Source organism: Povalibacter sp., from assembly GCF_036735925.1.
Lineage (GTDB): Bacteria > Pseudomonadota > Gammaproteobacteria > Steroidobacterales > Steroidobacteraceae > Steroidobacter.
This window is the reverse complement of sequence record NZ_DAINNK010000044.1, coordinates 1-46,191: the sequence shown is the minus strand read 5'-3', so window position 1 is coordinate 46,191 and position 46,191 is coordinate 1. Positions and strand designations below refer to the sequence as shown.

The 46,191-nt window shown below is 63.8% G+C and carries 40 protein-coding genes, 2 tRNA genes and 1 pseudogene; 6 read left to right on the top strand and 37 right to left on the bottom strand.

Translation table 11 applies throughout. The features are described 5' to 3' along the window. Positions 1-26: 26 nt before the first annotated feature. The 6 genes and pseudogenes from V7D81_RS14265 to V7D81_RS14235 form a co-directional block, all read right to left on the bottom strand. Complete coding sequence (locus V7D81_RS14265) at positions 27-644, bottom strand: tetratricopeptide repeat protein (RefSeq protein WP_442958353.1); 618 nt, start codon at positions 642-644, stop codon at positions 27-29. 401 nt (positions 645-1,045) lie between these two features. Then, positions 1,046-1,993, bottom strand: coding sequence for a S4 domain-containing protein (locus V7D81_RS14255; protein ID WP_324317359.1), 948 nt, complete (start codon positions 1,991-1,993; stop codon positions 1,046-1,048). A 14-nt stretch (positions 1,994-2,007) separates the two neighbouring features. Beyond that, entirely contained in the window at positions 2,008-2,799 is a 792-nt protein-coding gene (gene scpB / locus V7D81_RS14250; protein ID WP_324317357.1) for an SMC-Scp complex subunit ScpB, read from the bottom strand. Positions 2,800-3,117: 318 nt separating this feature from the next. Beyond that, positions 3,118-3,951 (bottom strand): annotated as a pseudogene (locus V7D81_RS14245) (segregation and condensation protein A); the annotation flags it as partial. A gap of 86 nt (positions 3,952-4,037) precedes the next feature. Further along, on the bottom strand, positions 4,038-5,255 hold the full coding sequence (locus V7D81_RS14240) for a tryptophan--tRNA ligase (RefSeq protein WP_324317353.1): 1,218 nt from the start codon (positions 5,253-5,255) through the stop codon (positions 4,038-4,040). Between the two features lie 162 nt (positions 5,256-5,417). Continuing rightward, on the bottom strand, positions 5,418-6,041 hold the full coding sequence (locus V7D81_RS14235; RefSeq protein WP_324317351.1) for an L-threonylcarbamoyladenylate synthase: 624 nt from the start codon (positions 6,039-6,041) through the stop codon (positions 5,418-5,420). A gap of 147 nt (positions 6,042-6,188) precedes the next feature. On the opposite strand from V7D81_RS14235, the gene V7D81_RS14230 reads away from it, so the two are divergent. Genes V7D81_RS14230 through V7D81_RS14220 form a run of 3 tightly spaced genes read left to right on the top strand, consistent with a single transcriptional unit; the run spans position 6,189 to position 7,859 of the window. Beyond that, positions 6,189-6,734, top strand: coding sequence for a septation protein A (locus V7D81_RS14230; RefSeq protein ID WP_324317349.1), 546 nt, complete (start codon positions 6,189-6,191; stop codon positions 6,732-6,734). Positions 6,735-6,751: 17 nt separating this feature from the next. Then, a complete protein-coding gene (locus V7D81_RS14225) occupies positions 6,752-7,030 on the top strand; it encodes a BolA family protein (RefSeq protein WP_324317347.1) in 279 nt (92 codons plus the stop codon). 19 nt (positions 7,031-7,049) lie between these two features. Beyond that, positions 7,050-7,859, top strand: a complete 810-nt coding sequence (locus V7D81_RS14220) for a peptidylprolyl isomerase (RefSeq protein WP_324317345.1) — start codon at positions 7,050-7,052, stop codon at positions 7,857-7,859. A gap of 89 nt (positions 7,860-7,948) precedes the next feature. Here the strand turns inward: V7D81_RS14220 and ligA are convergent, their stop codons facing one another. The 3 genes from ligA to smc all read right to left on the bottom strand — a co-directional run bounded on the left by ligA (position 7,949) and on the right by smc (position 14,534). Further along, the gene (gene ligA, locus V7D81_RS14215; RefSeq protein WP_324317342.1) at positions 7,949-9,970 is read right to left on the bottom strand and encodes an NAD-dependent DNA ligase LigA; all 2,022 of its coding nucleotides are present in this window, start codon (positions 9,968-9,970) and stop codon (positions 7,949-7,951) included. A gap of 6 nt (positions 9,971-9,976) precedes the next feature. After that, positions 9,977-10,903 (bottom strand): cell division protein ZipA C-terminal FtsZ-binding domain-containing protein, encoded by a 927-nt coding sequence (locus tag V7D81_RS14210; protein ID WP_324317341.1) that lies wholly within the window; start codon positions 10,901-10,903, stop codon positions 9,977-9,979. Positions 10,904-11,030: 127 nt separating this feature from the next. Beyond that, a complete protein-coding gene (gene smc / locus V7D81_RS14205) occupies positions 11,031-14,534 on the bottom strand; it encodes a chromosome segregation protein SMC (RefSeq protein WP_324317339.1) in 3,504 nt (1,167 codons plus the stop codon). A gap of 442 nt (positions 14,535-14,976) precedes the next feature. Between smc and dksA the strand changes: the two genes are divergently transcribed. The 3 genes from dksA (at position 14,977) to phaR (ending at position 17,296) form a co-directional block, all read left to right on the top strand. Continuing rightward, positions 14,977-15,792 (top strand): RNA polymerase-binding protein DksA, encoded by an 816-nt coding sequence (gene dksA / locus V7D81_RS14200; RefSeq protein ID WP_324317337.1) that lies wholly within the window; start codon positions 14,977-14,979, stop codon positions 15,790-15,792. Beyond that, positions 15,770-16,696, top strand: a complete 927-nt coding sequence (gene gluQRS, locus V7D81_RS14195) for a tRNA glutamyl-Q(34) synthetase GluQRS (protein WP_324317369.1) — start codon at positions 15,770-15,772, stop codon at positions 16,694-16,696. Before dksA ends, gluQRS begins: the two co-directional genes overlap by 23 nt. Positions 16,697-16,774: 78 nt before the next feature. Next, the gene (gene phaR, locus V7D81_RS14190) at positions 16,775-17,296 is read left to right on the top strand and encodes a polyhydroxyalkanoate synthesis repressor PhaR (RefSeq protein WP_324317335.1); all 522 of its coding nucleotides are present in this window, start codon (positions 16,775-16,777) and stop codon (positions 17,294-17,296) included. A 259-nt stretch (positions 17,297-17,555) separates the two neighbouring features. Here phaR and pnp read toward each other — a convergent pair whose 3' ends face one another. The 28 genes from pnp to ftsH form a co-directional block, all read right to left on the bottom strand. Continuing rightward, positions 17,556-19,643 (bottom strand): polyribonucleotide nucleotidyltransferase, encoded by a 2,088-nt coding sequence (pnp, locus tag V7D81_RS14185; protein ID WP_349257663.1) that lies wholly within the window; start codon positions 19,641-19,643, stop codon positions 17,556-17,558. An 88-nt stretch (positions 19,644-19,731) separates the two neighbouring features. After that, positions 19,732-20,001 carry a 30S ribosomal protein S15 gene (gene rpsO, locus V7D81_RS14180; RefSeq protein WP_324317333.1) on the bottom strand — a complete coding sequence of 90 codons (270 nt, stop codon included), beginning with the start codon at positions 19,999-20,001 and terminating at the stop codon, positions 19,732-19,734. A 114-nt stretch (positions 20,002-20,115) separates the two neighbouring features. After that, the gene (gene truB, locus V7D81_RS14175; RefSeq protein ID WP_324317332.1) at positions 20,116-21,081 is read right to left on the bottom strand and encodes a tRNA pseudouridine(55) synthase TruB; all 966 of its coding nucleotides are present in this window, start codon (positions 21,079-21,081) and stop codon (positions 20,116-20,118) included. A 4-nt stretch (positions 21,082-21,085) separates the two neighbouring features. Next, complete coding sequence (rbfA, locus tag V7D81_RS14170) at positions 21,086-21,517, bottom strand: 30S ribosome-binding factor RbfA (protein WP_324317330.1); 432 nt, start codon at positions 21,515-21,517, stop codon at positions 21,086-21,088. A gap of 23 nt (positions 21,518-21,540) precedes the next feature. Beyond that, positions 21,541-24,087, bottom strand: a complete 2,547-nt coding sequence (gene infB / locus V7D81_RS14165) for a translation initiation factor IF-2 (RefSeq protein ID WP_324317328.1) — start codon at positions 24,085-24,087, stop codon at positions 21,541-21,543. A 124-nt stretch (positions 24,088-24,211) separates the two neighbouring features. Further along, positions 24,212-25,717 (bottom strand): transcription termination factor NusA, encoded by a 1,506-nt coding sequence (gene nusA / locus V7D81_RS14160; protein WP_324317326.1) that lies wholly within the window; start codon positions 25,715-25,717, stop codon positions 24,212-24,214. A 22-nt stretch (positions 25,718-25,739) separates the two neighbouring features. Beyond that, on the bottom strand, positions 25,740-26,189 hold the full coding sequence (gene rimP, locus V7D81_RS14155; protein ID WP_324317324.1) for a ribosome maturation factor RimP: 450 nt from the start codon (positions 26,187-26,189) through the stop codon (positions 25,740-25,742). Positions 26,190-26,356: 167 nt separating this feature from the next. Then, a tRNA-Met gene (locus tag V7D81_RS14150) sits at positions 26,357-26,433 on the bottom strand. Positions 26,434-26,560: 127 nt separating this feature from the next. Continuing rightward, the gene (gene nuoN, locus V7D81_RS14145; protein ID WP_324317322.1) at positions 26,561-28,006 is read right to left on the bottom strand and encodes an NADH-quinone oxidoreductase subunit NuoN; all 1,446 of its coding nucleotides are present in this window, start codon (positions 28,004-28,006) and stop codon (positions 26,561-26,563) included. Between the two features lie 16 nt (positions 28,007-28,022). Next, positions 28,023-29,552: an NADH-quinone oxidoreductase subunit M gene (locus V7D81_RS14140; RefSeq protein ID WP_324317320.1), complete on the bottom strand. Its 1,530-nt coding sequence runs from the start codon at positions 29,550-29,552 to the stop codon at positions 28,023-28,025. Positions 29,553-29,574: 22 nt separating this feature from the next. Further along, positions 29,575-31,584 carry an NADH-quinone oxidoreductase subunit L gene (gene nuoL, locus V7D81_RS14135; RefSeq protein ID WP_324317318.1) on the bottom strand — a complete coding sequence of 670 codons (2,010 nt, stop codon included), beginning with the start codon at positions 31,582-31,584 and terminating at the stop codon, positions 29,575-29,577. A gap of 8 nt (positions 31,585-31,592) precedes the next feature. Next, positions 31,593-31,898 (bottom strand): NADH-quinone oxidoreductase subunit NuoK, encoded by a 306-nt coding sequence (gene nuoK / locus V7D81_RS14130; protein WP_324317316.1) that lies wholly within the window; start codon positions 31,896-31,898, stop codon positions 31,593-31,595. Continuing rightward, on the bottom strand, positions 31,895-32,527 hold the full coding sequence (locus tag V7D81_RS14125) for an NADH-quinone oxidoreductase subunit J (RefSeq protein ID WP_324317314.1): 633 nt from the start codon (positions 32,525-32,527) through the stop codon (positions 31,895-31,897). Before V7D81_RS14125 ends, nuoK begins: the two co-directional genes overlap by 4 nt. Before the next feature lie 12 nt (positions 32,528-32,539). Continuing rightward, positions 32,540-33,031 carry an NADH-quinone oxidoreductase subunit NuoI gene (gene nuoI / locus V7D81_RS14120; protein WP_324317313.1) on the bottom strand — a complete coding sequence of 164 codons (492 nt, stop codon included), beginning with the start codon at positions 33,029-33,031 and terminating at the stop codon, positions 32,540-32,542. Positions 33,032-33,041: 10 nt separating this feature from the next. Beyond that, a complete protein-coding gene (gene nuoH / locus V7D81_RS14115) occupies positions 33,042-34,115 on the bottom strand; it encodes an NADH-quinone oxidoreductase subunit NuoH (protein ID WP_324317311.1) in 1,074 nt (357 codons plus the stop codon). Beyond that, on the bottom strand, positions 34,112-36,310 hold the full coding sequence (gene nuoG / locus V7D81_RS14110; protein WP_324317309.1) for an NADH-quinone oxidoreductase subunit NuoG: 2,199 nt from the start codon (positions 36,308-36,310) through the stop codon (positions 34,112-34,114). Before nuoG ends, nuoH begins: the two co-directional genes overlap by 4 nt. 14 nt (positions 36,311-36,324) lie before the next feature. Continuing rightward, positions 36,325-37,632 carry an NADH-quinone oxidoreductase subunit NuoF gene (gene nuoF / locus V7D81_RS14105; RefSeq protein ID WP_324317307.1) on the bottom strand — a complete coding sequence of 436 codons (1,308 nt, stop codon included), beginning with the start codon at positions 37,630-37,632 and terminating at the stop codon, positions 36,325-36,327. Between the two features lie 5 nt (positions 37,633-37,637). Next, a complete protein-coding gene (nuoE, locus tag V7D81_RS14100; RefSeq protein WP_324317305.1) occupies positions 37,638-38,150 on the bottom strand; it encodes an NADH-quinone oxidoreductase subunit NuoE in 513 nt (170 codons plus the stop codon). Continuing rightward, positions 38,147-39,400: an NADH-quinone oxidoreductase subunit D gene (locus V7D81_RS14095; RefSeq protein ID WP_324317302.1), complete on the bottom strand. Its 1,254-nt coding sequence runs from the start codon at positions 39,398-39,400 to the stop codon at positions 38,147-38,149. Before V7D81_RS14095 ends, nuoE begins: the two co-directional genes overlap by 4 nt. After that, complete coding sequence (locus tag V7D81_RS14090; RefSeq protein ID WP_324317300.1) at positions 39,393-40,112, bottom strand: NADH-quinone oxidoreductase subunit C; 720 nt, start codon at positions 40,110-40,112, stop codon at positions 39,393-39,395. The genes V7D81_RS14095 and V7D81_RS14090 overlap by 8 nt, the downstream gene beginning before the upstream one ends. Before the next feature lie 6 nt (positions 40,113-40,118). After that, positions 40,119-40,622, bottom strand: a complete 504-nt coding sequence (locus tag V7D81_RS14085) for a NuoB/complex I 20 kDa subunit family protein (protein WP_184329650.1) — start codon at positions 40,620-40,622, stop codon at positions 40,119-40,121. After that, a complete protein-coding gene (locus V7D81_RS14080) occupies positions 40,613-40,969 on the bottom strand; it encodes an NADH-quinone oxidoreductase subunit A (protein ID WP_324317365.1) in 357 nt (118 codons plus the stop codon). The genes V7D81_RS14085 and V7D81_RS14080 overlap by 10 nt, the downstream gene beginning before the upstream one ends. Before the next feature lie 257 nt (positions 40,970-41,226). Then, a tRNA-Leu gene (locus V7D81_RS14075) sits at positions 41,227-41,311 on the bottom strand. A gap of 46 nt (positions 41,312-41,357) precedes the next feature. Continuing rightward, a complete protein-coding gene (secG, locus tag V7D81_RS14070; protein WP_324317298.1) occupies positions 41,358-41,735 on the bottom strand; it encodes a preprotein translocase subunit SecG in 378 nt (125 codons plus the stop codon). Positions 41,736-41,774: 39 nt separating this feature from the next. Beyond that, positions 41,775-42,545 carry a triose-phosphate isomerase gene (tpiA, locus tag V7D81_RS14065; RefSeq protein WP_324317296.1) on the bottom strand — a complete coding sequence of 257 codons (771 nt, stop codon included), beginning with the start codon at positions 42,543-42,545 and terminating at the stop codon, positions 41,775-41,777. 114 nt (positions 42,546-42,659) lie between these two features. After that, positions 42,660-43,997 carry a phosphoglucosamine mutase gene (gene glmM / locus V7D81_RS14060; protein ID WP_349257662.1) on the bottom strand — a complete coding sequence of 446 codons (1,338 nt, stop codon included), beginning with the start codon at positions 43,995-43,997 and terminating at the stop codon, positions 42,660-42,662. Beyond that, on the bottom strand, positions 43,994-44,860 hold the full coding sequence (gene folP / locus V7D81_RS14055; RefSeq protein WP_349257661.1) for a dihydropteroate synthase: 867 nt from the start codon (positions 44,858-44,860) through the stop codon (positions 43,994-43,996). Before folP ends, glmM begins: the two co-directional genes overlap by 4 nt. Positions 44,861-44,950: 90 nt before the next feature. Continuing rightward, positions 44,951-46,191 (bottom strand): ATP-dependent zinc metalloprotease FtsH (ftsH, locus tag V7D81_RS14050; RefSeq protein ID WP_324317292.1); only part of this gene is annotated, 1,241 nt, incomplete at its 5' end.

Below are 46,191 nucleotides of genomic sequence, written 5' to 3'. Positions count from 1 at the left end.
AGAAAGAAACCAAACCAGCCCTCCGCTCAATCCTTCGCAGCCACCTGTTCGCGCCATCTCGCTGCTTCCCGCGCGCGGGCGCTTTGCGGTGCGAAGGCGCGCCAGAACTCATCCGCCGAACCGAACAGCGCGGTAGCCTGTTCGGCATTTCCCTGTGCCAGCGCCAGCCGGCCGCGCTCCGCGAGAATTTCCGCTAGCACCGGCGTCATGCGGACCGCAAGCGTACGCTGGGTTTCCTCCGCCTTCTGCAGCGACGACTCGGCCGAGGCGAGATCGCCTGCAGCGAGATGAACTTCGCCCAGGCCCGCGAGTGCTGCGACCAGCGAACGCGTGGGCGGTCCGGCTGCGGCGAGTTCGACTGACTTGTCGAAGTGGGTCCTGGCAAGTTCGAGATCCTTTCGCGCCAGCGCGATCATGCCCAGCCCCGCATGAGAATCCACGGCCGCAGGTCCGGTCGAGGCAGCGGCGAGAGTCCGATCAAACTCTGCCTTCGCTTCATCGAGCCGTCCGGCCAGCACCAGTGCATTGCCATGGGACGACGTTGCGTTGGCGATCCAAGGCCCGCCCGAGGTGTCGAGGCGCTTCATGTCGGCCAGCGCTGTCGCGAGATTGGCCACGGCTTCGTCGCTGCGGCGCGCCGTCATCAGGGCGATTCCCAGCGAGGCGCGCACACGCGATAATCTCGGGCTCTTCGATGCTGGCGATGATCTTCAGCTTCCCGCCGCAGCCGGCGCAGGCGTCGATCTCGATACCGAATACGCGCTTGAGGCACTACGCCCAGCTCATCGCCACATGACGCGGTGTCGAAGGGTCGTCCTGTGGCTTGGCTCCCATCCCCCGATGCGCCGGCGTCACCAGCGCACGCAGTTTGCTGTGCGGGGCGAACACCCCATGAAATCGGGTCAGGTGCGTCCGCGGTGGCGGCACGGCGTGCAATGAGAATCCGCCCGCAGTGGCAGCGCAGCGATGATCGTCCGTCTCCGGCCTTGCCGGCAGGGGTCTGCAACGTGAACAGCTTCTGTCCCGCCGACCGACGGCAAGAGCGTCAGCGACCGGACCGTCGACCGCCGGCAGGTTTGCGCCGGCTGGGCGATGAACCCGTGTCGCGCGGGCCTTTGCGTTCGCGCGAATTCCGCGGCTCTGCGGCGCGCACCGAACGCTTGGCCGGTTTGCGCTGACGGTCCGCCGCGACGCGCGGGGCGCGAACCCGACGTGTCTCGGGCACCGGCTTCACGAGTCCGGCGAGTTCGTAGAGTCGATCCACGAGATGTTCGGGAAGCGCCTGGTGCTTGCCTCGTGGCAGATCGCGCGGCATTTCCAGGTCCGCGTATTTCACCTGCATCACGCGGCTGACCTTGAGGCCCTGCGTCTCGAACAGCGCACGCACGGCGGCCCTGCGGTGCGAGTGCGCGGCCTCGACCCGGAACCAGCGATTGGTGCCCTCGCCGCCCGCCGGTTCGATGCTCTCGAACGAAACCGGCTGATCGTTGAACTGCGTGATGCGCGGCAGCGTGTCGGGATCGAAATCCGGCGACGGCACCAGGACCCGCGCGACATAGGCGGAAGGAATCTGTTCGGAGCGCCGACGCAATGCATCCGCCAGCCGGCCATCGCTCGTCAGTACCAGCAGGCCGCTGTCGCCCGGCTGCATGGTGTTGATCGCGAGCCAGCGCGAACCGCGCACGACCGGCAGCCGTTCCATGACGGGCTCTTCGGCAGCGGAATCGGCGGGTGCATCCGTTTGAGCCTGCACCGGCTGGCCCTGCGGCTTGTGATACAGCAGCACGGCGGCCTTGCCGGACGTCTTCAATCGGGCCGTGACGTCCTGGCCATCGACACTGACCCGATCGCCGTCCTTGTAGCGATCACCGGGCTGGGCGGGGCGGCCGTTCAGCAGCACGCGTCCGGCCAGCATCCACTTCTCGACTTCGCGACGCGAACCGAGGCCGTGGTGTGCCAGGAGTTTGTGCAGGCGTTCGGATTCGTTGCGCATCGAGTGCGTCAACGTCACTCGGACGGCGGTTCGCGCACCGCGTGACTGCTGTCGTCGGGATCGGATTCGGCGGACGCGACCAGCGTGGAGTCGTCGGCATCGTCGCCATCGTCCTCTTCGGTGATCTCCTCGCCTTCATCGCCGTCGGCCGACAGTTCGCCTTCGGCTTCTGCCGTCGTCTCGGTGTCGGCGGCTGCTTCCGTCTCGCCGCCCTCACCCTCGGCCGGTTCCGTCTGCGGCACGTCGCCCGCCGGCAGTTCGAGCTGCACGCCGATGTTCTCAACATCGCGCAGATCGGCCAGCGTCGGCAGCTGGTCGAGGCTCTTGAGGCCGAAGTAATCGAGGAACTCGCGGGTGGTCCCGAGCAGTTCCGGACGTCCGGGCACTTCGCGATGGCCGACGACACGAATCCAGTTGCGCTCCTGCAGCGTGCGCATGATGGTCGAGCTGATCGCAACGCCGCGGATCTCTTCGATCTCGCTGCGCGTGATGGGCTGGCGATAGGCAACCAGCGCGAGCGTTTCCAGCAGCGCGCGCGAATAGCGCGAAGGACGCTCCTGCCACAGCCGCGACACGACATCGACACAGCGCGCGCGCACCTGGATACGCCAGCCGCTCGCCACCTGCAGCAGTTCGATGCCGCGGCTCTCGTAGTCGGCCGCCAGCAGATCGAGCGCTGCCTGGAGCTGTTCCGGCGTCGGGCGCTCGCGCTCTTCGAACAGATCCAGCAACTGCTGCGTCGTCACGGGACGGCCCGCGGCCAGCAGCGTGGCCTCGATGGTGTGCTTGAGATCGATGTCGTTCATTGATGATGCCTCCGGCGCGGTTTCGGTCGCGGCACCAGTCACTTCTTCAGCATTCGCAGACATGGATTACTTCGGCTCCGATTCAGAATCCGCGACCGCAGCGTCGCGATTGTCGGTATCGACGGCTTCGTCCGTCATCCTGTCACTCTCCGGCGACCCTTCCTCCGGAAGGACCGGAGAATCGCCGACAGCGGCGTCGACGATCCCGGTCGCTGCGACGACTTCTGCCGCCGGCGCTTCGTCCGACTGTTCGGCGATGTCGGGCTCTTCATCGTCGATGACGTTTTCGTCGGGCAGTTCGGGCTGCGCCAGCGCCGCTTCGTTTTCCGCATCGGCAGCCGACTCCGCCGACTCGTCGGCGACGACGGCCAGGCGGCGTGAACCGGACGCCGGACGCACGTGCAGCGGCGCATACGGCTCCGCCTGCACGATCTCGATCAAGCCTTCCTTCATGAGTTCGAGGATGGCGCTGAACGTCACCGTCACGCCCATGCGACCTTCTTCGGCACGGAACAAGGTCGTGAACTCGACGAACGCCGCCTCGCGCATGCGGCTCAGGATGTCCGACATGCGCTGGCGCACCGACAGGCGTTCGCGCTGCACGTGATGGTGCGCAAACATGTCGGCGCGAACCATCACGTCCTTCAGCGCCAGCAGCATCTCCTGCAGCGACACCTGCGGCTGGATCTTCACGACCTTGCGTTCGACCAGCTCCACCGAGGTCGGCATCGTGTCGCGCTCCATGCGCGGCAGACGATCGATGTCCTCGGCGGCCTTCTTGAAACGCTCGTATTCCTGCAGGCGGCGGACGAGTTCGGCGCGCGGATCTTCTTCGTCGGTGCCGTCGGCCGACGGCGGCCGCGGCAGCAGCATGCGCGACTTGATCTCGGCAAGCATCGCAGCCATGAGCAGGTATTCGCCGGCCAGTTCGAGCTGCAGCTCCGACATCACTTCGATGTACGACATGTACTGACGCGTGATCTCGGCGATCGGAATGTCGAGGACGTCGAGGTTCTGGCGCCGGATCAGGTACAGCAGCAGGTCGAGCGGACCTTCGAAGGCTTCGAGAAAGACCTGCAGCGCATCGGGCGGGATGTACAGATCGCGCGGCAGCTGGGTCATCGGTTCGCCGTCGACGACGGCGAACGGCATTTCCTGCTGCTGCGGCGGCGGATCGAATTCGAAGCCATCGGCTTCGAGCTGCGAGCCGGTGTCTTCGACCAATTTCAGTTCTGGTTTCATCGGTAATTCATGCCCATCGCCTGATGGACTTCTTCCAGTGTCTGGCGCGCCACGTCGCGCGCCTTCTCGCAGCCCTCGGCGATGATCGCCTTGACCAGGTCGCGATTCTCCTCGAATTCCTGTGCGCGTCCACGGATGACGGTGATCTCGGCGACGAGTACGTCGGACACGCGCTTCTTGCAGTCCAGACAGCCGATGCCGGCGCTGCGGCAACCCTGCTGCACCCAGGCCTGAGTCTCGGCGTCGGAGTAGATCTTGTGAAGGTCCCACACCGGGCACTTGTCGGGATCGCCCGGATCGGTGCGCCGCACGCGCGCCGGATCGGTCTGCATCGCCCGGAGCTTCCTGGCCACCGAATCGGGATCTTCGCGCAGGCCGATGGTATTGCCGTAGGACTTCGACATCTTGCGGCCGTCGAGGCCGGGCACCTTGGGCGTGGCCGTGAGCAGCGCTTCCGGCTCGATCAGGATGCTGCGGCCCGTCCCTTCGAGATAGCCCTGCAGCCGCTCGCGATCCGCCAGCGTCAGGCGGGCATTGCCGGCGAGCATGGCCTGCGCTTTTTCCAGCGCCTGCGCATCACCCTGCTCCTGATAAAGCTTGCGCAACTCCTTGTACTGGGTGCCGTTGCGACTGCCGAGACCCTTGATCGCCTTCTCCACTTTCGCTTCGAAGTCACGCTCGCGTCCGTAGACATGATTGAAACGGCGCGCCACCTCGCGGGTGATTTCGACATGGGCGATCTGGTCCTCGCCCACGGGCACGTAGGCCGCCTTGTAGAGCAGGATGTCGGCGCTCTGCAGCAGCGGGTAGCCGAGGAAGCCGTACGTCGCCAGATCGCGATCACGCAGTTGCTCCTGCTGATCCTTGTAGGTGGGCACGCGCTCGAGCCAGCCGAGCGGCGTGATCATCGACAGCAGCAGGTGCAGCTCCGAATGCTCCGGCACGCGCGACTGGATGAACATGGTCGAGTTCGCGGGGTTCAGGCCGGCGGCCAGCCAGTCGATCACCATCTCCCAGGTGTTCGATTCGATGTTCGAGGTGTCGTCGTAGCCCGTGGTCAGCGCATGGATGTCGGCGACGAAGAAATAGCACTCGTACTGGTACTGCAGCTGCGTCCAGTTCTTGAGGGCACCGAGGTAGTTGCCGAGATGCAGCGCGCCGGTGGGGCGCATGCCGGACAGGACGCGTCGGTTGCTGGTATGGGTCGCGCTCAAAACAGATCCCTGCAGACATCCGGGCGCTCGCGCGCGGCTCGGATGCATGACGTTCTAGGGTTGGTTTATCAGAGTCTTACGCCGTCTTCTTGAACGAGAACAAAGCAGTTTTGACGGCCGCGGCATTATACGCAGCTTGACAGCTCCGTTGATCCGCACCCGCTACTCGAAGGTGCTGACATCGCCCTTGCCGCGACGGGCGATCACCGGCGCCGGACCCGCCAGGTCGATCACGCTGGTCGGCTCCAGGCCGCAGTTGCCGCCATCGACGACGGCATCCACCGCGTGCAGCAGCCGGTCCTGGATCTCGCGGGCATCCGTCATGGGCAGATCCTCGCCGGGCAGCAGCAGGGTCGAACTCATGATGGGCTCGCCCAGTTCGGCCAGCAGCAGGAGCGGCACGACATGATCGGGTACGCGGATGCCGATCGTGCTGCGCTTGGGATTCTGCAGACGCCGCGGCGTTTCCTTCGTGGCATCGAGGATGAAGGTGTAAGGCCCGGGCGTGAAGGCCTTGAGCGTGCGGTACTGCTGATTGTTCACGCGGGCGTACCTGGCGATCTCGGAGAGATCCCGGCAGACCAGCGTGAAGTGATGGTGCTTGTCGGTCTGGCGGATGCGCGAGATGCGTTCCATCGCCGCCTTGTCCCCGATATGGCAGCCCAGCGCGTAGCAGGAATCCGTCGGGTAAACCACGATGCCGCCGGCCCGCATGATTTCCGCGACCTGCCGGATGAGGCGCGGTTGCGGGTCTTTCGGGTGGATTTCGAAGAAACGGCTCGTCATTGCTCGTGCTGGACCGGCATCTGGGCGGATCGGTTGACAGCGCATCGGGGAAATCCCGCGCGCCGATTCAGGCGGTCGACGGCCAACTGTCAACCGGCAACCATCCGGGTATCATACCCGCCCCTTCGCCGGGCCCGCCGCCACGACATGCAGCTGCTGTTCGACTTCTTCCCGCTGATCGCCTTCTTCGTCGCCTACAAGTTCGCGGGCATTTTCGTCGCGACCGGCGTCATCATCGCTGCCGTCATCGTGCAGACGGCGGTGCAGTGGTTCCGTCATCGCAAGGTCAGCACGATGTCGCTGATCTCCGCGGCGCTGGTGCTGGTGTTCGGCGGGCTCACGCTCTGGATCCACGACGAAGCCTTCATCAAGTGGAAGGTGACCGTCGTGTACTGGCTGTTCGCCGCGGGCTTCCTCGTCAGCCAGTTCGTCGGCGAGCGTCCGATCATCCAGCGCATGCTCGACGGCAACGTCACGCTGGAGCGGCCGCTGTGGCTGCGGCTCAACACCGTGTGGGCGCTGTTCTTCCTGGCGCTCGGCGCCCTCAACATCTACGTGATGCACCACTTCAGCACCGACGCCTGGGCCAAATTCAAGGTCTTCGGCGTGATCGGCCTGACGCTGGTGTTCACGGTGCTGCAGGGCATCTGGCTGGCGACGAAGCTGCCGGCCGACGAGCCGAAGACCGGCTGAACACAGGAAATTCTCCAGTGACCCGCGCCGAAAAAATCTGCGCCCGGCTGCGCAGCGCGCTGCACGCCGATGCGGTGGATCTCATCGACGACAGCCACCTGCACGCCGGTCACGCCGGCGCGCGCGACGGCAGAGGTCATTTCCGGGTCCGCATCGTCTCGCCCGATTTCGAAGGGCTGCGGACCGTGCAACGCCATCAACTCGTGTACCGATCGCTCGGCGACCTGATGCAGACCGACATCCATGCACTCGGCATCGCCGCGCTCACTCCCGCCGAAGCCCGTACTTCCGATTGAACCCACGCAAAGGATTCTCATGAACCGCCGTCTGTCTCCCTTCGCCTTTCTTGCCCCGCTGCTGCTGCTGGCCGCCTGCGGCAAGGCGGCCGCACCCACGCCGCCGGCCGAGTCCGTCGCCACCGTGAACGGCAAGGCCATCAGCAAGTCGCAGTTCGACCTCTACGTCGCCAACATCGAGCGTCAGGCCGGTCGTGAGATTCCTGCCGATCAGAAGTCGCAGCTGCTGGATCAGTTCATCGGCATGGAACTGGCCGCCGATGCGGCCGAGAAAGCGGGGATCGCCAAGGACTCCCAGGTCGCGGACCAGCTCGCACTGGCGAAGCTGAATGTCATCGTCGATGCCGGCCTCAAGAAGTATCTCGATGAGCATCCCGTGACGGACGAGGAACTCAAGCCCGAATACGATGCCCAGGTGGCCGCGATGCCGCGCGAATATCACGCGCGCCACATCCTCGTCGATGACAAGGCGACCGCGGATGCGCTGACGGCGCAGCTCAAGGGCGGCGGCGATTTCGCCAAGCTCGCCAAGGAGAAGTCGAAGGACTCCTCCAACCAGAACGGCGGCGATCTCGGCTGGTTCACGCTCGACACCATGGTGAAGCCGTTCGGCGATGCGGTCTCCGCGCTGCAGCCCGGCCAGATGACGGATCAGCCGGTGCAGAGCCAGTTCGGCTGGCACATCATCAAGCTCGAAGAATCGCGCGCGCCGGCCCCGCCGGCCTTCGAGGAAGTGAAGGATCGCGTGAAGCAGCTCGTGCAGCGCAAGCGCCTGCAGTCGTATCTGGACGAACTGCGCAAGAACGCGAAGATCGAGAAGAAGATCTAGTGACGAAAGTGACGTAAGTCACGACAGTGACGAAGGTCGGAACGAGCGCGTTCTGACCTTCGTCACTTGCGTCACCGTCGTGACTATCGTCACTGCTGCGCCAGCAGCTTCAGAAATCCCGCCTCGTCCAGTATTTCGACGCCCAGCTCCTGGGCCTTCTGCAGCTTCGAGCCCGCTTCGGCGCCGGCCACCACGTAGCTGGTCTTCTTCGACACACTCCCTGACACCTTGCCGCCCAGCGCCGTGATGCGATCGCTGGCCTGATCGCGGCTCATGCTGTCGAGCGTGCCCGTCAGGACGAAGGTCTTGCCGCTCAATGCGCCTTCCGCAGGTCCGGTACGACGGGCGTGCACCGGCCAATGCACGCCACGTTCGCGCAGGTCGACGATCACCTGGCGGTTCTGCGGCTGCTGCAGGAAGTGATGCACGTGCGCGGCAACGATCGGGCCGACGTCCGGCACTTCCTGGATCTGTTCCTCGGTCGCCTCCTGCAGCGCTTCGATGGTGCCGAAGTGCGCTGCCAGCGCGGCGGCCGTGGCCTCGCCGACATCGCGAATGCCGAGCGCGTACAGGAATCGGCTGAAGGTCGTCTTCTTGCTGTGTTCGAGCGCGGCCAGCAGATTCGCCGCGGATTTCTCGCCCATCCGTTCCAGTTCGCCCAGCTGTTCGAGCGTCAGTCGATACAGATCGGCGGGCGTCTCGACCTGGCCGCCATCGACCAGTTGATCGATCAGCTTGCTGCCGAGGCCTTCGATATCGAGCGCGCGACGCGAGGCGAAATGCCGCAACGATTCCTTGCGTTGCGCGGGACACACCAGCCCGCCGGTGCAGCGTGCCACTGCCTCGCCTTCCACGCGCTCGACGTCCGAACCGCACACCGGACATTTCGCCGGCAGCTGGACTTCGAGTGCGGATGCCGGACGCTTCTCCAGCATCACCTTCACGATTTCCGGGATCACATCGCCGGCACGGCGGATCACGACGGTGTCGCCGATGCGGACATCCTTGCGACGGACTTCATCCATGTTGTGCAGCGTCGCATTGCTCACGGTGACGCCGCCGACGAACACGGGCTCCAGTCGCGCCACCGGCGTCAATGCGCCCGTGCGACCCACCTGGAACTCGACGCCGCGAACGACGGTGTTCTCTTCATGCGCCGGAAACTTGTGCGCAATCGCCCAGCGCGGCGCGCGCGCGACGAAGCCGAGGTCGCGCTGCTGCTGCAGGCGATTGACCTTGTAGACCACGCCATCGATCTCGTACGGCAGCTTCGCGCGCTTCGTACCGACGTCGCGGTAGTACTCCAGACAACCCTGCGCTCCCTGCACGACTTTGAGCAACGGCGAGATCTTGAGCCCCCATTCGCGCAACTGTTCGAGGGATTCCGAGTGCTTTGCGGGAAGCTTCCAGCCCTGCGCTTCGCCGACGCTGTAGAAAAAGACATCCAGCGGCCGGCTGGCGGTCAGGCGCGGATCGAGCTGCCGGATGCTGCCTGCAGCTGCATTGCGCGGATTGACGAACACTTTTTCGCCGGCCGCCAGCGCCTTCTCGTTCATCGCCTTGAAACCGGCGATCGTCATGAACACTTCGCCGCGCACTTCGAGCAGTTCGGGCACCTTGCCGCGCAATCGCATCGGCACGGCCTTGATGGTGCGCACGTTGTGCGTCACGTCCTCACCGCGCGTGCCGTCGCCGCGTGTCGCCGCACGCACGAACCGGCCGGCTTCGTAACGAAAGCTCATGGCGAGGCCATCGAGCTTCGGCTCCGCCGCGTATTCCACCGTCTCGATGTCGTCCAGCCGCTCGCGCACGCGGCGATCGAAATTGAGCAGGTCCTCTTCGGTGAATGCGTTGTCCAGCGAGAGCATCGGCGTCGTGTGCACGACTTCGCGCAACTCGCCGACGGGCGTCGCACCGACACGCTGCGTCGGCGAATCCGGCGTGATGAGATCGGGATTGTCAGTCTCGATCTGCGTCAGCTCCCGCATCAGCCGGTCGTATTCGGCGTCGGAAACCTCGGGATCGTCGAGGACGTGATAGCGGTAGTTGTAGCGCTCCAGCAATTCGCGCAACTCGCGGGCGCGCGTGGCGGGATTGCGCAGAGGCGACATCGAGGATCAGTAGGAAGTGGGAATGGATCGCTGGTCGCGCGCCTGGCCGCGCTCGAAATCGACGATCTCCTGGCGCAGCCGGTCGATGCGATGGACCGTCAACGGCACGCCACGCTCGTCCTGCAGCGTGCCGCCCAGCCCTTCCTGCAACTGCTTGCCGCAGGCCACCAGGTCCTGCAGCGCCTGTACGCCCGGAACCGGGCCCGGCAACTGCGCAAACAGGGTGACGCCAGAATACTGCTGGCCCGGCATGCGTTCGAGTTCGAACGTGCCGGGCTCCATCATGCTCGCCACGCTGAAAATGCTCGTGCCGTCGTCATGCAGTCGATGAAAGACGTCATAGCGGCCGAACTGCAGCGACTCGCCCTCCAGCGCAGTGCGCAGCGCTTCGCCGGGAAATCGCTGTCCCGGCGCCGCGAGACGCAGGGCGATGATCTTGCGCCGCTCGATGCGACGCGGGGCCGGCGTGCTGCTCATTCCGAGCGTGGGCGCATCAACGGGCTCGCGCGCGGGCAGTTCGGCGGTGAGATCGGGATCGGCAGGCGGCCGGATATCGGCAGGCGCGGCATCGTTCTCGCCGAGAGTCGGCTCCACACGGATGCCGCGGGCCGGACGCAACGAGGCATCCGTACGAGACGCGCCCTGCTCGCGCACCGGTGATCGCTCTGCTGCTTCGCTGCGCGCGGCGGCGCGAATGACCGGCTCCGGTTCGTCCAGCGGCTCGTACGCCGGCTCATCGCGAGCCAGCGAATCGTCATCTTCCAGATCATGCGACGGCGATTCGAACGCCGGTTCGACCAGTGGTTCGGGGCGAACGTGGACTGCGCCTTCGCTGGCCGCATCGGCGCGACGGTCGCTGCGCCGACCCCACAGATAGATACCGATCAGCAGCAGCGCCCCGCCGGCAATCAGGATCCAGCGCAGATCGTTCATGCGCGCACTCTCTCAAACCAATGCCCTTCTTCTTCCTGCTGTGGGGCCGGCTTCAGCCGGCCTCTGCAAGTGCAGTAAGGCCGGCTGAAGCCGGCCCCACAGCAGGAGCACAGTTCCCCTCGCGTCATCACATCGCCGCCATGCGCACCGCTTCATCGACGTCGACGGCGACGAGTCGCGATACGCCGGGCTCGTGCATGGTGACGCCGATCAGTTGCGACGCCAGTTCCATCGTCGACTTGTTGTGGGTGATGAAAATGAACTGCACGCGGCTCGACATCTCCTTCACCGTGTCGCAGAAACGGCCGACGTTGTTGTCGTCGAGCGGCGCGTCCACTTCGTCCAGCAGACAGAACGGCGCCGGATTGAGTTCGAAGATCGAGAACACCAGCGCCACCGCGGTCAGCGCCTTCTCGCCGCCGGACAGCTGATTGATGGTGACGTTCCGCTTGCCCGGCGGACGCGCCATGATCGACACACCGGCGCTGAGAATGTCTTCACCCGCGAGTTCGAGATACGCGTGACCGCCGCCGAAGAGGCGCGGGAAGCGTTCCTTCAGGCCGGCATTGACGCGATCGAACGTGTCCTGGAAGCGCGAACGCGTCTCGCGATCGATCTTGCGGATCGCGGTTTCGAGCGTCTCGAGCGCATCGGTGAGGTCCTTGAACTGGCGGTCGAGGTATTCCTTGCGCTCCGACTGCTCCTTGAACTCGTCGATGGCGGCGAGATTCACCTGGCCCAGGCGATCGATCTTCTGGGTCAGATCGACCAGCGTCTGCTCCCACGCCGCCACATCGGCCTCGGGCGCCATTTCCTGGTAGATGGTTTCCAGTTCGAAGTGCGTCGCCTTGAACTGCTCCATCAGGGTCTCGCGCCGGACCTTGAGTTCCTGCGCGGCCATGCGCACGTCTTCGAGCCGTGTGCGGGCCTCTTCGACCTGGCCTTCGGTGTCCATGCGACGCTGATCCAGCGTGCGCATGCGGCTTTCGGCGCCTTCGAGCGTTTCGCGGGCCGCCGTGAGTTCGGCTTCGACACCGAGGCGCTGCTGCAGGAATTCTTCGAGCTTGGCCGCCAGTTCCTCCAGCGGCGCCTCGCCGTCGGCGATCTGCCGCGTGAGTTCGTCCTTGCGTTGCTGCGACTGTTCGAGCTGATGCCGCAGGCGTTCGAGGCCCGCCGAGATGGACGTCAGCGCTGCGCGCTTCGACTCGACCTTGATCGCCACTTCCTGCGCGCCGTCGCGATCGGTCTGCGCCTGCGAGCGTTTGAAGTTCAGGTTCTGACGCAGCGAGTCGCGTTCCTGTTCGAGTTCGAGCCGGGTCGACTCGAACTGCGCCATCTGTTCGAGACCTTCCTCCAGCCGTCCGCGGGCCGTGGTCGCCGCCTCGTCCGCGCGTTCGTGATCGGTCTGCAGTTCGGCCGTTTCGGCTTCGATCTTGCGGGCACGTTCCGCCGTCTGTTCCGCCTTGCTGCGCAGCGCCGACGCCTGCGAACTCAGTTCGCTGTGCGAACGGTGCAGACGGTTGACGTCGGCCTGCAGGCTGTCGCGACGCTGTTCGAGTTCGACCAGGCGTTCGCGCAGCGTGTCGGCTTCCGCCTGCAGGCTTTCCTGGCGTTCCTCGGCGGCGCTGACCGCTTCACGCAGTTCGCGCATTTCCTTTTCGCGGCCGATGACGCCGGCATGTACATCCTTGTCGCGGCTGACGCGCAGCCAGTCGCGGCCGATCCAGATGCCGTCGCGCGTGATGACGGATTCGCCGTTCAGCAGCGTATGACGCAGCGACAGGGCTTCGGGCAGCGTGTCGACCGCGATGATCCCGGTGAGCAGCGCCGAAATGGCCGACGGCCCCTGCACTTTTGCCAGCAGCCGGCCGGGATCGACCGACGTCGAAGTCACGCCGCCATCGGCAAAGAAGCTGACCGAACCGACCTGCAGCGAATCGAGCCGGGTCGCGATGGCGTCGATCGCATCGACCGACACCGATTCGAGGTACGACCCGAGCACGGTCTCGACCGCGCGCTCCCAGCCCTGCTCGACGCTGAGCTGTTGCGCCAGGCGCGGGCGCGAGGTCAGCGAATTCGCCGACAGCCATTCGCCCACCTTGCCCTGCGCGAGTCCGAGCGCTGCCTGCTGCAGCGCCTGCAATGACATGAACCGGCCCTGGGTTTCCTGCAGTTCCTTGCGACTGCTTTCGGCAGTCGCGGCCAGCTGCCGCTGACGATCGCGCGTCTGCTGCAGTTCCTCGCTGACCGACTGCAGCTGGCTGGCCGCCGATTCGCCGGCATTGAGTGCCTGTGCTTCCTGTTCCAGCAGCGCTTCGATGCGCAGCTCCATGTCGGCCGTGCCCAGCGTCTCCATTTCACGGGCAAGTCGTTCGCGCTGCGTACGCAGGCGTTCGAGCTGGTGTTCGAGCTGTTCGATACGGGCTTTTTCGACCTGGGTCTTTTCGCTGGCGGCGCGGGATTCGCGATTGAAATCCTCCCAGCGTTCCTGCCAGTCCTGCATCGATTCCTCGACCAGCGACAGGGCCTCCGCAGAGGCGCGTTCGCGTTCGCGCGCCGCCGTGAGGCCGGGTTCGAGCTGTTCGAGTTCGCGGCGCAGTTCATCGATCTGCGACTGGTCGCGGGTCAGGTGCAGCGCCGCCTCGGCTGCGCCCTGCTCGGCCTGTTCCAGGTCGGTCTTTTGGCGCTGGCGCAGTTCGCGGCCGTGCTGGATCGACTGCTCGGCGCGCGAGATCTCGGCGCCGATCTGGTAGTAGCGGCCCTGCACAACGTTCAGCGATTCGGATTTCTCGGTGAACTCCTCGCGTGCCGTCTCGATCGCCGATTCGATGGAACGCAGTTCGGCGATCGCGGCCTGCATTTCGGTGTCGCGCTCGCGCAGGATGCCTTCCTTGGACTGCGAATCCTGGTCGATCACCTTGAGCCGCAACGCCAGCAGTTCGGCGGTCAGCTTGCGTTCGTCCTGCTTCAATGTCTGATAACGGCGCGCCGTGGCGGCCTGGCGCTGCAGATGGCGCAGCTGCTTGTCGACTTCCTCGCGGACGTCGCTCAGACGTTCGAGGTTTTCCTTGGTGTGGGAAATGCGGTTCTCGGTCTCGCGGCGGCGTTCCTTGTATTTGGAGATGCCCGCCGCCTCTTCGATGAAGCCGCGCAGTTCTTCCGGCCGCGCCTCGATGACGCGCGAGATCATGCCCTGCTCGATGATGGCGTAGCTGCGCGCGCCGAGGCCGGTGCCGAGGAACAGCTGCGTGATGTCCTTGCGACGGCAACGGATGCCGTTGAGGAAGTAGGCCGAGGTGCCATCGCGAGAAACGACGCGCTTCAGCGAGACCTCGCTGTAGCCCGCGTACTGGCCGCCGAGCGTGCCGTCCGAATTGTCGAACACCAGTTCGACCGAGGCGGTACCCACGGGCTTGCGCGAACTCGAGCCGTTGAACACGACGTCAGCCATCGAACCGCCGCGCAGGTGCTTGGCGGAGATCTCGCCCATGACCCAGCGCACGGCATCGATGATGTTGGACTTGCCGCAACCGTTCGGACCGACGACGCCGATCAGGTTGCCGGGCAGATTGACGGAGGTCGGGTCGACGAAGGATTTGAACCCGGCCAGTTTGATCTTGTTGAGACGCATCGCGCTCCTGAGTCGGCATGGTCGTCAGGGAAGGCATCGACAGGCGCGCGCGCCTGCGGCTACGTCAACATCGCCTCGCGTCCGGAACTGACTGGCGACGAATGACGCGCATCGATGACGGAACCCCGATCGGTTGGAATGAATTCGGTCGGAACGATTGGCGCCGTAGTGTACGGAATCGGTCCGGCGCCCGCAGCCCCAAAAATCGTCCGGCGAACTACCCGGAATTGTCGCCGCGCATCGACAGCGCGAGTTGATTTCCGGCTCGGGAATCGGGGCGAACCGCGAGCGGACGCGAGGCAGTCGGAAGCCGGAAAAATCAGCGTTTTCGTGCCCCTGTACGGCGGGGTCCGCGTCTGTATAATCGCGGCCCTTGTTTGGAATCGACTTTCGCAACGGAACCGTTCCGCAGCGTGTGCGGCACGGCAAGTGGAGGCTCTGAATGGCCGCGAAGAAACCAGCTGCCAAGGCGACCAAGGCCAAGAAACCGGTCGCCAGGAAAGCTGCCCCGGTGAAGAAATCGGCTCCAGCGAAGAAGCCCGCGCCGCCTGCACGCAAGGCTGCTCCGGCCAAGGCTGCGCCTGCAGCCAGGCCAGCCGCCAAAGCCGCTCCCGCGAAAGCTCAACCCGTCGCCAAGCCCGTGAAGGCAGCGCCGCCGCCCGCGACCGCGACGATCAAGTCCGCCGCGAAGCCCGCCACCGATCCGAGACCCAAAGACCCGATGCCGCTGAAATCCGTTTCCAACCGTTCGCTCGACCATGCCGATGTCGCCACGGGCGGCGATGAAGAAGGCGAAGTCCAGGAGCCGAGCAGCACCAGCCTGCTGGCCGGCCCGCGCAATGTAAAACCGTACGTTGCTCGCCGCGGCGAGCAGTACATGAACAAGGAACAGCTCGATCACTTCCGCAACATCCTGGAAACCTGGAAACGGGACCTGATGCAGGAAGTCGACCGGACCGTGCTGCACATGAAGGACGAAGCAGCGAACTTCCCCGATCCCAACGACCGGGCAACGCAGGAATCCGAGTTCAGTCTCGAACTGCGCACCCGCGATCGCGAGCGCAAGCTCATCCGCAAGATCGACGAGGCCCTCAAGCGCATCGAAGACGGCAGCTACGGCTACTGCAACGAAACGGGCGAGGAAATCGGCGTCAAGCGCCTCGAAGCCCGCCCGGTCGCAACGCTCTCGATCGAAGCGCAGGAACGCCGCGAGCGGCGCGAGAAGCAGTACGGCGATCGGGACGATCGTTATCGCTGAGAGGTCCGCCTATCGCGGCCGCTTCGCCCCTTCCCCGACCGGCCTGTTGCATTTCGGTTCATTGGTTGCGGCCGTCGCGAGCCGGCTCGACGCGCGGCATGCCGGCGGCGAATGGCTGATCCGCATGGAAGATCTGGATCGACCGCGCGAAGTGCCCGGCAGCGCGGACGCCATCCTGCGTGCACTGGAGATCCTCGGATTCACCTGGACCGAGTCCATCGTCCGCCAGAGCGAACGCTCCGATCTGTACCAGGCGGCGCTGGATCGTTTGCTCTCAAACGACCTGGCCTACCCCTGCTCGTGCAGCCGAAGCGAGATCCAGCAGGTCGCCTCTCCGGATCATCCCGAAGGCGAGGAACTGCGCTATCCGGGCTGGTGCCGCACGCAGCTCCGCCATCGAGATCGCCCATACGCTATCCGGTTGCGCGTTCCCGACGGGGAAATCGCCTTTGACGATCGCATCCAGGGCCGGATCGCCGTGGACGTGGCCGCCGAAATCGGCGATTTCGTCATTCGACGCCGGGACGGACTGTTCGCCTATCAGCTCGCCGTCGTCGTCGACGACGCCTCCCAGGGGATCACGCATGTGGTCCGCGGCGCCGACCTCCTCCGCAGCACACCGCGCCAGATACTCCTGCAGCGATGCCTCGGACTGCCGACACCCGAGTACGCACATGTGCCGGTAGCCACAGACTCCAGCGGGATCAAACTGTCGAAGTCGGCGGGCGCGGCAGCCGTCGACCTGAACCGGCCGGGAGAGGAACTCTGGCGTGCGCTGCAGTTCCTGCGGCAGGACCCGCCGCCGGAATTACGTCGCGATCACCCGGCCATGTTGTGGGATTGGGCGACCGGGCACTGGCGACTCGAACCGCTGAGTTTCGGCCACGCCGTGGCGCCTGTCTGATCGAGCTTTGCTGTGCAGGTGCCGGGGATGGAGTTAGTATGGCCGGGCCCTTGAGATAGACCGGTTCTGGGAGCATTCATGTCCGAGCCGAGAGTCATCAAGAAATACCCGAACCGTCGTCTCTACGACACGGTGGAGAGCCGGTACATCACCTTGGCCGACATCCGGCGGCTGGTGATGGACAAGGTCGATTTCGTCGTCATCGACAAGAAATCGCAGGAAGACATCACCCGCTCGATCCTGCTGCAGGTCATCGCCGAACAGGAACACCAGGGCGAGCCGCTGATGAGCCAGGACTTCCTGTCGCAGGTGATCCGTTCCTACGGCGGCGCCATGCAGACTTTCGTCGGCAGCTACCTGGAACAGAGCCTCAAGCTCCTTGCCAGCCAGCAACAGCAGTTTCGCGACAGCTTCCGGGCGACCGGCAGCGGCGACGCATTCGACTCCATCACGGCGCTCACCCAGAAGAATCTCGAACGCTGGCGGGCGATCCAGGAAGACATTTTCCGCGCCATGAGCGGCGGCTCCGTGTCGCCGGGTTCGCGCCCGAAGGAGCGCGACGAGGATCTGCCGGACGAGTCGCGCGAGAAGCGGGTGTAGAAGAAGTTTCACACGGAGATCACGGAGCCCACGGAGGTAGAGAAGAAGAATTTGCACGGGGGGAAGAATGGGAACACGGGGAGCACGGGGAAAGAAAATTTCTGTTCCGAGACCCCGTGTTCCCCGTGTCCCCCGTGGAAAATTCTCTTCTTCCGACCTCCGTGGCCTCCGTGATCTCCGTGTGAAACTCCGTATCCCGAAACGAAAAAGGCGCCGTCATCGCTGACGGCGCCTTTTTGCTTCTACGGCAGGACGCGGATCAGGCCGCGTCGACGTCGCGCATGCTCAGGCGCACGCGGCCCTGGCGGTCGACTTCCAGCACCTTCACGCGCACCACGTCGCCTTCCTTCAGCTTGTCGCTGACGCGCTCGACGCGCTCGTTGGAGATCTGCGAAATGTGCACGAGGCCGTCCTTGCCCGGCAGGATCGTGACGAAGGCGCCGAAGTCCATCAGGCGCGCGACGCGGCCTTCATAGATGCGGCCGACTTCGACTTCCGCCGTGATCAGCTCGATGCGGCGCTGGGCTTCGCGGCCCGAGGCACCGTCGACGGAGGCGATCTTGACCGTGCCGTCGTTCTCGATGTCGATCGAGGTGCCGGTTTCTTCGGTGATGGCGCGGATGACGGCGCCGCCCTTGCCGATGACTTCGCGGATCTTCTCCGGATCGATCTTGATGGTGATGATCGACGGCGCCCATTCGGACATCTTGGCGCGCGGTGCCGAGATGACCTTGTCCATCTCGTCGAGGATGTGCAGACGGCCGGCCTTCGCCTGTTCCAGCGCGACCTGCATGATTTCCTTGGTGATGCCGTTGATCTTGATGTCCATCTGCAGCGCGGTGACGCCCGTGCGGCTGCCGGCCACCTTGAAGTCCATGTCGCCGAGGTGATCTTCGTCGCCGAGGATGTCGGTGAGCACCTGGAACTTGTCGCCTTCCTTCACCAGGCCCATCGCCACGCCGGCGACGGCTGCCTTGATCGGCACACCCGCATCCATCAGCGCGAGGCTGGTGCCGCAGACGCTGGCCATGGAGCTGGAGCCGTTCGATTCGAGAATTTCGGAGACGACGCGCAGGACGTACGGGAACGTCGTCATGTCCGGCATCACGGCCCAGATGCCGCGACGCGCGAGGTTGCCGTGGCCGATTTCGCGGCGCTTCGGCGAACCGATCATGCCCGTCTCGCCGACGCTGAACGGCGGGAAGTTGTAGTGCAGCATGAACGGCTCTTTGCGCTCGCCGGCCAGCGCATCGATGATCTGTGCATCGCGGCCGGTGCCGAGCGTCGTCACGACCAGCGCCTGCGTCTCGCCGCGCGTGAACAGCGCGGAGCCATGCGTGCGCGGCAGGACGCCCGTGCGGATGGAAATCGGACGTACCGTCTTCATGTCGCGGCCGTCGATGCGCGGCTCGCCGGCGATGACGCGGTTGCGCACGATGCGGTATTCGAGATTGCCGAGTTCCTTGCTGACTTCATCGGCCGCGTACGCCGGAGTGTCGCCAGCGGTGAGCGCGGTCAGTGCGGCGAGCTTGGCTTCGCCCACGCGCGTCTGACGGGCCTGCTTCTCGATCACCTTGTAGGCGTCAGACAGGCTGGCCTGAGCCTGCGCTGCGACAGCGGCTTCGAGCGCGGAATTGGCCGGAGCGGCCTCCCAGTTCCAGGCGGGCTTGCCGGCTTCGGCCTTCAGCTCGTTGATGACCTTGATGGCGGCCTGCTGCTGTTCGTGACCGAACACGACGGCGCCGAGCATGACTTCTTCAGAAAGCTGATGGGCTTCGGACTCGACCATCAGCACGGCTTCCGACGTACCGGCGACCACGAGGTCGAGCTTCGAGGTCTTGAGCTGCGTCGCGGTGGGATTCAGCACGTACTGGCCGTCGATGTAGCCGACGCGAGCTGCGCCGATCGGACCCTGGAACGGCACGCCCGACAGCGCGAGCGCGGCAGAGGCGCCCAGCATCGCAGGAATATCGGTATCGATTTCCGGATTGACGGACACGACCGTCGCAACCACCTGCACTTCATTGAAGAAGCCTTCCGGGAACAGCGGGCGGATCGGGCGATCGATCAGACGCGAGGTCAGCGTTTCCTTTTCGGAAGGACGACCTTCGCGCTTGAAGAAGCCGCCGGGAATGCGGCCCGCGGCATAGGTCTTCTCTTGATAGTTGACGGTGAGAGGAAAGAAATCCTTGTTGGGATCGGCTTTCTTGCGGGCGACGGCCGTGACCAGCACGACGGAATCACCCATGGAGACGAGGACGGCACCGTCGGCCTGACGGGCCATTTCGCCCGTTTCGATGGTGACCTGGTGCTGACCGTAGGAAAAAGTTTTCTTGATGGCGCTCACGATGCTTCCTACCGGTTTGGCGGAATGATTAATACGGATGATGCAGGGAGTCGGACGTACGCTTCATGCGCGTCATCCGCACGCTCTATCAGCGACGCAGACCGAGGCTGGCAACGATCGACTGATAGCGATCGGGAGCGTTGTTCTTGAGGTAATCGAGAAGCTTGCGGCGCTGATTCACCATCTTCAGCAGGCCGCGACGCGAGGCATGATCGCGCTTGTGCGTGCCGAAGTGTTCGCCGAGCTCGTTGATGCGCGCTGACAGCAGTGCGATCTGCACTTCCGGCGAACCCGTGTCGTTCGCGTTGCGTCGGTACTGCTGGACGATTCCGCCTTTCTGCTCGGTCGACAGTGACATCTTGCTCAATCCTGAAATTACGTAAATTGGGGCCGTTTTGAGAGCCGCGCATTCTACTCGCGCCCCCCAGCCGATCTCAAGCAAAACTCCGTGAAATCCGAGGCCTACGCGAGGTCAATTTGCGTCGCCCGGGCCGGTTTGCGGCGCATCGCCCTCTTGTACCGGCACAAACAGGCGGACGGGCCTGACCCGGCCGTCAGGCGCTCCCTCAACGAGCGCGAGAAAGCGGCCGCCGGGATCGTAGGCTCGCAGGGAAGCCCCGGGCTGGACGGGTCCGTCGACCGGAACCGGCTGCCCCAGCAACAGGATGCGGGTCTCGGGGTCGCCCAGTCGCACCGCACCGAGTTCGCCGAAAGCGACGTCGGCACTGAGCAGCAATTCGTCCAATCCAGCCTGACCCGCCTGATCCTGACGTGCCTGCAACTCGTCGATCCGATACATCGGAAAGGACTCGAACGGCTCCACCGACAGGCGCCTGAGTCCTACCAGATAACCGAGCGTGCCCAGCCGTGCCGCGATGTCCGCCGCCAGCGAGCGGATGTAAGTTCCTTTCGAGCAGGCGACCTCGAATTCCAGCCGGTCGGCGGCCAGCCGGCGACGCTGAATCCGGTCGATCCGGATGCGACGCGGCGGCCTCTCGACCGACTCCCCGCGGCGGGCGAGTTCGTACAGACGCTTGCCCTGATGCTTGAGCGCCGAGTGCATGGGCGGCACCTGATCCTGTTCGCCGAGAAAGGTGGCGAGCGTCGCGTCGACCGTGGTTTCGTCGAGCGGTGGAACCGGTGCGGTCTCGATGACTTCGGTTTCGCCATCCAGCGATTCGGTCCGTGCGCCGAGATGCACGTCGACGAGATACGTCTTGCCTGCATCCAGCAGACGACCGCACACCTTGGTGGCCTGTCCGAAACAAATCGGCAGCAATCCGGACGCGAGCGGGTCGAGACTGCCTGCATGTCCGGCCTTGCTCGCCGAAAACAGTGTGCGCGCCTGCTGCAAGGCAGCGTTGGAAGAGAGGCCGAGCGGTTTGTCGAGCAGCAGGATGCCGTCGACATCTCGATAGAAACGTCGCGGCTTCGACATGACTTCAGTGCGTCGAGTCGCGGCCGGACTCGTCGTCGTTTTCGTTGTCGGAATCGTCGACGTGCCGTGCGACGTCGTCATTCACGGCGCTGTTGATGAGTGCCGACAGACGCGCACCGCTCTCGATCAGCTCGTCGGGCACGAACCGCAACTCCGGCGCATGCCGCAACTGCAACGCACGTCCCAGCGGTCCGCGCAGGATGTCCGCCGCGGATATCAGCACTTCGTGCGCTTCTTCGGGCTTCGCGTTCAGCACCGAGTAGTAGATGGTGGCGTAGCTCAGATCGCTGGAGACGCGCACTTCCGTCAGCGTCACCATGCCGAGCCGCGGATCGCGGATCTCGCGACGAATCAGATCGCTCAGGGCCCGCTGGATCTGCTGCGCAACGCGGCGGCTCCTGGGAAAAGCCTTGTTGCCTCGTGATCGGCTAGCCATGCGTCGTCACACGGTGCACGCGCTCAGACCGAGCGCGCCACCTCGATCCGCGAGAAGCATTCGATCTGATCGCCGACCCGCACGTCGTTGTAGTTCTGGACGGCGATACCGCACTCCGTACCGGCGCGCACTTCGTTGACGTCATCCTTGAAGCGACGCAGCGATTCGAGCGCGCCTTCGAAGATGACGACGTTGTCGCGCAGCACGCGGATCGGATTGTTGCGACGCACGTAGCCGTCGACCACGATGCAGCCCGCCACCGTGCCGAACTTGCTCGAACGGAACACGTCGCGCACTTCGGCGAGACCGACGATCTGCTCTTTGATTTCCGGCGCCAACATGCCCGAGAGCGCCTGACGCACATCGTCGATCGCCTCGTAGATCACGCTGTAGTAGCGCACGTCGATGCCCGATTCCTTGATCATGTTGCGCGCCGCGCTGTCGGCACGAACATTGAAGCCGATGATGCGCGCATTCGACGCCTGCGCCAGCGTGACGTCGGACTCGCTGATGCCGCCGATGCCGCTCGACACGACCTTGACCGCCACTTCGTCCGTGCTCAGCTTCGACAGTGCGTCGCGCAGCGCTTCTGCGCTGCCCTGCACGTCCGCCTTCAGCACGATCTGCACGGTGGCTGTCTTGCCATCGCCCATCTGCGACATCATGTCTTCGAACTTGGCCGGTCCCTGCTTCGCCAGCTTGGTATCGCGGAACTTGCCCTGGCGATACAGCGCCACTTCGCGCGCCTTGCGTTCGCTTTCGACCACGAGCAGATCGTCGCCGGCATTCGGCGCGCCCGACAGGCCGAGCACGACGACCGGCAACGACGGTCCGGCTTCGTCGACCGCCTTGCCCGTCTCGTCGAACATCGCGCGAACGCGACCGAATTCCTGACCGGCGATGATCGGATCGCCCGGCTTCAGTACGCCGCGCTTCACGAGCACCGTGGCCACGGCGCCGCGACCCTTTTCCATCGTGGACTCGATGACCACGCCCGCCGCCAGACCTTCGCGAGTTGCCTTGAGTTCGAGCACGGCAGCCTGCAGCAGCACTTTCTCGAGCAGATCGTCGATGCCATCGCCGGTGCGTGCCGACACGTAGGCGAACTGCGTGTCGCCGCCCCAGTCTTCCGGAATGACGCCGTGCTTGGCGAGCTCGTTCTTGACCCGGTCGATGTCCTTCTCGTGCTTGTCCATCTTGTTCACGGCAACGACGATGGGCACTTCCGCCGCCTTCGCGTGCTGGATGGCTTCGATCGTCTGCGGCATGACGCCGTCATCGGCCGCGACCACCAGGATCACGATGTCCGTCACCTGTGCGCCACGCGCACGCATCGCGGTGAACGCAGCGTGACCCGGCGTATCCAGGAACGTGATGACGCCCTTCGGCGTCTCGACGTGATAGGCGCCGATGTGCTGGGTAATGCCGCCGGCCTCGCCCGAGGCCACTTTCGTGCGACGGATGTAGTCGAGCAGCGAAGTCTTGCCGTGGTCGACGTGGCCCATGACGGTGACGACCGGCGGACGCGGCTCCAGCTCGTGCGAAGCGTCCGTGACCACCAGTTCGTCTTCGATTGCACTTTCCTTGACCACGACAGCCGTGTGTCCGAGTTCCTCGACGACGAGCACCGCGGTGTCCTGGTCGATGGGCTGGTTGATGGTGGCCATCACGCCCATGTTCATCATGACCTTGATGACTTCGTTGGCCTTCACGGCCATGCGCTGCGCCAGTTCGGCGACCGTGACGGTTTCGCCGATCTGCACGTCGCGCTTGACCGGCGCCGCCGGACGCTCGAAGCCGTGCTGACTGCCGACGTTGACCTGCACCGGACGGCGCGACTTCGACTGCTGCTGATGCTGCTTCTTTTTCTTGAAGCGCGCGCTGGCGTCGCTCGATACGTGCAGTTCGGTGCGCTGGAAGCCTTTCGATTCGCGTTCATCGCGCGAAGGCTTGGGCGCCTCGGTTGCCTGGCGCGCGGCCTGTGCCTGCTTGCGCTCCTCAGCCACGCGCGCTTCGATCTGTCGGCGCGCCTCTTCTTCCGCCAGCAGCCGGGCCTCCTCCTCGGCGCGATTGCGGGCCTCGTCTTCGACCTGCTGGCGCAGCGCGGCCTCGCGCTGCTCTGCTTCGCGTTGCTGTTCCTCGCGACGCTTCGCTTCCCGCGCGTCGATCTGCTCCTGCGTCAGGCGAGCCTCTTCGGCTGCTTCCACCTGCTGCTTCTGCCGATCGACTTCGTCGTTCTGGGTCCGCACCTGCTGCTGCAGGGCGTTGCGGTTGAGATAGGTCTTCTTCGTGCGGACTTCGACATTCACCGTCCGCGCCCGGCCCTGCGCCGACGCGACCTTGATCTCCCCCTGCGACTTGCGCTGCAGCGTGATCTTCGGCGGCGATGCGCCCGGAGACGTGCGGCCATGCGAACGACGCAGGAACGTCAGCAATTCCATCTTTGCTTCATCGCTGATGGTCGCCTCGGCGCCGGACACGTGAATGCCCGCTTCGCCCAGCTGCGTCAGCAGCCGCTCGACCGGTACTTTCAGTACCTCGGCAAACTGGGTAACCGTTACATCCGCCATGAACCACCCTCCCGCTTCAAGCTCCCAGTGACGTGTCCGCGTCCGCAATGCACGGCCGCGGCTGCGCTGCTGCGGACCTCGCCATGCTGTGACATCAGGACCGTCGACATATCCGGCTGCGACCTCAGGCCTGCTGTCCGGTGGAGTCGAACCAATGCTTGCGCGCCGCCATGATCAGGGCACCCGCGCGGTCGGAATCGATACCGTCGATCTCGAGCAGATCGTCGATCGCCTGCTCCGCCAGATCTTCGCGCGTCACGATGCCCCTGCTTGCCAGCACCAGTGCCAGCTCCTTGTCCATGCCGTCGACTTCGAGCAGATCCTGCGACGGCTCGGCGCTGTCGATTTCTTCTTCGCTGGCGATCGCCTGCGTGAGCAGCACGTCGCGCGCGCGATTGCGCAGTTCCTTGATGATCTCTTCGTCGAATTCTTCGATGCCTGCCAGTTCGGACGCCGGCACGTATGCGATTTCTTCGACGGTGGAGAACCCTTCGCTGACCAGGATCTGCGCCACTTCCTCGTCGACCGCGAGCTGCTTCTGGAACATCTCGACCAGCTTGCGCGACTCGCCTTCGCTCTTCTCGACGGCGGCCTGTTCCGTCATCACATTCAGTTCCCAGCCCGTCAGCTCGCTGGCGAGACGGATGTTCTGGCCGCCGCGGCCGATGGCCTGCGACAGTTTCTCTTCCGTCACCGCGATGTCCATCGAATGCGAGTCCTCGTCGACGACGATCGACACGACTTCCGCCGGCGCCATCGCATTGATGACGAACTGCGCGGGATTCTCGTCGAACGGAATGATGTCGACGCGCTCGCCGGCGATTTCATTCGACACCGCCTGGACGCGCGAACCGCGCATGCCGACGCAGGCGCCGACCGGATCGATGCGGCTGTCGTTGCTCTTCACCGCGATCTTGGCGCGTACACCCGCATCGCGGGCGGCGCCGAGAATGTTGATCATGCCCTGCCCGACTTCCGGCACTTCGAGCTTGAACAGCTCGATCAGGAATTCGGGGGCCGTACGCGACAGGAACAGCTGCGGACCCCGCGGCTCGGAACGCACCTCCTTGAGGAAGGCCTTGACGCGATCCTGTGCGCGGATCGGCTCGCGCGGAATCATCTGATCGCGCGGAATGAAGCCTTCGGCATTGGCGCCCAGATCGACGAACACGCCGTTGCGATCGACGCGCTTGACGATGCCCGACACCAGCGTCCCGGCGCGGCTCTGATATTCGTCGACGACCTGCGCACGCTCGGCTTCGCGAACCTTCTGCACGATGACCTGTTTGGCCGTCTGCGCAGCGATGCGACCGAAGGCGACGGACTCCATCGGCACTTCGACGTAACCGCCGACTTCGGCGTCCTTGGAAATGTCGATCGCGTCCTCGAGCCGCAGTTCGCTGTCGGGCACTTCGAGTTCGGTGGAATCGTCGGCGAACACTTTCCAGCGACGCCAGGTGTCGTAGTCGCCCGTCTTGCGGTTGATGGACACGCGCACGTCGATGCCTTCGCCGTGCCGACGACGCGTCGCGGACGCGAGCGCGGCTTCGAGCGCTTCGAAAATGATCTCCTTGTCGACGCCCTTCTCGTTGGAAACGGCGTCCACCACCATCAGGATTTCTTTATTCATCGTGCGACTCCGGCTTGTCCGGTCAGGTTTCCGGCGCAATCCGCGCCTTGTGTATTCCATCGATCGGCAGCTTCACGACGCTGCCATCCACATCCAGTGCAATCTCGCCGTTGCTCACGCCCGTGAGCCGGCCCGCGAAACGCTTGCGGCCATTCACCGGCGCCGACGTCTCGACCTTCACTCTTTCGCCGCTGAAACGGGCGAAGTGCTCGGCCGTCCGCAGCACGCGGTCGAGCCCCGGCGACGAAACCTCGAGGGTGTAGTGACCCGGAATCGGATCGCTGGCATCCATCGCTTCGCTCACGGCCCGGCTGACGCGCTCGCAATCCTCGAGCGTGATTCCCTGCGGGGCATCGATGTACAACCGCAGCAAACCGCCGCCCGAACGGGCCGCGTATTCGAGTTCCCACAACTCGTAACCGAGCTGGACGACGACGGGCTGCAACAGCTCGATCAGCTGGTCTCGCAGCATCCGCTCACCTCCGTCGGTCAATGGCCCGTTTCTTCAATCCCAGAAACGAAAAATGGGCCCAAGGCCCATTCTCGTGATCATCCTTTCCTCGCTGGCGAACCCCAATGGGGCTCACCCTGGCGTCCTGATCCCTTGCGGGACCCTCTGTACCAACCTGCTCGGAAGGTTGGTAGCGGGGGCAGGATTTGAACCTGCGACCTTCGGGTTATGAGCCCGACGAGCTGCCAGACTGCTCCACCCCGCAACAGAGGGCGCGGATTGTAAGGGCCTCAATTGGGTATTACAAGGCGGAATCCGGATGCTTCCGGATTTCCGCGAGGATTCCGCGTTTCTACGCGGAAAGCTTGCGACCGGTCAGCGACCTGGATCCGTCAGGGCAGAACCCGCGCACACAGGTCAATGAGGGCCCCGGGAAAAATTCCAAGGATCAGCACCGCCAGTCCGTTGACTGTCAGCAGTGCACGGACGACACCGCCCCCCTCCACCGCCAGCGAATCGGCGGGTTCATCGAAATACATGACCTTGATGACGCGCAGGTAGTAGAACGCCGCAACCACCGACAGCAGCACCGCGACGGCCGCCAGCCACACGAGGCCCACGTCAACGACGGCGCCGAGCACGGCGAGCTTTGCCCAGAAACCGACGAACGGCGGCACGCCGGCCGTGCTGAACATCAGCATCATCATCACAGCAGCGAACCACGGGCTCTTGCGATTCAGGCCGCGGAAATCCTCGATGCGATCCGCCTCGAAACCCTCGCGCGACAGCAGCAGGATCATGCCGAACGAACCGATCGCCATGATCACGTACGCGAGCGTGTAGAACATGGCCGCGCGATAGCCATCGCCCGTGCCGGCGAGAATGCCCAGCAGGATGAAGCCGACGTGCGAAATCGTCGAGTACGCCAGCATGCGCTTCAGGTTGGTCTGAGCGATGGCGACGACGTTGCCGATGATCATCGACAGGACCGCCAGCGCAATGAGCATGCTCTGCCAGCTGGCCACCATGGCGTCCAGTCCTTCCGCCAGCACTCGAATTGCCAGAACGTAGGAAGCGATCTTCGGCGCAGTGCCGATGAACAGCGTCACCGGCGTCGGCGCACCGTGATAGACGTCCGGCACCCACATATGGAACGGCACGGCGCCGAACTTGAAAGCAATGCCGGCGATGATGAAGGCGAGCCCGAAGATCAGCCCGATCCTGTCCGGACCGACTTCGCGCACGGCCAGCACCAGTTCATCGAGCTGCAGCGTACCGGTCAGGCCGTAGACGATGGAGAAGCCGTAGAGCAGCGTGCCGGACGCAATGGCGCCGAGCACGAAGTACTTCATGGCGGACTCGGCGGCGACACCGGAATCCCGGTCGAATGCCACCATCGCATAGAGCGACAGCGACAGCAGCTCGACGCCCAGGTACACCGTCAGCAGGCTGCCCGCCGAAATCATGACCATGATGCCCAGCAGCGCCGTCAGTCCGAGCAGGAAGTACTCGCCCTTGAACAGGCCGCGCCGCCGCAGGTAGTCGTGCGAATACATGAACGCGACGGCCACCGTTCCGTAGGCGAAGAGCTTCAGCACGTCTCCCATCGGGTCCGCCACGTACGCGCCTTCGAGCGCGGTCTCGCGAGCAGAGACGCCGGTCTTCACCGTGACGATCGCCGCGCCGACCAGCGACAGCAGCGAGAGCGCATAGGTCACCCAGCGGGAACGGTCGCTGAGGAACACATCGACCAGCAGCACCACGCAGATCGCGCAGACCATGAAGATCTCGGCCGAGGCGACCGAGAGATTGAGACTGGAAAGCAAGGGTTCCGACATGGCTGGCTGATCGCGATTAGAGTTTCGACTCGGTGATCTGCTGCACCAGGTGCTCGACGGTCGGACGCATCACGTCCAGCAGCGGCGCCGGCCACAGTCCCAGCAGCAGGACGGCCGCAGCCAGGATTCCCAGGACGACGAATTCGCGGCCGTTGAGATCCTTCAACGCAGCAACATCGTCGTTGGCCACTGCGCCGAAGACCACGCGCTTGACCAGCCACAGGGTGTAGGCGGCGCCGAGGATCAGCGTCACTGCAGCCAGGAACGCATACCAGAAGTCGGCACGGAAGCTGGCGATGATGACCAGGAACTCGCCGACGAACCCCGACGTCGGGGGCAGGCCGGAGTTCGCCAGGGCGAACAGCACGGCAAACGCAGCGAAGACCGGCATCGTGTTGACGACGCCGCCGTAAGCGCTGATCTCGCGGCTGTGCACGCGGTCGTACAGCACGCCGACGCAGAAGAACATGGCGCCGGAAATCAGGCCATGGGAAATCATCTGCACCATCGCGCCGTCGATTCCCATCGCCGCGCCGCGCACGTCGCCGTTGACCTGCAACAGGTCGAAAGCGAGGAAGGAGCCGAGGGTCACGAAGCCCATGTGGGCGATCGACGAATAAGCGATCAGCTTCTTCATGTCCTGCTGGACCAGCGCGACGAAGCCGATGTATACGACCGCGATCAGCGAGAGTGAAATCACCAGCCAGTCGAGCTGCGCGCTCGCATCGGGCGTGATCGGCAGCGAGAACCGCAGGAAGCCGTAGCCGCCCATCTTCAGCATGATCGCCGCCAGAATCACCGATCCGCCGGTCGGCGCCTCGACGTGTGCATCCGGCAACCACGTGTGCACCGGCCACATCGGTACCTTTACCGCGAAGGCCAGCATGAACGACATGAAGATCAGCAGCTGCGCATTCAGCGCCAGCGGCAGTTCCTGGAAATCGGCAATGGCATAGCTGCACTGCCCCGCATCGCAGGTCTGCATGTACATGTAGATCAGCGACACCAGCATCAGGACGGAGCCGAGGAAGGTGTAGAGGAAGAACTTCAGCGTCGCATATACGCGCCGCGCACCGCCCCAGACGCCGATGATGATGAACATCGGAATCAGCATCGCCTCCCACAGCACGTAGAACAGCAGCGCATCCGTGGCGGCGAATACGCCGACCATGAGGCCTTCGAGAATCAGGAACGAGGCGTAGTACTGGGCCGGCCGCTTCTCGATCACCGTCCATGCCGCAATGACGACCAGCGGCGTGATGAACGTCGTGAGGATGATCAGCGGCATCGCAATGCCGTCGACACCGAGTCCGTACCAGGAATTGAACGCGGTGATCCAGGGCAGCTTCTCGACGAACTGCATGTCCGCCGTCGTCATGTCGAAGTGCGTATAGAGCTGCGTCGAAATGGCGAACGTCAGGACCGTCGCGCCCAGCGCCAGCCAGCGGCCGAATGCAATGCCGCGATCACCGAGAATCAGCAGCGCCACGCCGGCGGCGATGGGCAGCCAGATCAGAACGCTAAGAATGGGCCAGGTCAGTTGCATGTCAGTTCTTGTTACTTGCAGGTCAGCGCAGCACGTACCAGGCGAGCAGTGCCGACAGGCCGATGATCATGGCGAACGCATAGTGGTACAGATAGCCGGTCTGCAGCCGGCGGAAGATGCCCGACATCCAGCCGACGACCCGTGCCGAACCATTCACGAACGCACCATCGATGATCGCGACGTCACCGACACGCCATAGCGCCGTGCCGAGATTGCGGCTGCCCTTCGCGAACACCGCCTGATAGATCTCGTCGAAATAGAACTTGTTGGCGAGCAGTGTGTAGAGCGCCGAAAACTTAGTGGCGATCACCCCGGGCAGGTCGGGACGCTTGATGTACAGATACCAGGCAGCCAGCACGCCGAGCAGCGCCAGATAGACGGGCGGCTGGGTCAGTCCGTGCAGCATGAAGGCCAGCGGACCATGGAACTCCTCGCCGAGGTGACCCAGGACATTGCGTTCTTCCGACACGAAGATCGCATCGCCGAAATAGCCGCCGAACAGCACCGGCCCGATCGTGAACCAGCCGATGAACAGCGATGGGATCGCGAGCAGGATCAGCGGCACCGTGACCACCCAGGGACTTTCATGCGGCTTGTGATCGCCGTGCCTATGATCGTCGTGGCCGTGAGCATCGTGCCCATGATCCGCGTGCGCATCGTGATGCCCGAACCGCTCGGGACCGTGGAACGTCATGAACACGAGACGGAAGCTGTAGAACGCCGTGACGAAGACGCCGAGGAACACGCACCAGTAGGCATAGGTTGCGCCCGTGATGTGCGATGCATGCACCGCTTCGATCAACGCGTCCTTGGAGAAGAAGCCGGATGTGCCGGGGAAGCCGATCAGCGCGAGCGAACCGATGAGCGAGGTCCAGTAGGTGATCGGCAGGTACTTCTTGAGGCCGCCCATCTTCCGCATGTCCTGCTCATGATGCATCGCGATGATCACCGAGCCGGCCGCCAGGAACAGCAGCGCCTTGAAGAAAGCGTGCGTCATGAGATGGAAGATCGCGCCCGCATAGGCCGAGACACCCAGCGCCACCGTCATGTAGCCCAGCTGCGAGAGCGTCGAGTAGGCGACCACCCGCTTGATGTCGTTGTTCACCAGGCCCAGCAGTCCCATGAAGAACGCGGTCGTCGCACCGATGATCAGGACCGTCGAGAGCGCGGTTTCCGACAGCTCGAACAGCGGCGACATGCGGGCCACCATGAAGATGCCGGCCGTCACCATCGTTGCCGCGTGGATCAGGGCCGAGATCGGCGTCGGGCCTTCCATCGAATCCGGCAGCCAGACGTGCAGCGGCACCTGCGCTGACTTGCCCATCGCGCCGATGAACAGGCAGATGCAGACCACGGTGATGGCCTGCCATTCGGTGTTCGGAATGATCTCCATCGTGTTCGCGGCAATGGCATCGCGCATGCCGAACACCGTCGCGTAGTCCAGCGAGCCGGTGTAATAAACGATGCCGGCGATGCCCAGTACGAACCCGAAGTCGCCGACGCGGTTCACCAGGAACGCCTTCATGTTCGCGAAGATGGCCGACGGGCGCGTGTACCAGAAACCGATCAGCAGATAGGAAACGACGCCGACCGCTTCCCAGCCGAAGAACAGCTGCAGGAAGTTGTTCGACATCACCAGCATCAGCATCGAGAACGTGAACAGCGAGATGTACGAGAAGAAACGCTGGTAGCCGGGATCTTCATGCATGTAGCCGATGGTGTAGACGTGCACGCAGAGCGACACGAACGTCACGACGACCATCATCAGGGCCGAGAGCTTGTCGACCAGGAAGCCGACTTCCATTCGCACGCCATCGCTGACGAGCCAGGTGTACACGGACTCGTTGAAGATCGGCGCTCCGTCCAGCAGCAGCTTCAATACGTAGATCGAGAGTCCGCACGACAGCGCGACGCCCGCGATCGTGACGCAGTGCGCCCCGACGCGTCCGATGACGCGCCCTGCCAGGCCGGCCGCGATCGCCGCGAACAGCGGAGCCAGAACGATCGTCAGCAATGTGGATTCAGAAATCATGGTGCGGGTCAGCCCTTCATCGTGTCGAGCTGTTCGATGTTGATGTTCCTGCGCTCACGGAACAGGACCACCAGGATGGCGAGACCGATCGCGGCCTCCGCGGCGGCCACCGTCATGATGAAGAACACGAACACCTGACCGTTCAGATCGCCCAGGTGACGCGCGAACGCCACGAAGTTGAAGTTCACGGCGAGCAGCATCAGCTCGATGCACATGAGCAGCAGGATCACGTTCTTCCGGTTGAGGAAGATGCCGGCCACGCTGAGCGCGAACAGCATACCCGCCAGCATCAATACGCTTTCGAGCGGAATCACGGCTGCTTCTCCGGCGAAGAGGTCTCGGACGGCTTCTCGGCATCCATCTTGACGATGCGGATGCGGTCTTTGGCGCGAACGGCCACCTGCGCCGCAATATCCTGCGCCTTGAGCCCGGCACGGTGCCGCATGGTCAGCACGATGGCGGCAACGATGGCCAGCAGCAGCACCATCGCGGCGAGTTCGAACGGATACAGGTACTTCGTGTACAGCAGTTCGCCCAGGGCACGCGTATTGCTGTAACCCTCGACGACGGCGACGGCGGCACTCTGCTGGCCGACGCCCAGGTGCTTCACCCACACGACGCTGCCGATCTCGACCACCACCAGCACGGCGATGATGATTCCCAGCGGCGCATAGCGCGTGAAACCTTCCTTCATCTGCGCGAGGTCGACGTCGAGCATCATCACCACGAACAGGAACAGCACCATCACGGCGCCGACGTACACCAGCACCAGCACGATGGCCAGGAACTCCGCCTCCAGCAACAGCCAGATCACGGCGCTGTTGAAGAACGCGAACACCAGGAACAGCGCCGCATGCACCGGGTTGCGCGCGGTGATGACGCCAAGCGCCGCAACCACCAGCACGGCGGAGAAGGCGTAGAAAAGGATCTCGGTAATGGTCATAGGGCAGACGCTTCAGCGATAGCGCGCATCGGCCGCCTTGTCTGCGGCGATCATGGCTTCGTAGCGCTCGCCGATGGCGAGCAGTTTGTCCTTGGTCATGATGTTCTCGCCGCGATTCTCCATGTGGTACTCATGGATGCGGGTCTCGACGATGGCATCGACCGGGCAGGCCTCTTCGCAGAAGCCGCAGTAGATGCACTTGAACAGGTCGATGTCATAGCGCGTCGTGCGACGGGTGCCGTCGGCTGCCACATCCGATTCGATCGTGATGGCCAGCGCCGGACAGACCGCCTCGCACAGCTTGCAGGCGATGCAGCGCTCCTGCCCGTTCGGGTAGCGGCGCTGCGCATGCAATCCGCGGAAACGCGGCGACTGCGGCGTCTTCTCTTCCGGATACTGCACCGTCACGTTGGGGCGGAAGACGAACTGCCGGATCGTCACGCCGAGGCCGACGACCAGCTCGGTCAGGAAGAACGTCTTCAGGAAACTGGCGGGTGATTTCACTGGCTGGCTCCTACCCTGCCCACGGTCCGATCTTGCAGTACGCGAGCACCATCAGCACCGCGATCCACACCAGCGTGACCGGAATGAAGACCTTCCAGCCCAAGCGCATGATCTGATCGTAGCGATAGCGCGGGAACGTCGCGCGGAACCACAGGAAGCAGAACAGAAAGAATGCGATTTTGCTGAACAGCCACAGGAAGCCGACCAGCGGATGCGGCGTGTTGATCCACGCCAGCCAGCCCGGCAGGTTCCAGCCTTCGAACGGCGACAGCCAGCCGCCGAAGAAGAAGACCGCGGTCAGCGCCGAGATCAGGATCATGTTCACGTACTCGGCGACGAAGAACACGGCGAAGGCCATGCCCGAGTACTCGACGTGGAAGCCGGCGACGATTTCCGATTCGCCTTCGACGACGTCGAACGGCGCGCGGTTCGTTTCAGCCAGTCCGGAAATGAAGTAGACGACGAACAGCGGAATCATCCACCAGAAGAAGAAACCGCCCACGCCGCGCTGGGCTTCGATGATCGCACTGAGATTCAGCGAACCGGCCGCCATCACGACGCCGACGAGCGCGAATCCCATGGCGATTTCATAAGCCACCATCTGCGCCGCCGCGCGCATCGCGCCGAGGAACGCGTACTTCGAGTTCGCGGCCCAGCCCGCGAGAATCACGCCGTAGACGCCCGCCGATGTCAGCGCAAGGATGTACAGCAGGCCCGCATCGATGCTGGAAACGGTGAACCCCGGCCACAACGGCACCACTGCCCACGTGCACAGCGCGGGAATCAACGCCAGCAGCGGCGCGAGCAGGAACAGGAACTTGTTCGACTTCTCCGGGATGACGATTTCCTTGACCAGCAGCTTCAGCACGTCCGCGAACGGCTGCAGGATGCCGAAGGGCCCGACCCGGTTCGGACCGATGCGCGCCTGGATCGAACCGATGACGCGGCGCTCGGCGAGCGTCAGGAACGCCATGATCAGGATCACGCTGATGAACAGGATCACCGCGACCACGCCATACCACACGATGGCCTGGATCCATTGCGGCAGGAACGACAGCAGATCGGCAGCGATTTCAGGAATCATGCTTCATCCCGTGCGCGCTGCGCTTCCGTGGTCTCCTGCAGCGCCGGCGAACGACGCACGACGGCATCGATCTGATACAGCGGCACATCGCTGACGGCAGACGGCGGCGCCAATGCGAGCTTGCCCTGCAGGGTTCGCGACGCTGCTTTCGGCGTTGCGGTTCCCGCCTCGGCGACCTGCTTGCGCACTTCGTCGGCGACCTGATCGCTGCTCACATGATCGAAGCCGGGCAGATTCAGAAGATTGCCGAGCACGCGCAGCACCTTCCACGCCGGACGCGATTCGCCGACGGGCCTGGCGGCGCCGGGAACGCTCTGCCAGCGGCCTTCCAGATTCACGTACGTGCCCGACGTTTCGGCGAACGTGCCGATCGGCAGAACGACGTGCGCGTATTCCTTCGCGGTCGCATACGGCGACAGCGCCACGACGAATTCGGCTGCTTTCAATGCTTCGACCGCTGCGGGCGAAGCGATGTCGTGCTGCGGCTCGATACCGCCGAGGACGACGTAGGACTTGAGCCGCGCGGCAAACATGTCCGCCACATTGAGCCCGGGCGACTGCACCGCGCGACCACCCACGGTGCGACCGGGCAGCACGCCGGCGAGATGAGCACCCACTGCGTTCCCGCCCTCGGGCAGGAAACCCAGCGTGGCGCCCGTCAGTTCAGCAATCGCGGCGGCCGCCAGTTTCAGATCCGCAAATGCCGGATCGCGCTGTGCGATGGCCCCCAGCAGGATCAGACGACGCGATCCATCAGCGAGCTGCTGGGCAACGGCGCGATGAGCATCGGTGGGCTGCGCGCTCGCCGCCACGGCGGCAATCGATTCCGGCACGCTCCTGCCTGCATTGCCGGCGGCCGCGGCCGCAATGGCAACCAGGTGATCGAACAGGTGCAGGCCGTTCGACGCGAAATAGTTCGCGACCGGGAACAGGTATTCGTAACGCTGCGGGTTGACGAAGGAGACCTTCGCACCGCTGCGAATGGCCGCCTTGCGAAGGCGATGCGCGATCAGTGGCACGTCCTTGCGCAGGTTCGAACCCACGATCAGCACGGCATTCGCCTGCTCGAGTTCGGCAATGGAACAGTTCAGCGACGGGATCACCGGATCGCTGGCTTCGTCGCGGAAATCCGTGCGACGCAGGCGGTGATCGATATTCGACGAGCCCAGACCGCGCGCCACCTTGGCGAGCAGATACAGTTCTTCGAGCGTCGAGCCCGGCGAAGCCAGCGCGCCGATCTGGGCGCCACCGTGCTGCTTCGCAATCCGGCCGAGACGATCGGCAGTAATCGCCAGTGCGGTTTCCCAATCCGTCTCCTGCCACATGCCGTTTTCGCGGATCAGCGGCTTCTGCAGGCGATCCTCGCTGTACACGCCCTGGAAGCTGAAACGGTCGCGATCGGCGATCCAGGTTTCATTCACTTCCTCATTGGGACGCGGCACGACGCGCATGACCTTGCCGCGCAGCACGTGCGCGTAGATGTTCGTGCCGACGCTGTCGTGCGGAGAGATCAGCGGATGCTGCGTCATTTCCCAGGCACGCGCACGATAGCGATACGGCTTGTTGTTGAGCGCACCGACCGGGCACAGATCGATGATGTTGGCCGACAGCTCGTGATCGACGCTCTTCTCGATGAAGGTGCCAATCTCGGTGCTCTCGCCGCGACCGACCGTGCCGAGTTCCTGGAAGCCCTGGATGTCCTGGGTGAAGCGCACGCAGCGCGTGCAGTGAATGCAGCGCGTCATGTCGGTCGACACGAGCGGCCCCAGATTCTTGTCCTTCACGACGCGCTTGCGCTCGTTGTAGCGCGAGATGTCGCGGCCGAAACCCATGGCGAGATCCTGCAGCTCGCATTCGCCGCCCTGATCGCAGATCGGGCAGTCGAGCGGATGATTGATCAGCAGGAACTCCATCACCGACTTCTGCGCAGCGATGGCTTTCGGCGACTTCGTGAAGACCTTCATGCCTTCGGCAACGGGCGTTGCGCAGGCGGGCATCGGCTTCGGCGCCTTCTCCACTTCGACCAGGCACATGCGGCAGTTCGCCGCGATGGGCAGCTTCTCGTGATAACAGAACCGCGGAACGTAGACTTCGTTCGCGTCGGTCACCTGGATCAGCATCTGGCCCTTGCGCGCCTTCATCGGCACGCCATTGACCTCGATGTTGACTTCGTCGGTTGGTGCAGGAGTACTCATGTCATCTGTGCTCGTCAGGCGGCGCGGCGCTTGTCGCGCTCGACGATGCTGTGACCGTGTTCGATCATGTATTCGAATTCGTGCCGGTAGTGCTTGATGAAGCTCTGCACGGGCCAGGCGGAGGCGTCGCCGAAGGCGCAGATGGTGTGGCCTTCGATCTTGTTCGCCACGTCGACCAGCATGTCGAGGTCGGCCTGCTTGCCCTGCCCCGCCAGGATTCGCTTGACGACGCGATTCATCCAGCCGGTGCCTTCGCGGCACGGCGTGCACTGGCCGCACGACTCGGCGTAGTAGAAACGCGAGATGCGCTCGAGCGCCTTGACCATGCAGGTCGTCTCGTCCATCACGATCAGCGAACCGGTGCCGAGCGCCGAGCCGGCCTTCTTCACCGAGTCGTAGTCCATGTTGGCGTTCATCATGATGTCGCCGGGCACGACGGGCACCGAGACGCCGCCGGGAATGACGGCCTTGAGCTTGCGACCGCCGCGCACGCCGCCACAGATCTCCAGCAGCTCCTTGAACGGGATGCCGAGCGGCAACTCGATGTTCTGCGGCTTGTTCACGTGGCCCGAAACCGAAAAGATCATGGTGCCGGCGGAATTCGCGACGCCCAGATCGACGAACCATTGCGGACCCTTGCGCAGGATGGTCGGGACCGACGCATAGCTCTGGGTGTTGTTGATGGTCGTGGGCTTGCCGTAGAGACCGAAGTTCGCGGGGAACGGCGGCTTGAAACGCGGCCGGCCCTGCTTGCCTTCGAGCGATTCGAGCAGCGCGGTTTCTTCGCCGCAGATATAGGCGCCGGCGCCCACGTAGGCGTGCAGATCGAAGTCGACGCCGGAGCCGAGCAGGTTCTTGCCCAGCAGGCCGGCGGCGTAGGCTTCCTTGAGCGCCGCTTCGAAACGCGGCACGGGCTCTTCGAGGAATTCGCCGCGAATATAGTTGTAACCAACCGTCGCACCCATGGCGTAACCGCCGATGGCCATGCCTTCGATCAGCGCGTGCGGGTTGTAGCGCAGGATGTCGCGATCGTGGCAGGTACCCGGCTCGCTTTCATCGGAGTTGCAGACGACGTACTTCTGCGGCGCCTTGCTCGGCAGCATGAAGCTCCATTTCATGCCGGTCGGAAAGCCGGCGCCGCCACGGCCGCGCAGACCGGACGCCTTCACCTGATCGATGATGGATTCGGGCGTGGGACGCTCGCGCAGGATGCGTTCCCAGACTTCGTAGCCGCCGATGCTGCGGTAGGTCGCGAGTTCCCACGACCGAGGCAGGTTCAGCGTCTCAAAGCACACCTGATTGGCTGCGTACTTCGACGTCATGATGCTTACTTGTGACGATCCAGGATCTCGTCGACCTTCTCGGGTGTCAGGTTTTCGTAGTAGACGTGGTCCACCATCATCATCGGCGCGTTGTTGCACGCCGCCAGGCACTCTTCTTCCTTCTTGAGATAGAAGCGGCCATCGACGGTGCTCTCGCCGACCCGGATGCCGAGACGCTTCTCGACATGCGCGAGGATGTCATCGCCGCCGCACAACATGCAGGAGATGTTGGTGCAGACGGAAATGCTGTGGCGGCCGACGGGCTTCGTTTCGAACATCGAATAGAAGGTGGCGACCTCGTACACCTGGATGGGCGGCAGGCCGAGATACTCGGCAACTGCGTCCATCGAATCCTTCGTCAGGTAGCCGTTGTTCTCGTGCTGCACCGTGCGCAGCGCGGCGATGACGGCGGAACGCTTGCGATCCGGCGGAAACTTGCTCAGCCAGTGATCGATTTCATGGCGAGCATGTTCGGAGAGTCCGCCGCCGGCCGGTGGGTTGTGAGTGGAGTCGCTCAACGGTCGATTTCCCCGAATACGATGTCCTGCGTACCGATGACGGCCACCACGTCGGCCAGCAGATGTCCCTTCACCATTTCTTCGAGCGAAGCCAGGTGCGGGAAGCCGGGCGCGCGGCACTTCAAGCGATACGGCTTGTTGGCGCCGTCCGAAACGAGATAGATGCCGAACTCGCCTTTCGGCGCTTCCACGGCGGCGTAGGTCTCACCTTCAGGAACGCAATAGCCTTCGGTGAACAGCTTGAAGTGATGGATCAACGATTCCATGTCGTCCTTCATCTCTTCGCGCTTCGGCGCCGAGATCTTGTGATCGGACGTCATGACCGGACCGGGATTCTGCTTCAGCCAGTCGACGCACTGACGGACGATGCGATTCGACTGACGCATCTCTTCGACGCGCACCAGGTAGCGGTCGTAGCAGTCACCGTTCACACCGACAGGGATGTCGAAATCCATGCGGTCGTACACTTCATACGGCTGCTTCTTGCGCAGATCCCAGGCGATGCCCGAACCGCGGATCATCGGGCCGGTGAAGCCGAGCTGCAGTGCGCGCTCCGGAGTCACTACGCCGATGTTGACCGTGCGTTGCTTCCAGATGCGGTTGTCGGTGAGCAGCGCCTCGTATTCATCGACGCAGGCCGGAAAGCGCTCGGTGAAATTCTGAATGAAGTCGAGCATGCTGCCCGAGCGGTTCTCATTGAGACGGTCGACGTCCTTCTGAGTGCGCCACTTCGACGGCTGGTACTTCGGCATCGAATCGGGCAGATCACGATAGACGCCGCCCGGACGATAGTAAGTCGCATGCATGCGCGTGCCGGAGACTGCTTCGTAGCAATCCATCAGGTCTTCGCGCTCGCGGAATGCATAGAGAAAGACCGTCATCGCGCCGATATCGAGACCGTGCGCGCCGAGCCACATGAGGTGGTTCAGGATGCGGGTGATCTCGTCGAACATCACGCGGATGTACTGCGCGCGCAGCGGCGGCGTGATGCCGAGCAGTTTCTCGATCGCCATCACGTAGGCGTGCTCGTTGCACATCATCGAGACGTAGTCGAGACGGTCCATGTAACCGATCGACTGGTTGAACGGCTTCGACTCGGCCAGCTTCTCGGTGCCCCGATGCAACAGGCCGACGTGCGGATCGGCCTTCTGGATGACTTCGCCATCCATCTCCAGCACCAGGCGCAGCACGCCGTGCGCCGCCGGATGCTGCGGACCGAAGTTCAATGTGAAATTGCGAATCTCAGCCACGGGAACCGGACTCCACCTGCGCACCGACCGGCACGTCGTGCAACGACTGGTCGTAGCGGTTGTCTTCGCGAATCACGCGCGGCACCAGCGTGCGCGGTTCGATGCTCACCGGCTGATAGACGACGCGGCCTTTCGCCGTGTCGTACTTCACTTCGACATTGCCGATCAGCGGGAAATCCTTGCGGAACGGATGACCGATGAAACCGTAGTCCGTGAGGATGCGGCGCAGATCCGGATGTCCCTGGAACATCAGGCCGTACAGATCGAAGGCCTCACGTTCGTACCAGTTGGCCGACGCCCAGATATCGTTGACGGAATCGATCAGCGGCGGCTCGCCGTCGATCGCGAAACAGCGCAGACGCAGACGCCAGTTGTGCGTCACCGAGAGGAGCTGGTACGTGACGGCGAAGCGGCCGCTGCGCGGCTCGCCGACGACAGGACGCACGCGATTCACGCCGCGGCTGAAACCGGTCGCAGTCGAACCGTACGTGCTCCATTCCTCCTTGCCGAATTCGAGATAGTCGACGCCGCTCAGATCGATGAGCTGCTCGAAGCGCAGATCGGCATGATCGCGCAGTTCGCGGCAGACGTTCAGAAGCTGATCGGCGGCGACTTCCGCAGCGACATCGCCTGCCACGGCAGGGATGAAGCGCAGGCGCTCGCCGAATCGCGCAGTCAGGGTCGAGGCCAGTGTCTCGCTGCGTGAAGGCATGATGAGTTAGCGGGCGATGGTGCTGGTGCGACGGATCTTGTTCTGGAGCTGCAGGATGCCGTACAGCAGTGCTTCCGCCGTGGGCGGACATCCAGGCACATAGACGTCGACGGGAACGATGCGATCGCAGCCGCGCACGACAGCATAGGAATAGTGATAGTAGCCGCCGCCGTTGGCGCACGATCCCATGGAGATGACCCAGCGCGGTTCGGGCATCTGGTCGTAGACCTTGCGCAGCGCCGGCGCCATCTTGTTGACCAGCGTACCGGCCACGATCATCACATCCGACTGACGCGGGCTGGGGCGGAACACGACACCGAAGCGATCCAGGTCATAGCGGGCTGCACCCGCGTGCATCATTTCGACGGCGCAGCAGGCGAGGCCGAACGTCATCGGCCACATGGAACCGGTGCGTGCCCAGTTGACGAGCTTGTCGACCGACGTCGTGACGAATCCGCGCTGCGGCGGTACGGCATCCGGCGTTTCGGCGGTTGGAGCAGTCAATCCCATTCGAGCGCGCCCTTCTTCCACTCGTACACGAAGCCCACGACCAGGATCAGCAGGAAGAATCCCATCGCAACGAGACCCACTGTGCCGATGGAACCGAGCGATACGGCCCACGGAAACAGGAAGGCAATTTCCAGATCAAAAACGATGAACAGGATTGCGACGAGGTAGTAGCGCACGTCGAACTTCGCGCGCGCATCGGCGAACGGCTCGAAGCCACACTCATACGCAGAAAGCTTTTCGCTGTCGGGACGACGCGGCCCGAAGAGGAAACCGAGTCCGATGAGCACTGAGCCAAGCGCAGCGGCGACGCCCAGAAAGATCAGAATGGGTACGTAATTTTGCAGCATCACACGGACTCTCGGTGCCGGGCCCGGCACCGGGCGCGGATTGTATCAGGGACGCTGCGGCGCAGTAACCCCGCGTTCATGCGCAATTGGATCACCGGGAGAAACACCTATGCGCATCGCGCGTGCACATGCGAACGGTTCGCGATGCGCAGTGCGTCGAATGACGGCAGAGAAAAAATATCGGTGAAGGCAGGGTGAAATTGATCTGCTTTGTCTCTTCCGGATCCCGAGAGAAAAGCAGCAAAAGAGAAGGAAATTGGTGCGGATGAGAGGACTCGAACCTCCACGGATTGCTCCACTACCACCTCAAAGTAGCGTGTCTACCAGTTCCACCACATCCGCACCGAGGTGAAATCGACTCGGTGCCAGCCGCCTGCAGGCGGTCTCGCTATTGTTTGTTCTGTTCCTGCGTCGCAGGCGTTTCGACCGGCTGCTGAGTCGCTTCGAGCGACGGCGGCGCATCAGGCAGCGCCGGTGCCGCTTCGGTCGACTGCGCGCGATCGACGACGCTCGTTGCCGTGTCCGGTTGCTTGCCGCTCATGTAGGCCAGCGCCAGACTCGTCGCAAAAAACAAGGCGGCCAGCGTGGCCGTCGTACGCGACAGGAACGAAGCAGATCCTCGTGCACCGAACACGGTGCCCGATGCACCGGCCCCGAAGCCCGCGCCTGCATCGGCACCCTTGCCGCGCTGAAGCAGCACGAGTCCCACGATCCCCGTTGCGATGAGGACGTGCACCACGATTGCCGCTGTGTGTAACCAGTTCATGTCGCTTACGCGCTCGCTTGAAATGTCTGCGCCACCGGCTCAGTGAGCCTGGGTCGCTGCGCAAATTTTCAGAAATTCATCTGCCTTCAACGATGCCCCGCCGATCAATCCGCCATCGACATCGGGCATCGAAAAAATCTCGGCCGCATTGCCGGCCTTGACGCTGCCGCCGTACAGGACCCGCAAAGCGGCCGCGATCTTACCACCACTGGCACTCTCTCGTGCGGCCACGGTCGCCCGGATGTGCGCGTGTACTTCCTGCGCCTGTGCCGGGGTCGCATTCTTCCCCGTGCCGATCGCCCAGACAGGCTCGTAGGCGAGCACTGCATTGCGCATCGCATCGACACCTGCCAGATCGAGCACCGCCGCCAGCTGTCGCGAAATCACGGCCATGGTCTGGCCCCGTTCGCGCTCTTCGAGAAACTCACCGACGCACAGGATCGGAATCAGCCCGTGAGACTGTGCGGCGAGAAACTTGCGAGCGACCAGCGCATCGTCTTCCTTGTAGTGATGACGACGTTCCGAGTGCCCGACGATCACGTACCTGCAACCGACGTCCTTGAGCATCGCCGCCGACACTTCGCCAGTGAAGGCACCGATGGGTTCAGCGCAGACCGACTGCGCGCCCAGGGCGACGCTCGATTCCTTCAGCAGCCGTCCTGTTTCCCACAAGTAAACGACCGGCGGACACACCGCGATATCGCAGGCCGGCTGTGCCGGCAGCCCCTGCAGCAACGCATCGATCAGATCGGCGTTTTCAGCGCGCGATCCGTGCATTTTCCAGTTCCCGGCAACAAAGGGCCGACGCATCGTTAGTCCTTGAGTCCGAGGTAGAAAACGCTCTCAAGCGAGCGGCCTGCCCAAAAAAGGCGCGGCAGCTTAACGGTCGTCCGCCGGGAAATCAAACCACTGCAACGCCGTTTTTCAGGCCACCTGGGCAGCCGCAGCAACCGATGCAGCGATGCTGCCTGCCAGTTCGCGCACCAGCTTCTCGTCGCTGCCTTCGACCATGACCCGGATGACCGGCTCCGTACCGGAAGGCCGCAGCACGATCCGGCCGTTTTCCCCGAGACGGCGCTCGGCGTGGGACACCGCTTCCTGCACCAGCGGCGAGGCGACGACGTCGATCTTGCGTGCCATGCGCACGTTCTGCAGAACCTGGGGGTATTTGGGCATCGGCGCCGCGAGTTCGGCCAGGCTGCGGCCCGTCTGCTTCATGATGGCGAGCACCTGCAGTGCGCTGATCATGGCGTCTCCCGTGGTCGTACGATCGAGGCACAGCAGGTGCCCGGAGGTTTCGCCGCCCAGCGTGCCGCCCGTTTCCTTGAGCAGCTCCATTACATATCTGTCACCGACCTTGGCGCGACGGAATTCGATGCCGATCCTGGTCAATGCGTGTTCGAGCCCGAGGTTGCTCATGACGGTACCGACCACCGGTCCATTGAGCTGCTTCTGCTCGTGCCGCGCCCTGGCGATGATGTACAGGAGCTGGTCACCGTCCACGGTACGGCCGAGATGATCGACCATGACCAGCCGGTCGCCGTCGCCATCGAGCGCGATACCTACCTGTGCGCGAACACCTGGCACGGTCAGCTGCAGCAACTCCGGCGAGGTGGAGCCGCAATTGAGATTGATGTTGCGACCGTTGGGCGAACAGCCGACGGGCACGATTTCGGCACCGAGATCCGTCAGGATGCGGGGCGCGACCTTGTAGCCCGCGCCGTTGGCACAATCGATGACGATCTTGAAATCACCGAGATTCAGACCGGGAACCGTCGAGGCGCAGAACTCCTGGTAGCGCACACGCTGCTTGTCCATGCGGCTCGCGCGACCCAATTCGCCCGAGGGACGCGTCACCGGCGCCTCTTCCAGGTGTTTTTCGATTTCCGCCTCGATCTCATCCGTCAGCTTGCCGCCGCTGGCATCGAAGAACTTGATGCCGTTGTCTTCGTAGGGATTGTGCGACGCGCTGATGACCACGCCGAAATCGCATTCGAAATGCTTCGTCAGATAGGCAACGCCCGGTGTCGGCAGCGGGCCCATCAGAATGACATCGACGCCGGCCGCGACGAATCCGGCTTCGAGCGCGGCTTCGAACATGTAACCCGACAGGCGCGTGTCCTTGCCGACCAGCACTTTTCCGCCGCCGGGCGCCAGCACCCGCGCTGCCGCGCTGGCCAGACGCAACGCGAAGTCGACGGTCATCGGATGCTGACCGACGTGGCCACGTACGCCATCGGTGCCGAAATACTTGCGGCTCACAATCGTTCTCCCGGGTTCACTTCTGCAGTCCAATAGCCGGACATCCTGAGTGCCGCGGCAACCTTCAACGCATCGACAGTTTCGGCGACGTCATGGGTACGCACGATGCCTGCTCCCGCCAGCACCGAAGACACCGCGACGGCGAGAGCCCCCGCCAATCGCTCGCCGACCGCCCGACCGAGCAAGGTGCCGAACATCGACTTTCTGGACACGCCGATCAAGAGCGGGCGTCCCAGCTTCAGCAGTTCCGGCAACGCCGCCAGCAGCTTCATATTGTGTTCGATCCGTTTGCCGAAACCGATGCCCGGGTCTACGACGAGCCGGTCGCGGGCAATCCCGGCGGCTGCGCAGGCATCGAGGCGGGATTGCAGGAACTCTCGCACCTCGGATACGACGTCGTCGTAAACCGGCTCCATCTGCATCGTTCGAGGCTCGCCCTGCATGTGCATCAGGCAGAGGCCGGCATCGCTGTCCGCCGCGGCCTCGAGCGCGCCCGCTTCGCGAAGCGCGCGAACATCATTGATGAAGGTTGCGCCCGCCTTGATCGCGGCACGGATGACGCCCGCCTTGCTGGTGTCGACCGATAGCGGCACATCGACGGTCGACGCCAGCGCTTCGACCAGCGGGACGACGCGCCGGATCTCCTGCTCTTCCGACACCGCCTGCGCACCCGGACGGGTGGATTCGCCGCCGATGTCGATGATGCCGGCCCCCGCCTCCACCATCGCCAGGCCGTGCGCAATGGCTGCGGCGGGATTCACGAAGCGACCGCCATCCGAGAACGAGTCCGGCGTGACATTGAGGATGCCCATGACCACGGGTCGGGACAGGTCCAGCCGATGCTTGCCGCACTGAAGAAACATGCGCGAAGGGTACAGGGTACGACGGTCAGAAAAAGCGATGCCGGCACGGGGCCGGCATCGGATCTTGCTCGACTGAACGGGTGAACCGGGTCAGTGCTGGCTCGCCGGTTTGCCGATCGGCGCTTCCGGCGTCTCACCGCGGTCGCGGTTCTTGCTGCCACCCATCGGCGGCGCATTGTCGTCCCAGCCCGTGGGCGGCTGCGGATCGCGACCCTGCATGATGTCCTTGATCTGGGTTTCGTCGATGGTCTCGTACTTGATCAGCGCCTCAGCCATCTTGTGGAGCTTGTCCATGTGCGTGTCCAGGACGTTCTTGGCGCGGTTGTAATTCGAGTCGATGAGCTTGCGCACTTCCTCGTCGATGGCATGTGCGGTCACATCGGACACCTGTTTGTGCTGCGTCACGGAGCGACCCAGGAATACTTCGCCGGATTCTTCGCTGTAGGTCAGCGGACCGAGACGATCCGACAGGCCCCAGCGGGTCACCATGTTGCGGGCGATGTCGGTCGCGCGCTCGATGTCGTTGGACGCGCCCGTCGTCACCGACTCCGGTCCGAAGATCATTTCTTCGGCCAGCCGGCCGCCGAACAGCGTGGCGATCTTGCTCTCGAGACGACGCTTGCTGATGCTGTAACGATCCTGCTCGGGCAGGAACATCGTCACACCCAGCGCACGACCGCGCGGAATGATCGTCACCTTGTAGACCGGATCGTGCTCGGGCACCGACAAGCCGACGATGGCGTGTCCCGCCTCGTGATAAGCCGTGAGCTTCTTCTCCTGATCGTCCATCACCATGGAGCGGCGTTCCGCGCCCATCATGATCTTGTCCTTGGCGCGCTCGAATTCGTCCATCGAAACGGTGCGGCGGTTGGCGCGAGCGGCGAACAGCGCGGCCTCGTTCACGAGGTTGGCGAGATCGGCGCCCGAAAAGCCCGGCGTGCCGCGCGCGATGATCTGCGGACGCACATCCTCGGCGAGCGGCAGCTTGCGCATGTGGACCTTGAGGATCTGCTCGCGACCGCGCACGTCCGGCAGCGGCACGACCACCTGGCGGTCGAAACGGCCCGGACGCAGCAGCGCGGGATCGAGAACGTCCGGACGGTTGGTCGCCGCGATGACGATCACGCCTTCAGTGCCTTCGAAGCCGTCCATCTCCACCAGCAACTGGTTCAGCGTCTGCTCGCGTTCGTCGTGACCGCCGCCGAGACCGGCGCCGCGATGACGGCCGACCGCATCGATTTCGTCGATGAAAATGATGCAGGGCGCGTGCTTTTTCGCCTGCTCGAACATGTCACGCACGCGCGACGCACCGACGCCGACGAACATTTCGA

Excerpts from the sequence above, each read along its gene's own strand:
- V7D81_RS14265 (WP_442958353.1), bottom strand. The coding sequence starts at position 644 with ATGACGGCGCGCCGCAGCGACGAAGCCGTGGCCAATCTCGCGACAGCG.
- V7D81_RS14255 (WP_324317359.1), bottom strand. The coding sequence starts at position 1,993 with ATGCGCAACGAATCCGAACGCCTGCACAAACTCCTGGCACACCACGGC.
- scpB (WP_324317357.1), bottom strand. The coding sequence starts at position 2,799 with ATGAACGACATCGATCTCAAGCACACCATCGAGGCCACGCTGCTGGCC.
- V7D81_RS14235 (WP_324317351.1), bottom strand. The coding sequence starts at position 6,041 with ATGACGAGCCGTTTCTTCGAAATCCACCCGAAAGACCCGCAACCGCGC.
- V7D81_RS14230 (WP_324317349.1), top strand. The coding sequence starts at position 6,189 with ATGCAGCTGCTGTTCGACTTCTTCCCGCTGATCGCCTTCTTCGTCGCC.
- V7D81_RS14220 (WP_324317345.1), top strand. The coding sequence starts at position 7,050 with ATGAACCGCCGTCTGTCTCCCTTCGCCTTTCTTGCCCCGCTGCTGCTG.
- ligA (WP_324317342.1), bottom strand. The coding sequence starts at position 9,970 with ATGTCGCCTCTGCGCAATCCCGCCACGCGCGCCCGCGAGTTGCGCGAA.
- V7D81_RS14210 (WP_324317341.1), bottom strand. The coding sequence starts at position 10,903 with ATGAACGATCTGCGCTGGATCCTGATTGCCGGCGGGGCGCTGCTGCTG.
- smc (WP_324317339.1), bottom strand. The coding sequence starts at position 14,534 with ATGCGTCTCAACAAGATCAAACTGGCCGGGTTCAAATCCTTCGTCGAC.
- dksA (WP_324317337.1), top strand. The coding sequence starts at position 14,977 with ATGGCCGCGAAGAAACCAGCTGCCAAGGCGACCAAGGCCAAGAAACCG.
- phaR (WP_324317335.1), top strand. The coding sequence starts at position 16,775 with ATGTCCGAGCCGAGAGTCATCAAGAAATACCCGAACCGTCGTCTCTAC.
- rpsO (WP_324317333.1), bottom strand. The coding sequence starts at position 20,001 with ATGTCACTGTCGACCGAGCAGAAAGGCGGAATCGTCCAGCAGTACCGA.
- truB (WP_324317332.1), bottom strand. The coding sequence starts at position 21,081 with ATGTCGAAGCCGCGACGTTTCTATCGAGATGTCGACGGCATCCTGCTG.
- rbfA (WP_324317330.1), bottom strand. The coding sequence starts at position 21,517 with ATGGCTAGCCGATCACGAGGCAACAAGGCTTTTCCCAGGAGCCGCCGC.
- infB (WP_324317328.1), bottom strand. The coding sequence starts at position 24,087 with ATGGCGGATGTAACGGTTACCCAGTTTGCCGAGGTACTGAAAGTACCG.
- nusA (WP_324317326.1), bottom strand. The coding sequence starts at position 25,717 with ATGAATAAAGAAATCCTGATGGTGGTGGACGCCGTTTCCAACGAGAAG.
- rimP (WP_324317324.1), bottom strand. The coding sequence starts at position 26,189 with ATGCTGCGAGACCAGCTGATCGAGCTGTTGCAGCCCGTCGTCGTCCAG.
- nuoN (WP_324317322.1), bottom strand. The coding sequence starts at position 28,006 with ATGTCGGAACCCTTGCTTTCCAGTCTCAATCTCTCGGTCGCCTCGGCC.
- V7D81_RS14140 (WP_324317320.1), bottom strand. The coding sequence starts at position 29,552 with ATGCAACTGACCTGGCCCATTCTTAGCGTTCTGATCTGGCTGCCCATC.
- nuoL (WP_324317318.1), bottom strand. The coding sequence starts at position 31,584 with ATGATTTCTGAATCCACATTGCTGACGATCGTTCTGGCTCCGCTGTTC.
- V7D81_RS14125 (WP_324317314.1), bottom strand. The coding sequence starts at position 32,527 with ATGACCATTACCGAGATCCTTTTCTACGCCTTCTCCGCCGTGCTGGTG.
- nuoH (WP_324317311.1), bottom strand. The coding sequence starts at position 34,115 with ATGATTCCTGAAATCGCTGCCGATCTGCTGTCGTTCCTGCCGCAATGG.
- nuoG (WP_324317309.1), bottom strand. The coding sequence starts at position 36,310 with ATGAGTACTCCTGCACCAACCGACGAAGTCAACATCGAGGTCAATGGC.
- nuoF (WP_324317307.1), bottom strand. The coding sequence starts at position 37,632 with ATGACGTCGAAGTACGCAGCCAATCAGGTGTGCTTTGAGACGCTGAAC.
- V7D81_RS14090 (WP_324317300.1), bottom strand. The coding sequence starts at position 40,112 with ATGCCTTCACGCAGCGAGACACTGGCCTCGACCCTGACTGCGCGATTC.
- V7D81_RS14085 (WP_184329650.1), bottom strand. The coding sequence starts at position 40,622 with ATGGGATTGACTGCTCCAACCGCCGAAACGCCGGATGCCGTACCGCCG.
- V7D81_RS14080 (WP_324317365.1), bottom strand. The coding sequence starts at position 40,969 with ATGCTGCAAAATTACGTACCCATTCTGATCTTTCTGGGCGTCGCCGCT.
- secG (WP_324317298.1), bottom strand. The coding sequence starts at position 41,735 with ATGAACTGGTTACACACAGCGGCAATCGTGGTGCACGTCCTCATCGCA.
- tpiA (WP_324317296.1), bottom strand. The coding sequence starts at position 42,545 with ATGCGTCGGCCCTTTGTTGCCGGGAACTGGAAAATGCACGGATCGCGC.
- folP (WP_349257661.1), bottom strand. The coding sequence starts at position 44,860 with ATGTTTCTTCAGTGCGGCAAGCATCGGCTGGACCTGTCCCGACCCGTG.